Raw genomic sequence first — 52,552 nt, forward strand, 5'->3', positions numbered from 1 at the left:
ATGACCAGCTACCACAACAAAATAAGGTAGCTTAACTAGAGCAGAGTATCACTTATAAATAAGCTTTTAGTTGTTCAAACATGTGGGACCACCTCTCTATTAAGTACTGCAACTTTATCTGCTTTAACACTTTCTGTTTCAGCTTTTGCTGCTGATCCTGTAACTGTTAACGGTGGTACAGTACATTTTACTGGTGAAATCGTAAATGCAGCATGTGCTGTAAGTACAGAATCTTCAAATCAAACTGTTGATTTAGGTCAATACCGTACTGCACGTTTAGCTGTTGCTGGCGATAAAACAACTCCAGTACCGTTCCAAATCAAACTTGTTGACTGTGATCCAACAGTTCAAGCAACTGCAGCTGTTGCATTTTATGGTCAGTCTGTAACGTCTAATGCAAACTTACTTTCAGTTGCTGCTGGTGGTACAAACTCTACTGCTGCAACAAATGTAGGGATTGAGATTGCCGATGACACTTCAAAAATCTTAGGTGTTACGGGTGCAAGTTTTTCTACACCTAAAACATTGATCACAGGTGATAACACACTTCAATTCAGCGCACGCTATGTAGCTACAGGTGCATCTACACCTGGTCAAGCAAATGCTGATGCAACTTTTGTAGTGAAATATGAATAATTTATCTGCCTAAGATAATTATTAAATATTTGATTACATGAGCTTATTTACCATGAAAAAGTATATAACCCTGATTGCTGGAATATTAGTAAGTACTCATATTTACGCAGAAAGTTATGTATTTGGTGGAAGAGCTCATTTTCAGGGAGTTTTGATAAATCAAAGCTGTTCAATCTTAATTGAGAATAATGCTGCTGTATCTATTAAAACTCCCAATTCTCCAATTCAAATCAATTTTTCATTATGCCCTGTAAGCATCTACGACAATCTCGCCATTGGTCTATCTGAACAAAATAAGCCAACACATGAGATGTTTTATACAGACCCAAAAGCAAGAAATGATTTTGATATTAATCAAGAATTAAACATTCAAAGTCTTGAACAGACCGGTCTGGATCAGAAATTTATTCGACAAATTGATCGACCTGAACGTTATGACAGTTTCGCTAAAAATAGGATTGGTATTCTCCTCAACCAAACTTCAGAAAAGTCATCCGCTCAAGCATCGAATATTTTAATTTCTGTTTTTTATCCATAAATGAATTCTAAGGACTTATATGAAACTGAACTTATTTAAAAATGGTGTTCTTAGTATAACCTTAGCGTGCTTAGCATCCACCAGCTGGGGCAATAACAATATTATTGGGGGTATATCACTTGGAGCAACTCGTGTTATTTACCCAACCGATGCCAAGCAAGTTTCATTGGCTATTGTCAACAGCAACAATAAAGAACGCTTTTTAATTAACTCGTGGATTGAAAATAATCTAGATGAAAAATCAAAAGATTTTCTTATTACTCCTCCCTTATTTGTCGCAGAAGCAAATAGCGAAAATACATTAAGAATTGTCAATGTTGCCACTAACTTACCACAAGATAGAGAGTCGGTATTTTGGGTCAATGTTAAGGCAATTCCTTCGATTGATAAATCGACTTTGACTGACAAGAATATTTTACAACTTGCTGTTTTATCTCGAATCAAACTGTTTGTAAGACCGATAAATCTAAAAACTAAACCTGAAGCCACATTAGAAACGATTAAGTTTTCAAAATCAGCAGAAGGAATCATGGTTAACAATCCATCTCCATATCATGTTTCTTTTGTGAACGTTTTTGTTGATAACCAAAAAGTGCCAAATGTGATGGCGAGTCCTTTTGCCCAAACAAAAATTTCAGCGACTTCAGGTAATAAACTGAGTTATCAAACGGTCAATGATTACGGTGGTTTAACAGCTAAAGTTGATTTAGAACTGAAGTAATAATTATGAATAGTCTATTTTCAATGCCATACAATGTTGTATGTGTAAGGAGACATATCAAGCGATATCCAGTGGGTATCGCAATGACTATGCTGATTTCAATCGTAGTCCCAAGAACCAGTCATGCAGAACAGGTTTTTAACCCTGCATTTTTAACAGATAACTTATCCAATTCACAAATCTCTGATTTAAGCAGATTTGAGAAATCGACCCATCAATTGCCAGGCGTGTACCGGGTTGATGTGTATGTCAATGATCAATACGCGTTTACTCGCGACATCAATTTTATTGAAAAATCAGGCATTCAAGATACAACTGGGTTATTTCCGTGTTTAGACAGCAAAACATTGCAGGGATTTGGGGTCAATATTGCCCAATACGAGCAATTGTCTACCTCAAACCCACAATGTGTAGATTTTATTTCAATTATTGAAGGTGCAAATAGCCACTTTCAATTTGATAAACAAAAATTATTGATCAGTTTACCGCAAGCTTCTTTACGCAACCAAATTCGCGGCTATATTCCACCCGATCAATGGGATGAAGGGATCAACGGCTTTTATACCAACTATAATATTTCGGGCTATGACAACTCTAAAACAGATACCAACAGTTTCTTTTTACGTCTGGATAATGGACTCAATATTGGCTCATGGCAGTTCCGACATTCAGGTAGTTTTAACGCTAATTCGCACAATGGTAAAACCACAAATCAATGGAATAATTTAAACACCTATGTACAAAAAACAATTATTCCTTTAAAAAGCCAGCTGGTGCTTGGTGACGGTTCAACAAGTAGCGAAATATTTGATAGCTTTGGTTTCCGTGGCGCACATTTGTCAACTTCTGAGGCAATGTATCCTGACAGTCAGCAAGGCTATGCACCTACTGTTCGTGGGGTTGCAAAAACCAATGCAAAAGTAGTGATTAAACAAAATGGTTTTGTGATTCATCAGGTAAATGTCGCACCCGGACCATTCCTTATCCAAGATTTAAATCCAACCTCAATCAGTGGTGATCTTTTGGTTACCATTGAAGAAAATGACGGTTCAATTCAAAGCTTTCAAGTGCCCTATTCAAGCCTTCCTGTTTTACAACGTGAAGGACGCACAAAATATAGTCTAGTAGTGGGTGAGTACCGCAGTGGATTGGATTCTCAAGATAATCCTTCATTGTTACAGGCAACTGCAATTCACGGTTTAAAAAATGGTATTTCCGTTTATGCTGGGACGCAATTGTCAGATAAATATAAGAGTGCTCTGGTGGGTCTAGGAGCCAACCTTGGAGATTATGGGGCTTTGTCTTTTGACCTTACCCATGCGGACAGTGAGTTGGCAGATCAATCCTCAAGCAGTGGACAGTCTTTGCGTTTTTTATATTCAAAATCATTATTAAGCTCTGGGACAACCTTCCAATTATTAGGCTATCGTTATTCGACCAAGGGTTTCTATACCTTAAATGATGTTGCTTATAATCGTATGAGTGGTTATCACGTTTCCGAAACTCAAGATGGAAATCAAGCCAATACACCAATCATTACGGATTACTACAATTTATATAATTCTAAAAAAGGTCGCTTTGAAGTCAACATCTCACATTCACTTGGAAATTATGGTTCTTTATTTGTCTCAGGCAATCAGCAAACCTATTGGGATACCAACAAAAAAAATGAATGGGTTCAAGCGGGTTATGCAAACTCATGGAAAGCACTGAATTACTCATTCTCAGTCAGCCGTAACAAATATTCTGAGATTAATCAGAGTGACACCATGTATGCCATGAATCTGTCCTTCCCATTGGATAAGTTATGGCCGAAAGCCAATTTCCGTAATCATCCAATCCAAAATGCATACAGCACTTTTTCGACCACACATAATTCAAATGGTAATGAGTCCTATATGGCAGGTTTAAGTGGCACCTTACTGAAAGATCGAAATTTAAGTTATAGCATCAATCAGGGACAAGTCAGTAAGCAAGGTGATATTGGTTCAGTCAGCCTAAATTACAATGGTAGTTACGGCACAGTAGGTGCAGGTTATAGCTACGAAAAGAACTCAAATCAGTTTACCTATAATGCATCTGGTGGCATTTTAGCGCACCGTGATGGTATTACCTTTGGTCAGCCTTTAGGGAGCACCTCAATCTTGGTTAAAGCACCCGGTGCCAAAGGTGTAAATATCGAAAACTATACAGGCGTTAAAACCGATTGGCGTGGATATGCCATTGTTCCTTATGCAACTGAATATCGTGCCAATCGTGTTGCGCTGAATTCAAATACGTTCAGTAATAATCTCGAAATCAGCAATAACGTTGAAAATGTCGTCCCAATTAAAGGGGCGATTGCCAGAGCAACGTTTAACACCAGTTTAGGTGTAAGAGCACTTATCACGTTATCCCATAACGGCAAGTTTATCCCGTATGCAAGCAGTGTGATTGAAAAAGGAAGTTCAGCCACCAGCATCGTTGCAGACGATGGCCGGGTTTATCTAACTGGACTTCCGCTCAAAGGCACCTTGGAAGTGAATTGGGGCGAATCTGCTGAAGGAAAATGTTTGGCAAACTACGATATTTCAGACATGGACCTTAGCAAACCCGTTATTCAATTTGATCTTGAATGTCAATAAGGAGAGATCATATGAAATTTAAGCTTTTAATTTCCAGTATGTTGCTACTTGCTTCAGCTCCATCTTTTGCAGTTGTCTGTTGGAACAGTAAAGGAAATGGTGTTGTGGATGAAGTTTTTTATGATCTATCCAATAGTTTCAGCAGCTCTAATAACGCTGTAGGTAAAATTGTAGAGCTTAAAAAGAATTTTTCTTCGCAAGTTTATGGAACCTGCCCTGCTCATAATTCCAATATTAGTCGAAATAGAACCATGCGTAGTTATGTTTCCGACCTCTCTGTCGTAGAAACGATTGATCGATATAAATACTTACCGATCAACGACTATTTAGTCGGTGCTATGAAAATTACCGATAGCTTTGCGGGAGATTTTTACCCCCCTGCAAATTATGTACAGATGGGTACAGATCCCAATGTAAGTAAAGGCCAACCCTTTGGTATTTGGGATTCAAACTTTACCTTTCGCCTCAAAGTGATTAAACCCTTTATTGACTTTGTGCCTATCCCTAAAAAAACCATGTTTACCGTATATGTCACAACGGGTTCAGCAGATCCATTAAGTATCCCTGTTTATAAGATTAGTTACAGTGGCTCTATTTCGGTTCCACAAAGCTGCAAAATTGGCACAGGTGATTTTTTAGAAATTAAGTTTGGGGAAATTCCAGCCTATGCCTTTAGTCAGGCTGGTCCTGGCAATAAACCCAACAATGTCAATAAACAGAGTCATACCTTAGCAATTCAATGTACCAATATTGATGCCCAAGCAATGCTGACACTTCGGCTTGAAGCTGAAAAAGCCACTGGAGATATGATGATCTCAGATAATCCAGATATTGGCTTTAAGATGTCAGATCAAAACGACAATGTGTTATTGCCCAACAATATCAACAGTGTGATTCCGTTTAATCTCAATCAACAGCCAGCAAATGTGACCATCAAAGCTTGGCCTGTCAGTATCACTGGAAATAAACCAGAAATTGGTCCGTTTAAGTCTAGAGGATATCTCAGAGTGGATTTTGATTAGGAGAAACCAATGAAAAATAAAGCAAGATATATGGCTGTTGCCACAATGATATGTTGTTTAAATATTCATCAACTCTCTCATGCTCAAAATACCAATGTAGAGCTGGGTCGTGTGAATATTGAACTTTCAGGGATCGTAACTACAGCAACATGTGGCGTGTTAAGTTCTGAACAAGATAAATATATTCAGCTTGGAAGCGTTGCGAGCAAAGACTTACCTAGTATAGGTAGTCAATCAAAGCCAACCCCGATTCATTTTGAGATGAGTAACTGTCCGCCAAATGGTTCTGTGACGATCACTTTTGATGGGCCCCGAAATACTGAAAATTCTGAACTTTTAGCGCTCGATGCCTTAGCCAATAAAGCTGAAAATATTGCCATAGAAATTCGAGATCAAGATAAAAAAAGATTAGCTTTAGGCAAGAAAAGCGAAGCCTTTAGTACAGACATCAATGGCAATGTTTCAGCGATATTTTATGCAAATTATATTGTGACCAAAGCACAAGCCTTAGCAGGCATTGCAAATGCAAATGCTCAATTTTCTATTCAATACGATTAAGAAAATAAAACGATTCATTATTGACGGTTAACACAATTGATTATTCAGACTCTTTAAGGCAAAGCGTTAAGAATTCATCATTCTCATTTGAATGACACCAAAATAGCTGAGAACGTTTATCTATTTTAACCATTCAAATCTCCTCGCAGCTTTAAAGAAAATGAATACATCGCATATAACGACAATTGTTTGATTACTTTAAATAAAAAATAAATACATAGAAATATCTAATGATATGGGGAGAATCCATGAAAACTTTTTTTAAAATAAAAAGTGTGAATAAGGGTATGGCATTTCTATTAGATGATTTTTGTAAAAAAAAAGGGGTAGATTTTTCAAACCCTACTGACTACCATTTAAATGATCATATTCCATTTGGAGAATGGCTCAGGCGGATAAAAGAAATCAACACACAATATCCTCAAGCTGGCGTGGGATTAGACATTGGTGCTTTAGTCCAGCCAAAACATATGGGTATCGTAGCGTATATGGCGCAGTCAAGTAATACTTTAGCAGACTACATCAAAATACTGAGTCGATACGAAAAGCTATGGTTCAATTATATCCCTAAAAAAGTTCTGCTTGATGAAAACTACTTTTCAATCTCATGGGATAAACCCGCTTATTTACAAGTAGGTTTATATACTCAAGAAACGATAGTTGTTGAAGAAATACAGGTTTCCGTGCTCTTTCATCATTTAAAACAACTCATTGATTCAGGTGAAAATATTTTTCATCGTTTAGAACTTGCGATCCCTAAGCCAAATGATATAAAAAAATACCAACAATTGTTTAACTGCCCAATTCAATTTGATGCAAGTCAAACTCGGATTGTGATACTCAGCTCACTACTGGAAACTAAATTAAAATACTATGATCCTATTCTTTTAGAAATTTTATTTGACCATGCCGATATATTACTTAGTAAAATGCCTCAGGAAGATTCATTCTTAGAGTTAGTTAATCTGAGTATGTTGCAAGCACTTGAGAATAATAATGTTCAAATTCACTCTATCGCAAAGTCATTAAATCTATCGGCAAGAGCACTACAAAAATATTTAAAAAATAGAGGTTTATCATTTAAAGAAATCTTATGTAATATTCGGCAAAATTTGGCAAAAAAATATCTGCAAAACCAAAATTTATCCATAACAAAAGTTGCTTATTTACTTGCTTATAAAGACCAAACTTCCTTTAATCGTGCTTTTAAAGCATGGTATGGTGTTTCTCCTTCGATGTGGAGAAAGCAAAATATCAATAAAAAACTGGATATTAATGAAAAGTTTGAAACTCGTTTCAATGAGCAGAATGTTTATGCAAGAGAATAAAATAAGCCCATGCTTTGTAAAACACCGAGAGAATCCAGCATAAGTTGTTATTGTTACTGCAAGGCATGAAGAAAAAAACTACAGCGTTCATACATAATACAAACCTTGTACCGCTGTTTTACCCTCAAAGTACAAAGTTTGATTATTTTTCTATAAGCGTAAATGATCCTTTAATCCAAATGCATTACTATGCGCTTTGTAGTTTTATTCTTACGAGTCACAAGAATTCCACAAATTACTACAACTGAGGTTACTCCTAAAGATAAGGTGGTCTCATAACTATATTGAGGCGATAAAAACATATATGCCAATACACTCATAATCACGACAATCACAAACCATGTCAGCCAAGGAAATAACCACATTTTAAAGGTAATTTGCTTCCCTATTTTTTCTAGTTTACGTCTTGAGCGTAACTGAGACACTGCAATCACTAAATAAACCACCAGCGCAATTGAACCCGTTGTTGACAGTAAAAATCCAAAAACTTGCCCAGGGAACATATAATTCACGGCGCAACAAATCAGACCAACAAAAGTTGAAGCAAACACTGCAACTGTCGGCACACCTGCATCATTAATTTTAGTCACAACTTTTGGCGCTTCTTGACGTGTACCCAATGCAAACAGCATACGTGAAGAGGTATATACAGCTGCATTCATACAACTTGCAACTGCAATAAAGACCACCATGTCCATAATCAATTTAGTTTGAGGAACATTGAGACTGACCAAGACATATTGAAATGTCCCCAATTTTTGTAAATCTGGGGAACGCCAATCAACTAAAGCAACCGCAAGGAAAATTGAAACAACAAAGAATAAGATAATTCGGTAAAGCACCAAATTGGTAGCACGTTTAATTTTATCTTGTGGATTTTTAGACTCTGCTGCTGCAATGGAAAGGATTTCAACACCGAAAAAAGAAAATGCTGAAATTAAAATAGCTGATAGAACACCACCCATTCCATGCGGCATAAAACCGCCATTTGAAAATAAATGGCCAATACCACTAACATCGTGCGCTAAAGGCCAAAGCCCAAATACTGCCGATGCACCAATAAAAATAAAAAGCAGTATTGCAACAACTTTAATTAACGCAAACCAAAACTCAAACTCACCAAAACTTTTGGTACTAAAGAAATTGGCTAAACTGAGTAAAATAATAAAAGCAAAGGCATAAATAGCACTGGAAACTTGAGGAAACCATGCATGTAAAATTTCAGCACCTGCAATTGCTTCGATAGGGATCACCAAAACCCAAAACCACCAATACAACCATCCCACGGTAAAGCCTGCCCATGGGCCAATTGCTTTACGGGCATAAGTAGAAAATGAACCTGTATCTGGTTGCGCAACAGCCATTTCACCAAGCATACGCATCACCAGAAAAACGATAATACTGGTAATAATATAAGCCAGTACAGCAGCAGGACCTGCTTTGGCAATTGCAGCTGAAGAGCCCACAAATAAACCAGCACCAATAACGCCACCGATACTAATCATCGTGATATGTCGATTGGAAAGTCCTTCACCTAATTTTGTTGTTTTAACACCATTCATATTTTATTCCTTAAAAATACTTTTAAAATCGTGATCTACATTGTTAAATCCTTATTAAAAATAGAGAAAATTAATGACCTTCCTTCTATACACAAAAAATTAATTTAAGGTGGGCATTGAAAACAGCTTAGCTTCACAAACGTGTGAAGAAGGCCAACACGGGGTAATGGGTTTACGACGCGTATAAAAATGCACTCCATTTGGCCCAAAAGCATACCCATCACAGGTATATATACAGATGCCATCTCCATACTCATGATCATTAATCAGTTGCATCGCCTGTTGCATGGTTTCTATGCGAATCACTTGTAGAACAGGGTCAAAAATTTCTTGCTGATAACTGGTCATGTCTGATGAAACCTGATCAATTAGCGTTGAGTCAACAAAAAATCCAGTCTTATAACCTATAGGTTTGGTATCACGACCATCGACAACGATTTTAGCACCTTGATGTTCAGCACTTTGGATAAAAGCTTGAACTTTATCGTTATGTGCTTGCGAAATGAGCGGTCCAAAGTCATTTTGTTGATCTTCATGATAACCAAACTTCAGTTGTGCAATTTGAAGCACCTGATTCACCAACACGGTATTAGCAAGTGCAAATTGTTTACGGATCTCTACTGTGGCTGGTTGATATAGAGGGTGTTTTCTTGCCGACTTAACAACCAGACTGTCGTGAATAAAATATCCAACCCGCTTGAAGGATTGTATTGCATTAACATCAATCAACTTATCACCATTAAAATTTTCTAAATTGTTCATTACATTTCCTTATCTATTCTCATTCCCTTCTATACCACGTGATTTAGTGTCATCTTTGCTTAAGCGCTCATCTTACTTATTTCACCTGATAAATTGCTTCACCTACTGCATTCATCAAACTCGTTAATTGCACTTCTGTGCTGTTAAACATCGGGCCAAACTGAATGGTATCCCCGCCAAAACGGACATAGAAACCGGCTTTCCACAGTTTCATTCCAATTTCAAAAGCTCGAATCGTGGCATCGCCATCACGCGGTGCCAATTGCAATGCACCAATCAATCCACAGTTCCGAATATCGACAATATGAGGTGAACCTTTTAACTCATGGACAAGCTTTTCAAACCTTGGCGCTAAGTCAGCAGATTGAGAAATTAAATTTTCTTGTTCAAGAACATTCAGCGTTGCTAGAGCAGCGGCACAAGCAACAGGATGGGCTGAATAAGTATAGCCATGGGTGAATTCAATCGCATGTTCGGGTAGATCTTGCTGCATAAATGCATTGTAAATTTCATGGCTTGCGACCACACCACCTAATGGAATTGCACCATTGGTAATCTGTTTAGCAAAGGTCAAAAGATCTGGGGTAACTTCAAAATATTCTGCCGCAGTCCATTTGCCGATGCGCCCAAAGCCTGTAATCACCTCATCAAAAATCAGTAAAATATCGTGTTGGTCACAAATTTCTCTCAAGCGTTGTAAATAACCAACAGGTGGCACGATACACCCTGCTGAACCTGAAACAGGCTCTACTATTAATGCTGCAATATTAGAAGCATCATGTAATTCAATCAGCTTGAGCATTTCATCAGCCAGCTCAACCCCACCCGTCTCTGCACAGCCTTGGGTAAAACTTAAGTGCGCTTGCAAAGTGTGAGGCAAATGATCAACATCCATCAATTGACCAAACATTTTACGATTGCCGCCTATTCCACCTAGACTGGTCCCCGCCACGTTTACACCGTGATAGCCACGTGCCCGACCAATCAATTTGGTTTTGCTTGGTTTTCCTTGAATACGCCAATAGGCACGTGCGATCTTGATGGCAGTGTCCGCAGATTCTGAACCTGAGTCGGTAAAAAATACATGCTGCAATTTTTCTGGCATCAGCTGAACAATTTTTTCAGCCAATTGAAAAGATAAAGGATGTCCAAATTGGAATGCAGGTGAGTAATCCAATTTTGCCAATTGCTTACTCACAGCTTTCTGGATTTCAGGCAGTGTATGCCCTGCACCGCACGTCCATAGCCCTGACAATGAGTCATAAATCTCACGCCCAGTACTGTCAATTAAATACGATCCTTTTGCACCCACGATCATGCGCGGATCTTTATGAAAATTACGGTTTGCAGAAAATGGCATCCAATGGGCTTGATAATTTAAATTCATCTGCTCATTTGACTGACTGGCTTCCAATGCGTCATCGCGGTCATTTGATGTATCGATATCGAACATAAGTACTCTTCTTGTTTTGTGATTATCTCTTGAGTGTACAAAGCGAAATAGTTTTGATAAATTCAAAATATCTTGAGTTTAGATATAAAAAAGCAAAACTAAATGAAACCTAAAAAATTAAACCAAGTTACTGATTTTGATATAAAGTTACTCAAAATATTTAAAACAGTGTGTGATTGTCACAGCTTCACTGCTGCCGAAAGTATCCTTGGGATCAGTCGTTCTGCCATTAGTCTGCATATGAGTGATCTGGAAAATCGCTTAGGGATTCGACTCTGTCAACGTGGTCGAGCAGGCTTCTCCATCACCGATGAAGGTCGAGAAGTTTTACAATATATTGAAGTACTGACCGCTTCGATTGAGGACTTTCGTGCCAAAATCAATCAAATGCATAATCAGCTCAAAGGTGAATTTAATATTGGTATTATTAATAACTTAGTCACGATGCCTAGTGCATATATCACCAATACATTGGCACAGCTTGCGGAAGAAAATACAGAGGTGGTTATTAATATTAGTATGAGCACAGTGTCAGATATTGAGTGCCGTGTTTTGGACAATCGCTTACATGCTGGTGCGATTCCGTTGGTGAGTCCATTGTCAGGTCTAGATTATTTTCATTTATATAACGAAGAGTCTTCACTCTATTGTGGACAAAACCACCCACTCTTTCAGCATTTAGGTGAAATAAGTTTAGATGACTTAAAACGATGCAATACAGTTCTTCCCAATTACGCGATTACCCCCGATGCAATGAAGTTACATCAACGCTTGAACTGTTCAGCGACAGCCAGTGATCGAGAAGGTATTGCTTTTCTGATTCTTTCAGGAAAATTTATGGGGTTTTTACCCGATCATTATGCGAAAAAATGGGTCCAAGATGGTTTGATGCAACCCATTTTAAAGGAGAGAATGCATTATAGTACACCGATATGTCTGATTACACATAAAGGGAAAAACTATAATATTATCTTAAAAACATTTATGGATATATTAAGAAAAACCGTTCAACCGATAAAATAATATACAAACATTTAAATTTGGTTATTTTTAATACGAATTAAAATATAATCCAACCTAAATAATCAGATTATATTTTAACTTATCACACAACATATTTTTTAATTTATGTTATTTATTTCACATATTAATTGGCTTAATAATAATCTACCACCAATATTTTATGCTGATCACTCTCCAAATCTTGAATTTTTAAATGCGCCATACTATTGGCATTTTTATCAACTAAGCTATTGAAATTAAAGCTATCTATTATGCTGGTTTTTCTCAGTACATCAATCGTATTATCAATCACTTTGCAATTAGAATTATTAGAATCCTTTTCACATGTAAATTCTACAATTTGCCCTTGAAAATGAATCTCCTCTGCGTAAGTGGCTAAACTTAAACTCGATATCGTTGTAAATGTTATTAATAAAAAGGATAGTTTTTTATTTAACTCCATCTCATTCCCCTCTAAAGAAATGGTGTAGTTAATTAATTACATAACCTTATTATTAATACAAGATTTTCCAATCAATAAATAAAAAAATAATTTTAAAAAATATGATTTACATCAATTAATCATATTCAATTGTGACGGTTGCCATAGCTCGTACTTTTCCGGGCATCACTTTGGTTGCAGTCTGATAGTAACGCGCAGTCATTGGCACATTATATTGAATATTATCATTTGACTTTAACGTGCCTAATTCTAGCTTGTCATTTTTAGCAATCACTTTATTCGAATTTTTATATTGTGAAAGCAATTGTACGCCAACACCTGATGCACTGCTTCCTGCGGTATTTGTATTCGCAAGTACATTTTGAGTGCTACTACTCACCGCATCATAATCAAAGCTTAGGCTGATTTTATTGCTTTCTTCATAACCACTGGGGTTTTTACCACCATTACACAAAATGTTGAGATCAAAGGCTTGCTCACCTTGCGTTGAACCGACACCTTTAAAATCAACCTTATTTACGGTTGGCAGTGTCACGGTTTTATTAATATTTCCCAATATTTCACATGAAGAAGACGCAATAGTAATCGCATTCCCATATACCGTACTGGTTAACCAAGGCGGGCTTGGGCGTTCACCAGAACGATAACTACTATATGTGCCTGGAACCAGTGCGCCAGATCCTGTTGATGTCGCCGTTTTAACAATTTCAACAATAAAAAAACCTTCAGCCAAAACACGTCTACCACTCGCACTTCGTGTATAAGGATAATAATCGGCAAAACCAGGAGCTGTTGGTGCTTCCCGGTATAAGCGAATTCCAATCCCATCAATATTGGTGTTATAAACCGAATTACCGATCGGGCTAAGTGAATAGTTTTGAGTTAAAACAGCACCAAGTGTCCCATAACTACCACAACTATACGTCGAACCATTGGGTCTAATTGGAAAAGAGGCTTTGCGTAAAACCTTTCCTACAGGGTCACTTGGTCTCACCACAACACGTCCTACTGCCATGCTCACATCAACAGTAGAGAAACCACGATCTGGTATACATGCAGCATACGTCCCTGAACTCACAGTCCCAGCAATGAGCAAGAGAATACGATTTAAAACTTTACCGTTCATTGACATACACCTTCCGCCATAATCATATTTTGCTTTTTGTCTGCTGCTTGCGCAGAAACGTCATATTGAATGCGGCATTGCTCATTGGCATTTTCGCCCCATTTTACTGTAACCGAGTCTGCTGTGGTATTGGTTCTTAAGTAAACCATACTACCTTGTGCAACCATCCCAATATTTTCACCTTTTGTATCAAATACTTCTGCTGCAAAAGGTAAGGTATCACCATTTTCTTTTTTACTGCGGATATAAATTGCTTTACCAATTTTAGTTGCAAAACTCACTTGTGAAATCGAACCTGCATAGGGTGCGATACGCTGACTTGTACCATCCAACTCCACATCTGTCGACATTCCTTGAGGATCAAGAGTAATATCATTTAAACGATACGGTGTTACATATGGAATCACAGCATAACCAGATTTATTGATACTTAAACCTGTTGCATTATTTACTTTTGCACCAGCTGCTTCAGGCGCATACACCAAGACCATGGTTTGTCCCTGATCTGGTCCAAACAAAACACCTTCAGGATGAGCAACAATATTACCACGTGCCGTTAACATTGCTTGTTGGTAACGGTCTGCAACACTGTATGATCCACCAACGGTCGCATAGTTTGTACGATATTGGGCATTCAAATTGGCACTAGGATTATCACCATAGCGAGTAGATACAGATGTACCATAGTTAAAACGATCGCCCACTATGCCACTTACCCCAACAGTCGCATTATCTTGCGTCATAATCGAGTTAAAGTTCGCTGAGTTTTTCTTAAATGAAAGTGGCAATGAAAGGGTCAGCATATACTCAGTATCACTATTACTTATACTTGTCGCATTGTTTTCAACAATACGTTTAATTGCTGATAAACCATAAGTTAACCCACGATAGCTATTGCTATATCCGACTTGATACTGACGCGTTGTTTCTTGGCGATTCCAATAATCCACCCAAGAACCTGTTGCATAAATATTCCCCCAATCACGCGGTAAGCCCTGATTCAGAGTGATCTGAAATTCACTACGTTGTTTACCTACATGCGCTGAGCTAATGCCTTTATTATCTAGGTCTTGTACCAATATCGCATCACGTAGCTTATAAAAATTTTCTGTAGAATAACGATATGCAGCCAAAGTCAAATTGGTATCTGTTGGCGTAATTAATTTACTATAACTGATACGGAAGCTTTGCCCACTTTCACTCTTACGACGTTCAAAATCTGCTTGTGAATGTGTCACATCGACTGCGATTGCACCAATTGGCGTTGCAAAAGCACTACCCAAAGTTACTGCTGAATAGTCTTCTGAAAACTGTACACCACCATAAGCAGTGATTGAGTTATTGATACCGCGTTGATATTTCCCTTGTACAATAAATGGATCTAAATCAATATCTTTATCGCGGAATTGACCCATTGATACAGAATAACGACTCATTCCTGGGCGAAGCATTTGAACAACAGATGCATAAGGAATTGAATAGCGTTGAATCTCGCCATTGGCTTCTAAAATAGAAACTTCAAGTTCACCACCAAACCCTGTTGGGTAGAGATCATTAATTTCAAAACTACCGGGTGCAACAGTCGTTTGATAAATTAATTGACCTTGCTGACGTACTTCAACCTTAGCATTGGTTTTTGCATTACCTCGAATACGTGGTGCATAACCAATCATACTGTTCGGTAACATACGGTCATCACTGGAAAAATCCAAACCGCGATAACCAAATGAATCAAAAATTTCACCATCGGTAAAGCTTTCACCTAAAGTCAATACGCCACGGTATTGAGGAAATGCACGCTGAACATAGGTGTTAATTGAGTCATAGCTTGATTTAGATTTATTTTCTGTCGTGGTGCGGTCTTGCCACTGCCATTGACCATTATGGCGCAATTGCCAACCTGCCAAATTTGCACCAGCTGTAACCGAAGTAAACGCGTTTGTGGTTTCTTCCCCACCTTGCATTTTATTAAATGTTTTATATGCACTAGCATTATAAGATAGAAATGCAGCATTGATCCCACGATCCCATACGCTTGGATCGACATAGCCTTGGGCATTCTTTTGCATTGCAACTTGTGGAATTGAAATATCTACACGTAAACGTGAAGTATCAAATTCATAAAAAGAATCTTCAACCCATTCCTCGATTTTCTGACAACCAGTCAAAGCAAAGCTATCGCCTTTTTTTAATACCTCTGCTTTTACGCCATATTCTAATAATTGATTTGAGTTAAAGCAGGTAAAAGCATTTTGATTATTTTCAGTTGCTTTAAACACCATACGGTGTTTACCAAACCAGTTACCATTGACATAAATATCAACATTATAGTCACCTGGTAAGACAGGGTTACCATATTTAAAGCGGTTTACATCTATCTTTTTGGCATCGCCAATTAAAAAAGCCGAATCAAATTCTGCTTCTGCAGCAGCCGGAGACTTTTCAGCCTCTTTTAAGTCAGTTTCAGATGCATTAACTAAAGCAGGAATGCTGAGTGTAATAACCCCACAAGCCACATAGTAACTAATATGTCGCTTGATCCACTTGTAGCTTTGTTCATTTTTTTGCATAAAGAAGTCTGCCTATCAACAAATGAATAGGGTTTTTTACTCGCTTAATATCAGATAAATGGAATGATTAAATCATCACTGCGAAGGTGCTTTAAATTTCTCGTGTTCAAGAAACTTAAAGACTTGTGCAATCTATTAAAATTTAATATTTCGCTCTATACGACCACCATAATCATTGATTGTGGTAAAGGTCATCTTAGAGACATTAGAATTTTTTAAATTCACAGTTCCATCAGAAAATGGTTTCAACATTAAGCCTTGTGAAATCAAGTCAACGCGTTTGCCTGATTGATCCTGCATAATAGAGGTCAAGGTAATATGAAATGGTGTTGGGTTTTTTACAGTTAACTGAGTACCGTTATTGCTCCACTGTAATTTTTCAGGTGCCAAAGCGACATCTTCTTTAATTCCAGTTGGGCGATAAAAAAACTTAATACGTGATCGAATGGCAAGTTGTAAAAAGTTGTCTGGTATAACATTCTGATCTTTCGCAGAAGGTTTTGGCGGAATATCAAGAATATTTAACCAAAAAAGTGTTTCTTGAGTTTTACTTAACTCATTTGTATTAGGCAAACTGGTAATCCGTAAAGACTGCCCTTTTTTAGCTTCTACACGCGATATAGGCGGTGTAATCATAAAAGGCGCTTTTGATTGATCTGGAGTCGATTTCGCATCTCCCTCATCAATCCATGCTTGAACCAATGCAGGATTATTTCCGTTATTACTTACTTGTAAAGTAATTTCACGTGCATCAGATGGATAAATCACACGTGTACCATGAATGATGATTTCAGCATTTGCTGCACCAAACGGAATTAAAAATGCGAGTAAACCTTTTTTAAGAAAGGAATGATTCAAGAACATAACGATTATCTCTATCTAAAACAAAGTAAAAGAGCTAGTTTGCCAGGCAATCTAGCTCCGTACCATTCAATAAAAAATTATTGATAGATAATAGTGTATTGAACAGAAGTAGTTACTTTACCAGCAGCAGATGCATCAGTTGCATAATATTCAGCATAGTAATTTAGGTCTGCTGCACCTTTGTCAGCAACATCTACCCACTGAGAGTTAGCTTGTGCACCAGAAGCACCAGCAGCAAGTACAGGGATGAATTGGTTATTTGAACCTAACAATTGAACTTGTACGTTTTTTGCACCAGTTGCATCTGTGTTGTTTAAACGACCTGTACCAAAGTCAACTGTTGAACCTGGTTCAAAATAAGTTGCAACTTTACCTTCAGAGCAGTTCGCCAAGTTGATCGTGAATGGCGTACGACCTGCGATATCACCAGTTTTAGCAAGAGTTTGCTTAGATACTGTTGGAAGAGTAACAGTGAAATCTTTACCTTGTGGAGTCACGATGTCACAAGTTTTGTCAGTCACTAAACCGTTAATTGTGATTGTGCCATCTGCTGCAAAAGCACTAGAAATTCCTAAAATTGAAACTGATGCTGCTAAAAAAATGTTTTTCATACCAAATATCCTATACAAACAAAAAATGATTAGTGTTGGTCGATGGCTATTATGCACACTGGGACAAAAATGTAAACAAAGTCACACTTTTCATAATAAATAGATACAAGCGTATATAAATTTGTATTTTTTGAGATAAATTATTTAACCATATATTTCAATATGTTAAATAATCATTAAATTGATATTTCAGTTTTATTTAAAGAATTTTTTTTTGTAAATTTTTCATGAACAAGTTAAATTCACGTTATTTCAGCCTCAATTTAGAGCTGTTATCAATCTAGTAAAGCATCTTTTTAAGTTAATTTTGTTCGTAGAGTTTGATCAAAATTAAGCATGCTTATTTAAAAAATTTAGAATGACTGCAACCATGCAACGACTCTACCCTCCCCCCTGACTTATCCTAAGAATCAAGCACAGACATGTTTTAAGCACTATTTTTATTATTCGTGTTTCATTGCCATTGGATATTTTCAGTGAGCAATACTTGCTAAGAGAGAAAATTAATATTTGTATTTAGGAACAGGTTTATGGAGGAAATGTTCTTAGGATATCCATGTACTCTTCAATTTTTTAATGTTAAAAATCATGTAAATATTTTTTCTAATAAAAGTGTGAATTAGTTAACATATTAAAATATGTTGTGTTGGCTTCTTTTAAGCTGCCTGTATGGCAGTAAACTAGCACGACTGTGGTGGTAGAATCCGTCTACATTTCTAAGCTGCCTACTCGGCAGTGAACAGTGGACTTTCTAAAAATATTTTGCTTCTTGCTGAGTATTCGTTTTAATACTCATTCACTTTTCTTTAAAATTCAGAAGCCCACTCAATTGAGTGGGTCTTTTTGATTAGCCATGGATGAAGCTTGCAGTATTTTTTCTGCACCAGCTGCTGCAGAACGGGTTTTATGCTGCTTATCTTTACCCACTTTATCCTCTATGAGATAAATTAAGCGACTTGGTAAAGTGACATTAATTTTTTCAGCCTTACCTAAATAACGATTCACATCAACATCTAGGACTGCCCAGATAAAGCCTTTAAACTCTTCATCGTTAAGAAATTTACTTACTTCTGATGCAAAAGGAATATTTTTGCCATCTTCTGCGAGAATCTCCAAATGATCTGCAATGGCTTCTTTCGCATTGCTTAATGCTTCTTCAAAAGTATCTCCCGCAGAAAAACATCCATGAATATCAGGAACAATCACGCCATAGGCTTCATCATTCGAGCCTTTTTCTACTGCAATTGGATATAACATACTCACCTCTTTTGGAGAAAATGAAGCTTGGATGCAGTGGGTCACTCAAGACCGGCTTGCTTTAAGATGCTTTTAACAGTTCCAGTTGGTAAATCTTTTTTAAGGTGAGGTACTGTGACTAGACCTTCTTTGACAAAAATAAGTGAACAATACGCTAACAATAAAGGTTGATTTAACGAATCACTTAGATTACTTGTCCTCCATAGATAATCTTTTACATTTTGATGAAGAAAATTTAGATCACTTTGCATTTTGAATAAAATTTATTAAATATCTGCCTAATTATAATGATTTTGTTTTGAAAAGTACCGAAATTGCCAAAATTTGGGAATAGTAATAAGCGCCTAAAATACCTATAGTTCCTTTTGAAATTTGATGAATTTTATAAGCGACTTTACAATATGATTTTGACAACTGAACGGTTAATTTTAAGACCTTGGCAAGAAAGTGATGCAGAAAGTTTATATGAATATGCAAAAGATGAACGCGTTGGGCCAATTGCGGGCTGGCCGGTACATGAAAGTCAGGCACAAAGTTTAGAGTATATTCAGACAGTTTTTGCACATGATGAAGTCTATGCGCTTGCAAAAAAGCATGACAATCGAGCCATTGGTATGGTTGGTCTACTGATTGGGCAAGACAGTAATTTCGATATTGCAGATAATGAAGCAGAAGTGGCTTACTGGATTGGTGTTCCCTTTTGGGGAAATGGTTTTATACCTGAGGCTGTTAAGGCAGTCATGCAACATGCCTATGAAGATTTGCAATTACAAGCTTTATGGTGTGGTTACTTTGCAGATAATGAACAGTCACATAAAGCACAAGCAAAATGTGGCTTTAAGCATCATCATACTGAAACAGATAAATATAATCAGTTTCTAGCAGATTACCGTACAGAGCATATCAGCTATTTATCGCGTGAAGATTGGATCAAATTGCCTACGCATTACAAAGCAGGCGAATAGATGGATTAGAGTCAATTGAAGTTCGCCAACATCAGAGATATTAATAAATAAATTAACATCATTATCCAAGCTTAACTTTATTGTTCTCTCTGATGTTGCTGTTTAATCAAATTATTTTTGAATAAATTTAAAGTAAGGGGCTAGGTTAGCCCCTTACTTTAGTAATTCAAATTCACGACAATTAATGCCAAAGCTGCAGGAATCGCTTGTATATAAATAATTTTCTTACTTGCAGTCATACCGCCATAAATCCCAGCAACCAACACACAGCCTAAAAAGAAGTTCGCCAGTGATAATGCATAAATTGCAGGTGCACATAAAGACCAAAATAAACCAGCAGCTAAAAACCCATTATATAAACCTTGATTTTGTGCCATGACTTTGGTGAGCTGTGCTTTTTCAGGCGTATTCCCAAATGCTTTTAAACCGTATTGTTTGTCCCATAAGAACATCTCTAAAACTAAAATATACACATGTAACAGTGCAATTAAAGCAATTAAAATTTGTCCAATCATCGTTTTTTCCTTATTTTTAAAATTGGTCATAGATCAGTCTTACAACTGATCTACCTCAAATATATTTATGGTTTTAATAATACTTTGCCTTGGCGTGCACCTTGAGTGGCTTTGGCTGCCGCATTTTGAATCTGATCAAAACTAAAGATACCTTCAACAGGCAACACCAATTTTTTCTGAGCAGCTAAAGTCAACAATTCTACAATTAACTCTTTTTTGCGTTCAGCAGACAATTGCTTATTGACCACACTCGCCCAGAAGCCTTTTACTGTGGCTTGTTTGAAAATAAGATCACCTGATGAAATTTGCATCAGTTCACCCGTCATACTGCCAAATGAAACCAATACACTATTTTCACTGAGTAAAGCCAACATTTCACCACTGGCTTTACCGCCAATTGAATCTACCCCAGCAATTAAAGGTTGATCTGCGTGTATCGCTTTTACTTGATCTTTCCAATCCGCTTGATCAGTCGCCACTACATTTTGAATACCTAAACCATTCATTTCTGTAACTGCATCACTACGGCGAACTAAATGAATGACTTTTTGACCGCGAGCGTGCGCAATCATCGCAACAGTTTTACCCACAGCGCCATTGGCTGTGTTTTGGATAAGCCACTGATCTTGTTTTAAATCAATAAAATCTAACAACATCAGTGCACTAATCGGCATACCAATCAATTGTGCAGCGGTTTCATCATCTATTGCATCAATTAAAGGAACCACACTATGGGCAGGTGCAATAAAGTATTCTGCCCAACTGCCATGGACCGCAGCCACTGCAACACGTTGCCCAACAGATACAGCATCGACACCCTCACCAACAGCATCAATCACACCAACGGCTTCACTCCCCCCAATCGCAGGAAGTGTTGGCTTATAGCCATAACTGCCTCTCACCGTCCAAACATCATGGTTATGCATCGGAGATAAAATCATTTTAATACGAACTTCGCCTGCTTTAGGCTCTGGCTTTGGCATTTCTGCTGATGCTAATACGTCGACAGGTTCGCCAAAAATATGATGAATAATACTTTTCATTTGTTGTTCCTATATAGGTTTTAGTAATTGCTGTGTGGTTTCTAAAGCCAGATAAAGTGGCTGTTTGTTCTGTGCAAGTTTCGCCAATAAAGCTGCGCCTAACCAGAGTTGATACATGGTTTGTGCCATTTTCTCAGGCTCAATATGTTGTGGAATTGAGCCATCCTGTTGTCCGTCACTAAGTAAATTTGCAATGCGTTCTGTCAGCTTGGTTACACCAAAATTTAAAATCTGACGCATATCTTCCGATAAATCTGAAACCTCAGCTGCAAGTTTTACAATTAGGCAATTCTCAGCCCAACCACCATCGTTATGGCATGGATCATCAATCCATGCTTGCCAAAGTGCAACTAAACGCGCATAAGCACTCCGCTCTTCTTGTAGAATTAATTGATCGATTTTCACTTTATAATCAGCAAGGTATTGCTGTAAAAGCGCACAACCAAATGCTTCTTTGGAAGAAAAGTAATAATAGAACGAGCCTTTGGGTACACCGCAAGTCGTTAAAATTTCCTGTAAGCCGACGCCGACAAAACCTTTATGTAATACCAACTTAAAACTAGTATTTAAGATATGTTGTCGAGTCGCTTCACTTTTATCTGATCGTTTCATATACACACTATAAATTAATAATAGACCAGTCGTCTATAAATTTATAAAAAATTTAATTAAGAAAATTTGTTGAGGTTTTGAGTGTATTTTAAGGTGTCAATTGGATTGTTATTTTAGTGAATGGCTGAAAATATCAGCCATCCTTCGATTGATTTAAAACTTTGCGCGTAAGGTGAGCGTTGCATTTCGAGGATTACCAAAACGAATAGTTCCATCACTATAAATTTGTGAATAATATTCTTTGTCAAAAATATTATTGATATTCAATGCAATATTCACTTTATCACTTAATGGATAACTCGCCACCAAGTTAGCAATCGTATATCCAGGCTGACGATAAGGATGTTCGCTATAACGACCCACTTTCCAAGTACTTTGATAATTTGCACCGCCGCCTAGGATTAAATTATTTGCAAACTTATAGGTCGCAAATAAACGTGCAATATGTTCAGGCGTATCCTCATTAAAAACCAAACCTTGATTTGTAGGGTCGTTTGCATATTCCGTAGTATTGTATGTATAGCCGAAACTTAAATTAAGATTGGGGATAATTTCACCACGAATCTCAGTTTCAATCCCTTTACTGATCACCTCACCCGATGCAACATTACAATAAGCCTCACCACCATTAAACGGACACTGACCTTTCGAGCTTTCATCTCGTATTGACCGATTTATTTGATTGGTTTTAAATCCAGCAACTGATGCAATTAAACGATCATCCCAAAGACCTGCTTTCAAACCAATTTCATAAACATTACCTTGTATTGGATCAAGTAATGTCTCATAACGATCTTTAGCATTTTGAACAACAAAGGTATCGGTATAACTCGCATATGCAGTCAATGCATCATTGATATCGTAGGTAAGTCCAAAGTAGGGTGTTAAAATATTAGATTTCTTATATTCATTTACACTTTCATAATTGCTTTGGCGCACACCTGCAATAACTTTGAGAGGATCAATAATATTTAAGCGAGTGGTGAGATAGAATCCTGTCTGACGTACCTGATCAACACTGGTATTTTGATAACGTGGCGCGATATAAGGTAATTGATAAGGACTGTAATTTTTGATATTGACGTATAAATAGTCACGCGTTGGTGTTTCCCCCCCACCAACCAAACTATAATCTTCTAGAACTTGGTCCCAACTTGTCCATGCCCCTGTAATATTACTTTTACTGTGATTTGCGCCAAATACTAGGTCATGCTCACGGCCAAATAATCGATATGTACCTTTTGCAAAAAAATCATAAATATCTAATTTTTGCTCATAGTTATATCCGTACTTATAAACAGTTGCCAAAGCATTATCTGCACTTGTCGTAGTTGAAGATAATCCCAGTGATGTAAATGCCATATCCATGACATATCTTGCCTTCAAATAGCTGGCTTTTACTTCCCACCCATTATCAAATTTATGGCTAATATCTAAGAAGCCTTGTGTATTGGTTTTATCCCAAAAATCTCTGTAATCACAACCACAGTTAGAATTATCGATGCCTATTTTAGTACCATTAAAATAGTTAGGAATTGTATTGACGGGAACTGCATGTTCACCTTGACGTGAATATCCAATATTCAATAGCGTATTTTCAGTTAAATCACTGCTCACGATTCCATATAAAACATTAGAATCACGAGTAACAGATTTCATAAATGAATCACCATCTTGACCTGCCGCCACTAGACGACCACGCACGCTCCCAGATTGATTCAATGGACCAGAAACATCCATTTCTCCACGTACTGTGTTCCATGAGCCATAACTTACAGCACCACTTGCTTGAAAAGTTTCTGTTGGTTTTTTACGAATAAGATTAATTGCACCAGACGGTTCTCCTGAACCTTGCATTAACCCTGCTGCCCCTCGTAATACTTCAATACTTTCAATGGTTGCCATATCTGGTTTAGATGAGGTGACATTACTTGCATTTACAGCAACCCCATCATATTGCAATATATTTGAATTCCAACCATCTCCAACATTAAACCCTCGAATTGAAAAGTTGGTTCTCTCCGTATTATCCCCTGTTAGCAAAATCCCTGTTGTATTTAATAATGCATCACCCAAATTTGTCGCCCCCATATCTTCGATTTGTTTGCGTGTAATCACTGAAACAGATTGTGGGGTTTCTTTTATACTCAAATCGAGTTTAGTAGATGTACTGGCATTCTTTTTAGTGTAGTTATTTTCTGTATTATATTCTGCTGTGACAACGATCATGGGTAAAGCATTTGTTTGTTCTGTTGTTGCTTCCGTCGCAGCATAACTTGTCCCAATCCAACAACTATAAAGTGCAAGATAAATAGCACTTTTAGCAAAGATCCGATTTTGAGAAATCCATCTACCCATGAAATAAAACTCTTAATCTAAATAAAAATCATTATCGTTATATTTCACATAAAAACAACATATATCTCTATATTCCTCCATTATTTTCTACTTAAAATTCGTTTTGTTAGACAAAGATATAAAATGGACAGCCTCTCAATCTGAAAGGCTAAGAAGATTTCTAGATGATAGTCCTGAATAAACTTTGACATAATGTTGAGGTGGATCTCCCACCTCAGCGTAAATCATGTCTCAGCTTTTATTTAATAATTATCTTAAAAATCAAAAATATAAATAATTATTAATACTTTTCAAATAAACCAATAATCCCTGTCGCGATCATATCAATCGCAATAGTCCCAATTAACAAGGCAGATAAACGTCCAACAATATCAAAATAGCGATCAATATATTTCGCATGGCTATAACGTAAGTGGTCATGCCCATACTTCATGATCATTAAAATGCCACAGCTAATAAATAAGGTAAAAGCAATCAACACCGCGGATTCGAGTAAAGACATACTCGCTCCTGTCACCACAGCTGCACTAATTGTGCCTGGACCAATCATAAATGGCATAGCCATGGTACTGGCCAAATGTGCAGGCGTTCCTCTCATTTCTCCGATAGTATCTGCACCTTGAAATACAAAACGATAGCCAATCACCAAGAAAATTAGCCCACCAAAAATCTGAAATGATTCAAAACGAACATTTAAATAAGTACTAAAAATTGCTTCGCCACCCCATGCAAAAAGCATAAAAACCACATAAGCAATCAAAGCACCTTGTGCTAAACCTTTATTAAATACTTTAGTTTCAGTGTGTCTGATCATCCCGATCATATAAATACTCATCAAAAAAGGATTGAGTAAGGAGAAAAACAAAACAAAAGGATGAATATAATTTGAAAACATAATGGCTTTCCATAAAACAAAAGCAGGAAATAAGTGACTTGCTAAAAATTGTACTTCTCAATGAACAGATATTTTGTCTAACTAATCATTAAAATTGTAAATTACATTAGTTTTTAATAACTTATTTTTACAAAAAATATAACATTTAACTTAAAAAACTCAGGACCTTATAAAATGGACTCATTGTTATCTATAAAAAATATTTATAAAGTTTTAGCGTCCCATTTAAGCTGGATAAGGTTATAACTAATATTGCACTCATTAGCATTGGGATTGTAGCTAAAATTATACTTAACGGCTGTTCTTTGCTTTAATCATCCTCTTCATACCTTATATTTAGTCTTAACATCTTTTATCATTTAATTTAGCTTTAATCACTGCTAAAAAATTTTAGCGAAAGGAAACACAACTATTATTTTCAATCCTTTTGATTCATTTATATACATTAAACTCATTACACAATTACATCAGATCTCATACATTTTATTCATGATTACCCAACACATAAAAACCACAAAAAAACTAAAATTATAATCAATTGATATTTATTAAAATTCTATGACATTGAAATTTTAAATGTAACTTAGCGTTATCTTTTAATTATTTCTGCTCATGATGAATTTTATTTTTGACTTTGGTTTAGAGATTTTTTAAACACAGTCATTCATTAGGATTAAGCCATTTATGTATAAAAGAAAAATTAAACCACTTGAAATCGATGATGTCGAAATTATTGATTATGATAAGACTAAAAAAGCCATTAAAGCCGCAGCCTTAGGCAATGCAATCGAATGGTTTGATTTTGGTGTTTATGGTTATGTCGCTTATGTATTAGGTAAAGTCTTTTTTCCAAATTCATCGCCTAGTATACAAATGATTGCAGCACTCGCAACCTTTTCTATACCTTTTATATTTCGACCTTTAGGTGGATTGTTTTTTGGGCATTTAGGTGATAAATACGGTCGTCAAAAGATCCTAGCGATCACCATTATTATCATGTCCGTCAGTACTTTTGGTATTGGCTTAATCCCATCCTATGAAAGTATAGGAATTTGGGCCCCTATTCTGCTACTCATTGTAAAAATTGCTCAGGGTTTTTCAGTCGGAGGAGAATATGCTGGAGCTGCAATATTTGTAGCGGAATATTCACCAGATCGAAAACGTGGTTTCATGGGAAGCTGGCTGGATTTTGGTTCTATTTTAGGTTTTGTTGTTGGGGCGGGTGTCGTTTCAATGATTAGTTTTTCCATGGGGGAAGCGGCCTTTGTCGATTGGGGCTGGCGAATTCCTTTTTATTTAGCGTTACCACTAGGACTAATTGGCTTATATTTACGTCATTCTTTAGATGAAACTCCGACTTTTCAGGCGCATGCTGAAGAACAGTCACTATCTAAAAAACCGCAAAAAGTGGGTTTCAAACAAATTTTCCGTGAACATAAGCGCAGTCTATTGGTATGTGTTGGTCTAGTTCTGTGTACCAATGTCACCTATTACATGCTACTTACCTATTTACCAAGTTATTTCTCACATAACTTAGGCTACTCAGAGAATCACGGCGTTTTGATTATTATTGCAGTAATGGTCGGAATGCTCTTTGTCCAGCCATTCGTGGGAATGCTAAGTGATAAAATTGGTCGTCGACCATTTGTCTTTGCAGGGAGTTTTGCACTGATTGTTTTGTCATATCCAGCCTTTATATTGCTTGCCACAAATAATGTTTATTTAATTTTCTTGGGTCTGTTGATGTTGGCACTTTCACTCAATATGCTGATTGGAATAATGGCTTCAACCCTACCCGCATTGTTTCCAACTGAAATTCGCTATAGCGCACTTGCAATTGCCTTTAATATTTCAGTGGTGATTGCAGGTTTAACACCTACCATCACAGCAACGTTGGTTGAAACAACTCAAAATATTATGGTGCCAGCCTATTATCTGGTGATTTGTGGCTGCTTTGGTGTTATTACTGCGATTTATCTTAAAGAAACAGCAAATTTACCACTTAAAGGCGCCAAGCCAATGGCGGTTGATCCTGAAGAAGCTGAGGAACTTCTAGAGCAATATCATGGAAATATTGAGCAGAAAATCGAAAAAATTGATCAAAAAATCGAAGAACTACAAGAAAAACGTGATCACCTTGCCAAACAGCATCCTGATATTGATTGATGATTTTTAAATGGGCTTATTCAGCATGATCGTGTTGGATAAGCCTCCATATTTGTGACAAGCAAGAACATAAATATGTTGGAGTGCATGGTATAGACGCCACGAGAATATTAAAGTGCCCTAAGAAATTGATTGAGCATTTTATGAGATAAGTGTTGTTCTATTACAGGATAAGACAATATGGCAGAATTAACAAAATCATCTTTTTTTCTTACGTTTTTTAGTTTTGCTGTTTCTTTTGGAAAAAAGAATTTTCCCAGTTCCCAACCCACGGAAATAGTAATTGCTGAGATAAATGAATAAAAGAAAGAAATAAAAAATAGGCGAGATGCTCAACAAGCTAATAATAAACTCCCAGAACAATACGCCTATTCTATAGTTGTAACTCCATTCTATGAGTGCACCTTTACGACTACCACTTTGAAATGAAATTTCATCATGAACAAAGTGCCATATACTGCCAAGAAAACATAAAATAAAAATGCTCGAAACTAATGTTTTTTTGATTATTGGTATTTCTAACCAAGGATATTTATATGAAGAAGAAAATTCGAATTGTAAGAATAAACTGTAAATTTTTTTTTGGAAGTTTTCTTGAATGCCATACTTTTTTAAGAATAACCAGCAGACATAGCAACTTAAGAAAAACATAATGATTGTAATGTATATACTAGAAAGAATAGTAAAAAATGGTAGTGGTCCTTTTGAACCTACTGTAATCAACAAATTTTCTGTGATGTACTTATAAATGGAATATTGCCAATCATTTCTTGGATACGCGGGAAATAACAATAAAGGCGGGATAAATAGAAGAATGGAAAGTTGCAAAAGTAATTTATTTTGTCTTTTTTGCTTTGTTTGGTATTTTTGCATTTCTGTTGATAGATAAGGCTTTTTAGACATTTTCAACTTGAAAAATTACAATCATTTTATGTTCACTAATATCTAACTTTACCCTAAAGATTAAAAACTTCTAGCCAAAAAACCTATTTGGTATATGCCAGTGTATATTGCTAGTGACTTTGTCTTTAATAAAAATATATCAAATCCATGAGCCTTTTTCTTTAGTTAATTCAAATATATTTTTTTGATAATATCAATAATCTTTATTCTCTAGAGAGACTGCCTACCTTTGTATGATGTGTGCTGCTGAAAATGTGCATGAGGTGACCATCACCACCAACAGCGGATTGACCTATACCTATAATTTTTAGCTATTAAAAACGACGATTTTTCATAAATTAAGAGAATAAAAAATATTCCCTTAATTTAGCTCTAAAAAAAGTGATAATTTAAATATTAGAAATTTAAAAAATATCGTTCAACTCTTATAGTAGATATATTTTTAAAAAATAATTTTCGAGCTTAAGCCCAGCACTAGAGCATTATCCGCATAACTCGTTGCCCCAGGATTGATTACATATTGAATATTAGGTCTAAGCATCAACCATTTCATTGGGAAATATGAATAGTTCAACTCAATATTATATTCAGCATCCTTGTTAATGGCTTGCTGTGTTTGGCTGTAACGATCACTCACATGAACTCTATTCGCAGCAAAACCTACAATGTCATTGGGATAATGATTTAAAAGTCCAATGTACTTTAAACCCATCTGTTGCATATTTCCAACTTTGTTAGTGGTTTGATCATGAAAACTAAAGTTCACAAAAGCGTATAGCCCCTGATGACTTGAGCCATTTTTGGTTAACTGTTGTTCTACGACTCCCCACATCCCATATGTGTGAGATTTTGGTTCTCCTGTAACGATGTCTTTTTGATTTTTGAGATCATCAGCCGTATTGTAAAATGCACCTATACGATAGATACCAGCTAAGTTATTAATCGCCTGTTTCGGCTGCCAGACAAGCTCAACAGGAATATTGACGCCATCGGCATCTTTTGTATCCAAATTCCATCCTTCACTTTCTTCCAAGTTTGTTTGGTTATATTCAAATACACCAAATTGTATAAAAGCCTCAGGGTTGAAACTATATTTAGACATTACAGCCCATTGGCTTACAGGTGCATTAATCCATTTACTGCCTTGCCATTTCCCCATTTGCGCACCGCAAAAAGAATTATTTTGAAAGTCACAAGACATCACATTGAAATAAGTTCCCATGGCAAAACGCCCAACTCGAATACTGGTAGTTGCGTTACTAAAATTCTTTTCGATCGATAGTTCTGCAAGTCTTGTACCCGAATTTCCTCGACCATAATTTGCCTGTACATTGGCCAATTGTGGTACTTGCGGATCGGAGATCTGTTCTACTGATACACTCTGCCCTTGTCTTGCCATAATTAATGCTCGAACACTCAGCCCGTCTAGATTTATCAATTTTTCTAAATCTAAGGTTGAACCAAGTGAAAACTGGCTAACATATGTTGGATCTTGTCGTGAGACATATCCACCGTCTGCCAAGTAAGCAATATCGAGATTTAAACTACCATCAAATTTGATCCCTTTATCTGCTAAAGCTGTTCGTTCACCTTGCCCTATTAAATTTTTCCGATTCACATCGAATAAGTTTCCAGCAAAACAAGCCGTATTTGTTCCAATAAGTACACCAATAAGACATAAAAAATTAATTTTGTTCATTGCACAATCCCTGCAAATTTTGAAAATAAGTTTCCCTAAATAACTAATTGAATAAGCTATATTTTGAATGGTTAAATGGAGTAAAAGTGGTATGAGAAAATTGCAGCATGGCAAGACTCCTGTCGTACACCATGCTCAATTCACTAACAAAATTGGATTCTCTTAGGTTAAGTGATTTTTAATTTTCTCTTTAACTGCTTCAACAGAAATACCATATCGATCATGCAATGTCGGCAGCGCACCTGCATCTAAAAATGCATCGGGCAAACCAATCATGTCAAAACGTGGATGTTGCCCATTTCTTAATAACAAGGTTCCAACTGCTTCACCTAAACCACCAACTACAGAATGATTTTCAGCAGTAAGTACAGGTCGTCCTCCTTTAGCTACCTCATCTAAAATGGTCTGTTCATCAAGAGGCTTAATGGTTGGAACATGTAGAACTGAAACCTCAATTCCTTCTTTTTTAAGTTCTTCAGCTGCCTCAAGAGCGCGCATCGTCAGCAGTCCTGTAGAAATAATCAACAGGTCTTTGCCAGGTTTAATCACTTGAGCCTTACCTAATTTAAATTGGTAATTATATTTATCCAGTACCAATGGAACTTGACCACGTAACAAGCGCATATAAACAGGACCTTGATGAGCAGCAATCTGTGGAATAGCCTGTTCAATTTCCAAGGCATCACATGGATCAATGATCATTAAATTTGGCATTCCACGGAAAATTGCAATATCTTCTGTTGCTTGGTGACTTGGCCCATATCCTGTAGTTAAACCAGGAAGGGCTGCTACAATTTTTACGTTCAAATTATCTTCGGCAATCGCCATACAGATAAAATCGTAAGCTCGGCGTGAAGCAAATACAGCATAAGTCGTGGCAAAAGGAATGAATCCTTCTCGAGCTAATCCAGCAGCAGCACTCATCAGGAGTTGTTCTGCCATTCCCATTTGAAAGAATTTGTCTGGGTTTTGGTTAGCAAAAATATGCAAATCTGTATATTTGGATAAATCTGCTGATAATCCAACGATATCATCACGCTCTTTCACCAAGGCATTTAAAGCATGTCCAAATGGTGCAGGTTTGGTTGGTTGGCCTTCAGCAGCAATCGAAGCAATCATTGCAGACGTTTTTAATTTTTTCTTTGGAGAGTTCGCTAATTGGCTCATGGATCTAAACTCCTTATTTGCCGTAATGGGTTAATATATTTAAAGCTTCATCCCATTCGCGTTCATCCACGCGAATAAAATGTGTTTTTTCACGGCTTTCTAAAAATGAAACACCTTTACCCATTTTGGTATCGCAAATAATTACTCTTGGGCATGCTCCTTCGTAGCTTTTCGCTTGATCAAAAGCATCAAGTAAAGCTTCCATATTGTTGCCATCTACGCGTTGGGTATACCAGCCAAATGATTGCCAACGATCTATAATCGGTTCAAAAGCTAGAATTTCACATGAATGCCCATCGGCTTGCTGATTATTCACATCAATAATTGCAATTAGATTATCTAATTTCCAATGTGAAGCCGACATTACGGCTTCCCATGTCGAGCCCTCATTGAGCTCACCATCTGATAAGAGGTTATAAATAAATGACTCTGATTTCTTTTGTTTTAATCCAAGGCAAGCACCTACCGCAATACCCAAACCATGACCTAGCGAACCTCCTGTGATCTCCATACCAGGGGTATACGTTGCCATGCCTGACATAGGTAAACGACTGTCATCAGAACCATACGTTTCAAGTTCTTCAAGTGGAATCACGTTTGCTTCAATCAAAGCAGCATATAAAGCAATTGCATAATGACCTATTGAAAGATAAAAGCGATCTCGTCCTTCCCATTCAGGATTCTCAGGCTGATATTTCATTGCATGAAAATAAGAAACTGCAAGTAGATCGGCTGCACCTAAGGCCTGTCCAATATAACCTTGGCCCTGTACTTGTCCCATACGTAACGCATGTTGACGAATGTTATATGCACGTTGCTGTAGTTCAGCAATACGAACTTCTTTATTAATATTTGACATGATTAACTTCTCTTATTAACGATTAACAAGTTTTGCTGGAACGCCCAGTACTAGGCTGGCACCGACAAATAAAACTGCTGTGATTAAGAACATGCCAATCGCATTCGAACCTGTATTAGTCGTAATCCAGCCGATAAGAAACGGAGAACAAAATTCAGCGAGGTTGGCAAAACTATTGATTCCAGCAATACCCGCAGCAGCTGAAACACCTCCTAAAAAGTTGGTTGGTAACATCCAAAACAAAGAAGATGCGGTGAGTACACCTGATGCTGCAATACATAAACAAATCAGCGATAGGGTTAGATTTGAGGCAAACAATGTTGCGAAGGTCAGTGCAACTGCACCAGCACACATAGGAATAATTAAATGCCAGCGACGCTCTCTAAAGTGATCTCCGCTACGGCCTGCTAACAGCATTACAACTATGGCACATATATAAGGTAGGCTGGTCAACAAGCCAATATGCCAGTTGTCGCTAATACCTGAGTTACGAATTAATGTCGGCAACCAGAAAGTAATTGCATATTGTCCCATTACGACACAAAAGTAGATTCCCGCAAGTAACCACAAGCGTTTATCACTAATGAAGTCTTTAATACTGCTATGCCCTTCTTTCTGTTGATTATCTTGAGCGATTTCTTGCTGAACTAAATTCTTTTCAGCACTTGTTAACCAATGTGCATCTTGAACAGAGTCTTTTAAAATGATTAGCACCAATAAACCAACAAGTACCGTGGGTATCGCTTCAATAACGAACATCCATTGCCAGCCATACCATCCCTGCACATTGTTCATTTGATCCATGATTAAGCCAGATAGAGGACCGCCAATCATTCCCGAAATTGGAATCGCAATAAACCAAAGCACGGTCATACGGGCCCGACGATAAGATGGGAACCAATATGTAAGATAAAGTAATAAACCTGGTGCTAACCCTGCCTCAGCAACACCGAGTAAAAAGCGCAAGGTATAGAATTGCCATTCTGTTTCAACAAATGCAAAACAGCCTGATAAAATACCCCATGTAATCATAATTCGGGCAATCCAACGTCGAGCACCAACTTTATGAAGCACAATATTGCTAGGTACTTCACATAAGAAATATCCTATAAAGAAAATACCTGCTCCGAGTCCATAAACAGCTTCACTAAACTGTAAATCACTCATCATTTGAAGTTTGGCAAAACCAACATTTACACGGTCTAGGTAAGCACAAAAATAACAAAGCATTAAAAATGGCATCAGCCGAAATGCAATTTTTCGATATGCAGATTTACGAATAGCATCTGTATCAGATGAAAATACGGTATCCATCATGCGAGTCCCTTTACAATTGGCCACAATATCCTCTCATGGCCATGTCTCTATTTTAGATTTTCTAATACTGTGTTTTAGTGAATCAACATGCCGCCATTTACGTCTAAAGTTACCCCTGTTAAATAGGCTGATAGATCACTGGCTAAAAATAACGCTGCATTTGCAACATCTTGTGCTCTGCCTAAGCGACCAAGTGGAATACCTGCAAGAATGTCATGACGACGATCATCATTTATTAAACCACCCGTAATATCTGTTTGAATAAGACCTGGTGTAAGTGAGTTGACACGAATATTATCTGCACCAAACTCGCGAGCCATCGCTTTACCTAATCCTAAAACCCCAGCTTTGGCAGCACTGTAGTGTGGACCACCAAAAATACCACCACCTCGTTGTGCCGAAACGGATGATAAGCACACAATACTTCCTCCACCGTTTTCTTTCATTGAGGGAATTACTGCCTGAGACATAATGAGTGTTCCTCGCAGACTGACATCCAAAATACGGTCATAATCATTACGTTTGATATCTAATGTTTTTACAGGTTGGGTAATGCCTGCATTATTGACCAAAATATCAATTTTTCCATAGTGTTGAAGGGCTTTTTCCACAGCAGCGTGTGCTTGTTCTTCATTTGCAACATTTGCTGCTAGACCTAAATGACCTTCGCCCAATGCTTTAGCTGCATTCTGGCTTTGCACAAGATCTAGATCAACAATAATGACTTTAGCGCCTTGCTGTGCAAAGATTTCTGCTGTTGCACGACCAATACCACGCTCTGATGCTGCACCTGTGATTAACGCTACCTTTCCTTGTAGTAACATGTCTATTCCTCTTATCTTCAACATATTTATTCATCATTAGATTCTCTTTTTTCACGGTGAGCAGCAATAAGGTTAAACTCAACTAGGCATGAATTTTATTCATGCCTATGATATTTTTAGTTTGTATTCGAAAGAAAAATGGAATTTTAAATGAACAATAGTGAAAAAAATTACAATCAGGTACCTGCAATAAAAACCTTACAAGCGTTTGAGCAAACTGCTCGATTAGGAAATGTGGCAAAAGCGGCAGAAGTTTTGAATCTCACACCATCTGCTGTCAGTCATCAAATAGCAAAACTAGAAGAAATGATTGGTCAAAGCTTATTTATAAGAGGCGCACGAGGAGTGACCTTAACGCCTTCAGGTGAACGTTATTATCAAGATGTCACCACTATCTTGCATAATTTGATGTTAGCGACTGAACAAGCATCAGATAAAAGCCCAAAAGATAGTTTATATATCCATTCATCACCTAGCTTTGGACTTCTGTGGTTATTGCCAAGATTAGAATCATTTAAAGAACAATATCCTCTCATTCAAGTGAATTTATCTTGCTCTTATGAAAACCTTCATTTTACGCGTGATAAAATTGATATTGATATTCGTCATGGTATTCCAAATTGGACAGGTGTCGAAATTAGAACTTTTCGAAGTGAAAAATTAGAAGTTCTTGCCTCCCCAAAACTACTTGAACGTAGTCCAGTATCTGAGCCTAAAGATCTACTAAAAAAAGAATTAATTTTGTCAAAGTCTACTCTCGTGACATGGCCTCAATGGTTTGCACACCAAGGGCTGAGTATTCCTGAATTTCCTTATACTTTTAGTTTTGATCGCTCATACATGTCGCTTGAAGCTGCAACTCATGGGCTTGGATTCGTTCTTGAAAGCAATTTACTTACCCAAAATTATCTAGATTCAGGAAAACTTGTCAAAGTCTTTCATGATGACTTATCCGTACCCATATCTGCACACCACTTAGTTTATCCACGTACCCATGAGAACATTCTCAAAGTGAACCATTTTTTAAACTGGATTGGTGACGAAATCATTAAAGATAAATAATGATCACTCAGAGCATAGTGCATCCATTTAAATCAAACTAAGACCTATTCGCTTATAATAAAAGGTCTTTCTACGATACCTTGCCACTCTTAAAAAATGATTTCTAGCATGGTTATTCATGCGAGCTATTATAAACCTGCAAAGCACGTTGAATCTAATCCAGTAAATTCGCTCCTTCGCTTAAAGTTAAATGTACGTTATAGACAGATGTTCAATAATTTTGTGTAGAGTTTTTTTCTACACATTAGTTGTAAAGGTAAGTATAAAAGCAATCCATAGGATGCAACATGATAGTAAGACAACATGCTGTAAAAGTACGGATATTGCTAAATCCTGTGGTTATAAAAATAAATGTACTCAGCTCATCCAACTCATCTAAGCTGACATATCAACAACCCAAAGCCCTACAGTTGACTAATCCACCAATGGACATGTGGTTCTTCAATGCTTTGACTAATTTGTCTCTGACAAGTTTGACCATTAACAATCCATACAGGTCATTCAATATAGTAGTCAAATAAAATGTATTCTGTCCATGGGCTCAGTTTAAGATCATTATCAAGACATTTTAAAAGCCTCTAAATCTTAATCCTGAGCTGTTAATCAGAGCTTTTCCTGCTCCTGAGCATTCATATAAAAAATTCAATCAAACCAAGCAAATTATTTTAGCAAATCATATCAGCACTTTATTTTAGGGCTTATATAGCTTTATTTTTAAAATTTTATATAGAGTAAGTGAGACAAAATCAAAGCAAAAAAAAAAGACCCTTAAAAATTTAAGGGTCTTTTAAATATTTGGCGGAAGCGGTGTCCGTATAACACTTGTTTTATACAGTCCAAATAAATCCAATATAAATTTATTTTTCAATTAGTTGAAATAAAATCATTCCAACCACGTCTTGCCCAATCCGATCATTTCTAATATTCTATGTGGGTTATTATGTGGGACAAGAACAATCCTATGCCTAAGAAAGCTAAAGAGCTCTCTGCACTCAGTGTAGCAAAAATCAAGGATAATGGTAGACATGCTGTCGGTGGTGTAGGTGGTTTACACCTACGTATTGTGAATAACTCTCGTGCTTGGGTTCTACGTGTTGTTGTAGGTCAGCGCTTTGATGAAAACGGGAAAATGCATCTTCATCGCCGTGATATTGGATTGGGTTCTTACCCTGAGGTATCACTCGCCGAGGCAAGGGCTAAAGCTCATGAAATGAAAGCTCAAATTCGAAATGGGATTGATCCTATCCAACTAAAACAAGATCAACTTCAAGCTTTACGTATTCAAAAACTTCGTAATCGTACTTTTCGTGAATGTGCTCAGATTGTGATTAGCAATAAATCTCGTGAATTAAAAAATCAGAAGCATATTGCTCAATGGTCTTCTACATTAGAAACTTATATCTATCCTACTCTTGGTGATATTAGTATTGGCACAATTACTAAAGTTGATATTGCTAAAGTTTTAGAACCAATCTGGGCTGAGAAAAATGAAACAGCTAAAAGGCTTCGTGGTCGTATTGAGACTATTTTTGATTATGCAAAGGCTATGGAGTATTTTGAAGGTGACAACCCTGCTGAATGGAAAGGTAATCTTGAACCTATATTAGGTAATTTAAAGCAGGAATCACGTCCCCACCCTTCTTTGCCTTATGATCAAGTCTCTACATTTGTTCAACACCTTCGCCAAAAAGATGGTATTTCTCCAAAGGCACTAGAATTTGCAATTTTAACAGCATGTCGCTCTGGGGAAATTTTTGGAGCAACTTGGCAAGAAATTGATTTGAAAAATAAAGTCTGGACTATTCCTAAAGAGCGCATGAAAGCTGAAAAAGAGCATCGTGTTCCACTTTCAGAACCAGTAATTGAGTTATTGAAATCTATTCAGATTTATACACAATCACAAGGCTATATTTTCCCTGCACCTCGCGGTGGCGGCATGCTTTCAGATATGTCTTTGACTGCTTTGATTAAGCGCATGCATGAACAGAAGCTAAAGGAAAATTGCTTAGGCTATATTGACCCCAAACAAAACCGAGTGATTACAACGCATGGTTTTCGCTCAACATTTCGTGACTGGTCTGCTGATATGACCGATTACCCTCGTGAAGTTTGTGAACATGTCCTTGCACATAAATTACCTGATGAAGTTGAAGCCGCCTATTTACGTGGAGCTTATCTCGAAAAACGTAAAGGATTGATGACTGATTGGGCTAAATTTTGCATACCCTTCACTCCATGATGGACTGGGCATCTAGCTGTGTGCCCGACGGTTGGAACACGGTAAATTTCACTGGGCTCAGCTGCGTCAAGGTGAAACAGTAGCCCTCAGCCTGGAACAGTTACAAGCACTGATTCAGGGTTTGCCCTAGCAGCACATTGGATGACAGCAGGTGGTCACTATGCTCTAAACTAGACGAGTGCATTCTGCTATTCTCCGAATGTTCTATTTCATTCTTGTCATGACCTCAGGCATACTGCGGTCATGAATACGCTGCCTGATTTAAGCCAACTGAGCCATGAACAATTACTGGAATTTACACAGCAGTTGGCGATGCAGCATCAGCCTCTGGCACAATCAAATCAAGAATTAGAAAAATCAAACTGGCAATTGGATGCCAAAGTTAAACATCTTGAAGTCACCAATCAACATCTTTCCATTCTCACGCAAAAATCTGTGCATGAACTGGCGCTGTTTAAACGGCATAAATTCGCTCAGAGGAATGAACACCTCACTGCCAAACAAATCAGCCTGTTAGATGAAGCAGTTGAAGAAGATATCGCAGCAATTGATTTAGAATTGGAACGGCTGAATGCGGATAAAACAGCATCTTGAGCCACAACAAAGCAAAACCAAACTGTATTTGCCAATGGAAGGTTTCAAACCTTACCGCGATGCAATTCAAGCTTTGTTATTTGGTGAAAATAGCCCAGCAGTGCAAAGTGGTCGTGCTGTAACAATTCAAACTTTAGGTGGTTCTGGTGCACTAAAAGTCGGTGCTGACTTCTTAAAAAATTACTTTCCAAACTCTGAAGTTTGGGTAAGCCAACCGACTTGGGACAACCATATTGCCATCTTTAATGGTGCTGGCTTAAAGACCCATTTCTATCCATACTTTGATGCAGAAACACGTGGTGTAGACTTTGACGGTATGTTGTCGAGCTTACAACAGTTACCAGAACAAAACGTAGTATTACTTCACCCTTGCTGCCACAACCCGACAGGTGCAGATTTACCCCCTACTCAATGGGATCAAGTGATTGCCGTACTAAAAGCACGTCAACTTATTCCATTCTTGGACATTGCGTACCAAGGTTTTGGTGAAGGCATGGAACAAGATGCTTATGCAATTCGTGCACTTGACCAAGCTGGCTTAAACTTTATTGTCAGCAACTCATTCTCTAAGATTTTCTCACTCTACGGTGAACGTGTCGGTGGTTTAACCTTTGTATGTGATGATACAGCGACTGCTCAATGTACCTTCGGTCAATTGAAAGCAACTGTACGCCGTATCTACTCTAGCCCTCCTACAACAGGTGCATGGTTGGTTGACCAAGTCTTGAATGACCACGCGTTAAATCAACAGTGGCAAAATGAAGTTAAAGAAATGCGTGAACGTATTATTAAAATGCGTCGTATTTTGAAAGATGAACTCACCAAAGCCCTTCCTGAGCGTGACTTCAACTACTTAGTCGAACAGAAAGGGATGTTTAGCTACACTGGCTTAACGGCAGAGCAAGTCAATACTTTACGTGAAGAGTATGCGATTTATTTAGTACATAGTGGTCGTATTTGTGTAGCGGGCTTAAACATGAACAATGTTTGTGTAGTTGCCAAAGCTGTCGCTAAAGTTATAGCAAAAGCACCTGCTCAAGCCTAAGATTCACCATATTTAAAAGCGTACACGACCAAGACGGGTAACCCGTCTTGATCTTTTACATGAGCACATGGTTTGAGCTAAAACTGCGCCACGCTACAAAATCGGTGTCTATTCAAATAGTTAATTTATAATAACAAAATACAAAGCTCATAATTGAAAATCTTCATTGTCTATATAATGGATAAACTGTAGTATTTAGTTGGGTATATACTTCAACCGTCACCTCGGAAGGATTACGTACTCGCTTGGATCTCGCCATTTACAAAATATTTAGGATCATCTTTGTATTTTTCTTCTATCTAATTGTTTTGTATGTCTAGAGGAGTACGTAATTTTGAATTTTCTGGACAAGGCTTACTATTAACAAGACCAAGCTCTCCTTTAGATTGATAATTCTTCCTTCACCAATAAAAGGTATCTCTGTAGATACCAAAATACCGATAAGTGAATGCGAAATTACCGATTTGCTCAGTATCAGCAAATACTTTTAGTTTATGCGTGATCTCTCGTTGTGCTTTGGTACTCAAAATTGAAACTCCTTTGAAATGAAATAAAATTTACCAAAATGTCAGTAGAAGTCTCAATTTCCACAACATATCAAAATTAGGACTTTGCCTCATCCATAAACGCTTTAATTTCTTCGTCAGTCGGAGCCTGCAAATCATATTTTTGGATTAAAGTGTCATATTCACCAGATTGTTTTAGCTTTTTTAATCCATCATTAATTAAATTATAGGTAACTGTATCGCCCTTACGTACCGCAATACCACCAATGAATGGAAAAAATGGTTCTGTGGAAGTAATTTCTACTTTGCCATTGAGTTTTTTGACGGTATTACGTGCCACACTGCTATCATCATATTGTGCATCAGCAGCTTTTGCCAATACAGCTTGTACAGCCTGTGGTGATGTATCAAATTCACGAACAGTAATGGCTGCTTTACCTTTAGCAAGGCAGCTTTCTTGGGAAATTTGATTCAGTTGATCCGGATATAATGAGCCTTTTTGTGTTGCAATAGTTTTACCACATAAATCATCACGGACTTTAGGTTTGTAACTAGAGTTACTGAGTACAGTCACCGATTCAGTAGATTTAAAATAAGGGACCATATCTACTTTTTTCAGACGTTCAGCTGTGATGTACATCCCTGAAATCACAGCATCAAATTTTTTGCCCTCTAGACCAGGAATTAAATTTGAAAACCGTGTATCTATAATGTTCGCACTGGCAGAAGATTGTTGCAATATTCCATTTATTAAATCAATATCAAATCCACTCGGTTGATTATTTTCGATATATTCAAAAGGTGGAAAAGTCATGTCTGAACCGATCTTTATTACTTTTACTTGATCAATTGTTGAAGCATCACTATTTTGAGTTGAAGAAGTGTCTTTATTACATGCAGTTAAACCACCAGCAAGTAATAATGCTAAAACTGGATAAAGAGAATATTTCATAATACGCATATTAAGGATTCCGGTTAAATCGTGTGATATTTACTTGATATCTGTTATGAATAGTTATACTCAAGTTTTGAATAGAAAGTAATTTTGAAATTCCTATGTATGGTTATTAAAAATCCGATCCAGCATGAAGCCAAAAATCTATAGAATAAATTCGATAAGTTCTTGAGAGTATACACCCATGGATGAAAAACAAATCCGTATTGATTTAGCAGCATGTTTTCGGTTATTTGCCAAAATGGGGATGCATGAAGCAGTAGCCAATCATTTTAGTGCAGCAGTTTCAGAAGATGGTAGAAAGTTTTTACTTAATCCCAAATGGAAACATTTTTCCAGAATTAAAGCCAGTGATCTGATTTTAGTAGATGCAGACGATGTCAGTAGTTTTAATCGTGGTGAAATTGATCCAACAGCATGGGCAATCCATGGTCAAATCCATCGTCTGAGACCCGATGTACGTGTAGTGTTACATTTACATCCCATATTTTCAACAGCGATTTCCTGCTTAAATTACCCAGAAATTATTCCTATTGATCAAAATACGGCACGTTATTTTAATCGGGTTACTTATGATTCCCAATATGGGGGCATGGCTGATTCTAAAGCTGAAGGACAACGTCTTGCCAATATTTTACAAGATAAGAAACGCTTAATGATGGGGAATCATGGCATATTAATTGGATCACATTCTATCGGCGTGGCTTTTGATGATATGTATACCATTGAACGTGCATGTCAGATCCTCACTACAGCCTATTCAACAGGCCAAACATTAAAAATTCTAGATGACGATGTTGCCGAAAAAACAGCGCAAGATTGGGAAAAAATCGAAAATTTTAGTGAGGCACATTTTACCGAAATGAAATGTTTATTGGCTGAGGAAGATCCTAGCTTTATGGATTAAGATTTTGTATCTGTCGTCCTAAAAAAGCCTGATACTTATTTCAAGCAAACGCCAGATAAATTTTATCTGGCGTTTTATATTATCAATGCAATCACTAGCAATTATAATTTTCTATCAATACCACCACCACTTATGTCATATTCTAAATAGCTTTGGACACAGAAAATATGAATGATAATTTTAGAATGAGAACCACATAAAAAAGCAGAGTAAATAAAATTACCCTGCATCTTTAGCAAAAAATCTATTTAATTTTAAATGCTTAATTCTTTTGAATAAAGTTTTGTAGACGATTATTTTCAGATTTCAATAGATTATCCGGACTATCATTGGCAACAACATAACCATTTTCCATAAAGATCACCCGATCAGAAACTTTAAAAGCAAAGTTCATCTCATGGGTAACGATGATCATGGTCAACCCTTCCTTGGCCAATTCTTCAATCACTTTAAGTACTTCACTCACCAATTCCGGATCCAGTGCTGAAGTGGGTTCATCAAACAAAATCACTGATGGATGCATTGCCAATGCACGAGCAATGGCAACACGTTGCTGTTGTCCACCCGACAGTTGGTGAGGATATTTTTTGGCATGTTGCTTCATCCCCACTTTTTTCAGCATGGCCAACGCTGTGACCTTATTGGCCATCGGCGTATCCAATTGATGGTATTGCGGTGCCAACAATACATTTTCCAGAATGGTTTTATGGGGAAACAGGTTAAAACTCTGAAAGACCATCCCGACATGAATAATTTGTGATTTATATTGTACGGATTCATCAGTGATACTTTGATCTTTTAAAAATGGATGACCCAGTAGATTAACGGTACCGTGATTGAGTTTTTCCAGACCATTTAAGGTGCGGATAAATGTCGTTTTTCCTGATCCAGATGGCCCAATAATGGAAATGACTTCTCCCCATTTCACATTCAAATTAATCCCTTTCAACACCTCATGATCGCCATAGGATTTATGAATATCAATGGCTTCAAGTGCATATTGACCATGTTGTTCCGAAATAATTTCCTTACGTTTTGAAATGGAGGCATTGGAAATATCTGCCAGAAGAGGATCGTTATCCTGAAGTAACCCGGGCGTTTTACGACTTACATCCATACGTTTTTCCAGCCAGTTCATCAACCACCCAAAGACAGTAACTATCAGCACATAGTAAAATGCCACTGCCAGCATGGTTTCCATGACCAAAAAGTTTTGTGTATACAGACGTTGACCGACCAATAAAATCTCAGTCAGGGAGATCACTGAAACCAGTGATGTGAGTTTTACAATAGTGACATATTCATTGCCTAAAGTTGGTAACGCAATCCGTAAAGCTTGTGGAATAACAATCAGACGTTGAATGCCTGTATATTTAAGACCGAGCGCTTTACCCGCCTCTATTTGGCCCTTGGCAATGGAATTTAAACCGCCCCGGTGAATTTCGGCAATATAGGCCGCCTCACTTAATGCCATGGCCAGCAAACCGGAAATAAAAGGTGAAGCCAATAAAACACTACTCGATGGATAAATTTGTGGCAGATTATAGATAAATACCAATAAGACCAATAACGGTAAACTTCTAAAAAACCAAATATAAAGACTGCTACCTTTAGATAGAATCTTAAAATTTGATTGCTTTGCCAATGCCAGCACAAAACCAAATACAATCCCTAAAACCCATACCAGAACACTGAGTTCAATGACTGTAAGTGTGGCCTTCCAAAAATCATGATTGGTTAATAAACTGAATGCGTAAGCCCAATTGAACTCCATTCAAACCTCCAGAATCTGTAAAATTTTTACTTATTATTTTTATAGCGGATTTGCTTTTAATAAGTAATTTCTAAATCGTGATGTAGCCATGTGGAAAATATGAATCTAAAGAATATGAACAAAAAAATGGTTCAGGTTAGGATAATAATGGCCTAAAACACTTTTATTGCAGGCTTTGCAGCAGTTTATGCAAAAATACATCGCATTGTATTAACTGATTAATTTCTACAAACTCATCTGGTTTATGTGCCACTGTAATTGAACCGGGACCACAGACAAGGACTGGACAATGTAATTGATTGGCAAATAAGCCACCTTCTGTGCCAAAGGAAATTTTACCTGTCTGGGTATTTTCTGGCAGCAAGCTTTGCATAAATTTAACGGCTTGAACGGTTGGCGAGGTTAATAAGCCGGGATATTGATTGACTTCTTCAATATGAACAAATTTTTTAAACCTATCCAGAGCAGGATGTTGTTGAATTTTTTCCTGAATTTGATCACTGCTGTCCTGTGCAATATTCCTGATTTCATAATCAACAATACATTCATTGGGAACAATATTTAAGGCTTTACCGCCTTCAATTTTGCCAATATGAAGTGTGGAATATGGTACATCATAATCACTATCCTGTTCACCTGCTCGGGCAATGTGTTGCTGGGTATCAACAATTGAATGGATCAATGCATTGGCCACATGAATAGCATTGGTAAATTGTGGTGCAAGCGCAGAATGACCTTCCTGTCCTGTGCATATGGCTTTAAATACTGCTTTACCTTTATGTCCCGTTGCAATTTGCATTAAGGTAGGCTCGCCAATGACACAATAAATGGGTGGAATCATATATTCTGACAAATGCTGTAAAATCTCTCGTACACCAATACAGCCAATTTCTTCATCATAGGACAGGCATAGATGTAACGGTTTACACAGGATTTGCGTGCTGGCATGTAACATCACATTTAGAGCACAGGCGATAAACCCTTTCATATCAGCGCAACCACGTCCATAAATTTTACCGTCTTTTTCCAGAGCAACAAATGGATCACTATGCCAGTCCTGACCCTCAACAGGCACCACATCGGTATGACCCGAGAGTAAAATGCCTGATACATCTTTAGGACCAATACTGGCAAATAAGCAGGCTTTGCTCTTTTCCGGATTGAATTGCAGTCTTACTTCAATACCATGATCTTCCAGCAATTGTTTTACAAAATAAATAAGTTCCAGATTACTTTTGTATGAAGTGGTGTCAAAAGCAATCAGTTGTTTAAGTAGCATTGTACTTTGAAGATCAGACATTATTCGTCTTCCTTAGTACGAATATGTGGGTCATAAAAATGTGGTGCCCCCATACCCGGAATATATTGATCAGAAATAAAGGCTCGACAACGACTAATAAATGCCTGAGCAACCGTATTGAGAACGACATTTTTTGCAGTGACCAAACCGATATGCATTGGACGCTGTTCGCCTGAAATTCTCACACGAACCAATCGTTTGCCATCTAAGGAATAATTAATTTTTGGTCGAACATTTAAAATGCTATAGCCAATATTATTGGCAACCATGGCGCGAACCACTTCCGAATTTTTGGAGGTTTTAATGATTTGTGGATTCAAATTTCTATTTTTGAATAATGAAATAAAATAATCATTACTGTAAGGCATATCCAGTAAAATCATTGGATAAGCTGCCAACTCTTCCATCGTCACTGCGGGTGCATGTGCCAAAGGATGCTCTTCACTAAATAATGCATAGGGCGGTAACGATGCCAATGATTCAAAATTGAGTAAATTTTCATCAATATTAAGATCATATGTTAAAACCACATCCAGCACATTCCGCAATAAACCATTAATTAAAATTTCCTGATCCCCCTCACACACATCCAGATCAACACTTTTATATAAATTACTAAATCCATGAATAATTTCTGCATATAACATCGGTGCAAATGCAGTAAAACAGCCCAGTTTTAATGGACCACGAATCGAACCTGAGAAGTTAGCTGCCAATGAATATAGGCTGCCAGCCTGTGATAAAATTTGCTGGCATTCTTTCATCACTTGTTCGCCAATATTGGTCAGAATCAATCCTTTGGCATGTTGGCGAATAAATAATTGAACCTGAAGTTCTGATTCAATATGTGCAATTGCAGCAGAAATTGAGGGTGAAGATACATGAATTTTTTCTGAGGCAATAATAATGCTGCCACTTTCTGCGGTGGCAACAAAATATTCCATCTGGCGTAGCGAAATACGATTTAACACGTTTGATTATTCCATTGAGTTACTGCAAATTATGGATCACCTGGAACGCCGTAACTTGGTGAGGAGGATGGATTCAGGGCACGCAACACATAATCCTCAACTTGTGGTTGATAAATTTTCCATATGTTATAGAGCTCTCCGATTGGATCAGATTCAGACCAATCGACACGTAAATCTACAATAGGCCACTGTACTTTGTCCACGACTAGTATACCAGCTGAATGAACACTGCCCGCCTCTCCACCTGCGGTAAGACCTGCCTGCATGGCGAGTAATAACCGTTCGGCTAAACATCCCTGACTTTGCTCAAATGCTTCACACATGGTTTGTGGAACATCTGGATTTGCCAGTAAATTACCTGCGCAGGCAACATCCTGACCTGTATGGGCCTGATAAATACCCAGTGTTTTTTCGCCACTATAAGCAGCAACCTGACCTTGCATATTGAGTACAAGTAATTGACGATATTCAATAAAATCTGTATTGGATACCAGTTCCTGAATCGCATCATTCGGGGAGACATCATACTTGATTAAATCAAGCAGAATATTCGCCAAATGCGGATCCGTAATATTTTGACTGGCTGCCACGCCTACACCAGCTTTGGCACGAATACAGCGTGAGGCAACAGCGGGTGAGGAAGAACTCACGGCAGCGCCCAATTGTCCCGTGGTTTTACAACGAGCCACAATGGAAAATGTCATACACCTCTCCTGAGGATTAGTCTGGAATCACAGCAGTCGCATCAATTTCAACCAGCCATTCCGGACGTGCCAGTGCAGAAACCACAATCCCTGTAGAAACAGGGAAAACCCCTTTAAGCCACTTTCCAACGACACGGTAAACGTCTTCACGGTAACGCGGATCAATAATATAAATGGTAATTTTGCAAATATCCTGTAATTCACCACCCGCTTCTTTAAGAAGCATATCAATATTATACATCGCTTGTTCTGCCTGACCTTTGGCATCACCAATACAGACATTTTCGGAAGTATCAAGATTTTGCCCGATTTGCCCACGTAGAAAAACGGTAGAGCCACGCGCCACAACCGCCTGACACAAGTCATTATCAAGATTTTGTTCTGGGTAAGTTTCTTTGGTATTAAAGGTACGAATACGAGTATGTTTCATGTTGCGATCCTGTGTTTTATTACACTTTCTAGTATGCGTATCCCACTTCTCAACTCAATTTCTATTTTCCTTGCTTCTAATTCAGATAATCCGTACTAAAAACTCAATTTAATAAAAGGTGTTTACATTCCGAGCGATTCGTTTTTTTTGATTCACTCCTTTTGGATATGCGATTTTCATTTTTTTAAACAACTTTCTAAGATCAAAACAACATATTTATGGCCTGCTCTGTTAAAGAGAATATATTTTGCAATGCAAGCCCGAAGCTTATAGATCAATCAAGAATTTAGGATTAATCATGAATTTACCAGAACAAATAGATACAGTGGTGATCGGTGGTGGTCAGGCAGGCGTAGCCATGAGTGAACATCTTGGCACATTAGGCATTGAACATGTGGTCCTAGAGAAAGCCAGAATTGCGGAAGCATGGCGTAGCAGACGCTGGGATTCACTGGTCGCAAATGGACCATGCTGGCATGATCGTTTTCCGAGCATGGAGTTTTCCGCAACACCGGAAAGTTTTGTACATCATGATCAGGTTGCAGATTATTTTGAAGCTTATGCAAAAAAAATTAATGCGCCGATTTATACCAATGTAGAAGTTCTGAAAGTCAGCAATAAAGAACAATCTTTGACTTATCAAATCGAAACGTCACAAGGAAAAATTGAGGCACAGCGTGTCGTCATTGCCACCGGGCCTTTTCAAAAAGCAATGATTCCGGCAATTGCACCCAAAGATGAAAAATTGTACCAAATTCATTCAGACCAATATAAAAATCCTGAGCAGCTACCACAAGGCAATGTATTGGTAATTGGTGCAGGATCTTCGGGGGTGCAGATTGCTGATGAATTAAATCGTGCTGGTAAACAAGTATTTTTATCTGTTGGCAAACATGAACGTCCACCCCGTCGTTATCGCTCTAGGGATAATGTTTGGTGGCTAGGGGTACTTGGTGGATGGGAAGCGGAAAAACCGGATAATGGTCCTCTCAAAGGCTTTGCTGTCAGCGGTGCCCAGGGAGGACACACTGTAGATTTTAAAAAGCTTGCACAACAAGGCATTACCTTACTTGGCATGACAAAAATATTTAATGATGGAAAAGTCAGTTTTCAGGCGGACTTAGCAGACAATATTCATCAGGGAGAAGAAAATTATTTAAAGCTTTTGGATGAGGCAGATGCATTTATTGCCAATAGCGGATTGGATTTGCCTGAAGATCCCGAAGCACGAATTTTACTTGATGATCCTGAATGTGTAAAAAATCTAATTCTAGAACTTAATCTGGCACAGCAAAATATCACCAGTATTATTTGGGCATCAGGCTTTGGTTATGATTATGACTGGCTTGAACTAGATATCTTTGATGACAATAAAAAACCAAAACATAAGCAAGGTATTACCAATCAAGCGGGTATTTACTTTCTAGGTTTACCTTATCTGACTGGTCGGGGTTCCAGTTTTATCTGGGGAGTCTGGCATGATGCGAAACGCATTGCAGACCACATCAATATCAAACGCAAATATATGGACTATACACTTTAATCATTAAAAATTAAGAATAAAGTCATTTCTAGAGGAATTTTAATATGCAATATCGTTTAGTAAAAACATTATCCATCACAATATTTGCTTTGGGTGGATTCAATGCAGCACAAGCCGATGCATTAAGCATTGGAGATGAAACAACAGCTAAAGGTGCATTAACTATATCAGGTTTTTTACGCGCAAAATATCAGGATAAAAGCTGGTCAGACAACGACCATAAACTAGTCTTTGATACCGCAAAAATTAATCTTGATTATCAATCGCCTAAATTATTTGGGCATGTTGAATATCGTTGCTATCAATTTGATAAATTGTGTGATTTCTCCTCATTAGTCGATGGTTATCTTGGATATAAAATTAACCAAAATGATAATATTACTCTAGGTTTGCAAACTGTGCCATTTGGCCCTGGACGCTTTTGGGAAAGCAACTGGTATGGTGGCATCGTAACGCAATTTGGTCTTGAAGATGTACACAACTTTGGGGTGAAATATCATTTCCAACCATTTAAAGCGACCGATGTTGATCTATCTTATTTTGCCAAAGATGGAGGTAAATATGGATCAAGTTCCGATGCCAGTCGTTACACAGCCAATTATGTTGAATCTTTAGATGAAAAAAATATGTGGATTGCACGTATTTCCAGAGACTTAAAACTATCTGAAGATGATAAATTAACCGCAAAATTGGGAGGCGCTTATTGGTATTCTGATATCGATAATGATGTTACGCAGTCAACTGGTAACCGCAAAGCATGGACCTTATTTTCTACCATTTCTTATGAAAATCTGGCATTCACTTTAACTGGTGGTAAAAACAAAGTGGATAATAAAGATCCTATTAATGCAAATATATCAACCGTAGGTTCATTTAAAGACAATTACGATATTGCTAATAATGGGACTTTTTATACTGCCGATATCAGTTATGCTTTTAAAAATGTAGGAAAGATTGGTACGATTACACCTTATGCCATGTACAGTACCTACAAAAAAGATGCAGAAGGATTTAAAGATTCAAGTCGTAGTATTTTGGGTGTTTCTGTAGACCATGAACAATTCACATTTGTGGCAGAATATATCATCGGCAAAAATGACTTTAACATTGGTGGCACAACAGAATCTTATGCTATTGGTGATGATAGTGGCACAAATAAATTGCTTAACTTACAAGCAATTTATAATTTTTAATGGCACGCACACTAATATATAACTCATTGAAATAACGCTATTTTAAAGAAATTACAATATTCTACTGAGTCATACAAATCCTTAAATCAACAATTCATTTGGTAGAATGTACAAATGAATTGTTTTGATCTTACTGTTATTTATGCCGAAAATTAGAATCCTGGTATACCGTGCTGAGATTTCACCTTCACCATGAAAAATGAGAAAAATTATGGCGATTTTAAGAGTTACCTGTGTCGAAAAAAATATATTAATGGATAAAAAATTCCATTTTGACTTTCCATGTATATACAAGGAATATCATCAACTATCTCAACAGGAATTTTATCAAAAAGTATATGATCAGGATGTACTGGTTGTAAATGATCTAGTTGTGGATGAAATAGTCCTAGACCATAATCCCACACTCAAACTGGTCGCCTTATGTTCTACAGGATTTGATCATATCAACATTCCATTATTACGCCAACATGGTGTAAAAGTGGCAAATATCCGAGGTTATGCTGGAGATGCTGTAGCTGAACATGCATTCATGTTGATGATTAATTTGTTTAAAAATATGAATTCACAACTTAACTCAGTTCTAACGGGAAAATGGAGTCATAGCCCAACCTCCTACTGCTTATCTGCTTCCATAAGAGAGCTTAACAACAAAAATTTAGTGATCTTGGGAAAAGGGGAAATCGGTTTATCTTTAGCTAAAAAAGCAAAAGCTTTTGGCATGCATGTATATTTTAGCGAACGAAAAAATGCCCTTACTTGTCGCCAAGGATATATTCCGTTCAATCAAGCCATCAAAATTGCTGATGTATTGTCGTTACATTGTGAATTAAATAATCATACTAAAGGCATGATTGATCTAGAGGTTATCCAACAAATGAAATCATCCAGCATATTAATCAATGCAGGGCGTGGAGGGTTAATTGATGAATATAGTTTGGTGCACGCGCTTAAAAATAATTATATTGCAGGTTTTGGCGCTGATGTATTATCAGCAGAACCACCTCCAACAGATCATATCCTGCTTAATTTTCAGCATCCCAATGTCATGATTACACCGCATATTGGTTGGGCAACAGATGAAGCTCAAGGCAGATTATTTGATATTTTACAAAAAAATATTAATTCAAATATTCATGGTATTGCTAAAAATTTAATCAACTAAATGACTTGAGAAGGATCATTATCAAAAGAATAACTATTATTTGAATTTAAATTATAAAAATATAGAAAGCCCCAAGTAATTCACTTGAGGCTTTTAAAAATTTGGAGTAAAAAAGATTTAAAAATTAATGTTTACCTAAGTTATCTAAATTTAGGAGACAACTTGGGTATGAGGTAAGCCTATTTCTGTAAATTTATTTAAGACTGCCACATATGCTTGAATCTTGTTGACTTGACTGAATGAGCCTGTAAATAAAACTGTGTAAATGTCCAAATCTTAGTACCCTGTAATAGGGATAGATGGAGACATCCACAATGGATCACAGTCAATTGATTGAACTGGCAAAAGAATTTACCAAAAACCTAAAAACAGATTCTGACCTGAATGAATTCAGTAAAGCTCTAAAGAAACTTACCGTTGAAACAGCCCTAAATGCAGAGCTCACTGAGCATTTAGGGCATGAGCGTCACCAGCCTAGTGCCAAAGGCAATGCACGTAATGGCTACAGTAAGAAGCAACTACTAACGGGTGATGGTGAGTTTGAGCTGAATACCCCACGTGATCGTGATGGTACATTTGAACCACAATTAGTGAAGAAACACCAAACCAGAATCACCAGCATGGATAGCCAAATCCTATCGCTGTATGCCAAAGGCATGACCACCCGTGAAATCGTCAGTACATTCAAAGAACTATACGATGCAGATGTATCTCCTAGTTTGATTTCCAAGGTAACAAATGCGGTTAAAGAGCAAGTGATTGAGTGGCAGAATCGCCCACTCGATAACATTTACCCCATCGTGTACCTTGATTGCATTGTGGTGAAGGTCAGACAGGACAACAGCGTTATTAACAAAGCTGTCTTTCTAGCATTGGGTGTTAACCTTGAGGGTCACAAAGAACTGCTGGGTATGTGGATCGCCGAGAATGAAGGTGCCAAATTCTGGCTGTCCGTTCTAACAGAACTAAAGAATCGTGGTGTACAAGACATTCTGATTGCCTGTGTAGATGGTTTGAAAGGCTTTCCTGATGCGATTACTACCGTCTACCCACAAACACGCATTCAACTATGTATTATCCACATGGTACGCAACAGTTTGAAATATGTGAGTTGGAAGGACTATAAAGCCGTCACCAGTGACTTGAAGCGTATTTATCAAGCTGTTACTGAAGAGTCTGCCTTGCAGGCATTAGAAGTCTTTGCGAGCACATGGGATGATAAATACCCGCAGATTAGCAAATCTTGGTACGGGCACTGGCAGAACCTAAATACCTTGTTCGCTTATCCAGCAGATATTCGTAAAGCGATTTACACTACCAATGCAATTGAATCACTAAATAGTGTGATTCGGCAGGCAATCAAGAAGCGTAAGCTCTTTCCAACCGATGACTCGGTCAGAAAGGTAATCTATTTGGCAATTGAAGCTGCATCAAAAAAGTGGAATATGCCAATTCGGGATTGGCGTGCTGCTATGAGTCGGTTTATGATCGAATTTGAAGGTCGTTTAGACGCTTTCATTTAAGCGACATTTACACAGAAGTTTTTACAGGCTCCTCTGATCTTTCTAATACTAAGTTCATCTCCATTAATTTAATGCGAGGCATCTTGGTTTCCAACAGACTACGTCAATGATAGCCCAATCACTTTGAACCGTACCGGGTTTGTCGGAGACTTTTTTATTTAAGTTAGGCCACCTGACCTAACGGGTTAATCTTATCATAGTACATTGCTTCAAACTCAAAA

43 protein-coding genes and 5 pseudogenes are annotated in these 52,552 nt (G+C 37.4%); 20 read left to right on the top strand and 28 right to left on the bottom strand.

The annotated features are described in order from the left end of the window. Positions 1-54: 54 nt before the first annotated feature. The 7 genes from fimA to ACG916_RS17475 all read left to right on the top strand — a co-directional run bounded on the left by fimA (position 55) and on the right by ACG916_RS17475 (position 7,427). Positions 55-636 (top strand): type 1 fimbrial major subunit FimA, encoded by a 582-nt coding sequence (fimA, locus tag ACG916_RS17445; protein ID WP_419368202.1) that lies wholly within the window; start codon positions 55-57, stop codon positions 634-636. Positions 637-688: 52 nt separating this feature from the next. Then, the gene (locus ACG916_RS17450) at positions 689-1,174 is read left to right on the top strand and encodes a fimbrial protein (protein ID WP_336952638.1); all 486 of its coding nucleotides are present in this window, start codon (positions 689-691) and stop codon (positions 1,172-1,174) included. Positions 1,175-1,193: 19 nt separating this feature from the next. Beyond that, positions 1,194-1,895 (top strand): fimbria/pilus periplasmic chaperone, encoded by a 702-nt coding sequence (locus tag ACG916_RS17455; RefSeq protein ID WP_336952639.1) that lies wholly within the window; start codon positions 1,194-1,196, stop codon positions 1,893-1,895. Positions 1,896-1,900: 5 nt separating this feature from the next. After that, entirely contained in the window at positions 1,901-4,519 is a 2,619-nt protein-coding gene (gene fimD / locus ACG916_RS17460; RefSeq protein WP_419328432.1) for an outer membrane usher protein FimD, read from the top strand. A gap of 11 nt (positions 4,520-4,530) precedes the next feature. After that, complete coding sequence (locus ACG916_RS17465; RefSeq protein WP_336952641.1) at positions 4,531-5,541, top strand: fimbrial protein; 1,011 nt, start codon at positions 4,531-4,533, stop codon at positions 5,539-5,541. Positions 5,542-5,550: 9 nt separating this feature from the next. Continuing rightward, entirely contained in the window at positions 5,551-6,099 is a 549-nt protein-coding gene (locus ACG916_RS17470) for a fimbrial protein (protein ID WP_419328431.1), read from the top strand. Between the two features lie 248 nt (positions 6,100-6,347). Continuing rightward, the gene (locus ACG916_RS17475) at positions 6,348-7,427 is read left to right on the top strand and encodes a helix-turn-helix domain-containing protein (RefSeq protein ID WP_419328429.1); all 1,080 of its coding nucleotides are present in this window, start codon (positions 6,348-6,350) and stop codon (positions 7,425-7,427) included. A 170-nt stretch (positions 7,428-7,597) separates the two neighbouring features. On the opposite strand, the gene ACG916_RS17480 is transcribed toward ACG916_RS17475, so the two are convergent. The 3 genes and pseudogenes from ACG916_RS17480 to aptA form a co-directional block, all read right to left on the bottom strand. After that, positions 7,598-8,989, bottom strand: a complete 1,392-nt coding sequence (locus ACG916_RS17480; protein ID WP_419328428.1) for an amino acid permease — start codon at positions 8,987-8,989, stop codon at positions 7,598-7,600. Between the two features lie 99 nt (positions 8,990-9,088). Then, positions 9,089-9,586: pseudogene (locus ACG916_RS17485) on the bottom strand (aldehyde dehydrogenase family protein); the annotation flags it as partial. Positions 9,587-9,827: 241 nt separating this feature from the next. After that, entirely contained in the window at positions 9,828-11,204 is a 1,377-nt protein-coding gene (aptA, locus tag ACG916_RS17490; RefSeq protein ID WP_419328427.1) for an omega-aminotransferase AptA, read from the bottom strand. Between the two features lie 102 nt (positions 11,205-11,306). On the opposite strand from aptA, the gene ACG916_RS17495 reads away from it, so the two are divergent. Then, a complete protein-coding gene (locus ACG916_RS17495) occupies positions 11,307-12,227 on the top strand; it encodes a LysR family transcriptional regulator (protein WP_419328425.1) in 921 nt (306 codons plus the stop codon). 133 nt (positions 12,228-12,360) lie between these two features. Here the strand turns inward: ACG916_RS17495 and ACG916_RS17500 are convergent, their stop codons facing one another. From ACG916_RS17500 to ACG916_RS17530, 7 genes and pseudogenes are all read right to left on the bottom strand, one after another. Further along, positions 12,361-12,669: a hypothetical protein gene (locus ACG916_RS17500; RefSeq protein WP_336952647.1), complete on the bottom strand. Its 309-nt coding sequence runs from the start codon at positions 12,667-12,669 to the stop codon at positions 12,361-12,363. A gap of 115 nt (positions 12,670-12,784) precedes the next feature. Beyond that, on the bottom strand, positions 12,785-13,795 hold the full coding sequence (locus ACG916_RS17505) for a fimbrial protein (protein ID WP_336952648.1): 1,011 nt from the start codon (positions 13,793-13,795) through the stop codon (positions 12,785-12,787). After that, positions 13,792-16,365, bottom strand: coding sequence for a fimbria/pilus outer membrane usher protein (locus ACG916_RS17510; protein ID WP_336952649.1), 2,574 nt, complete (start codon positions 16,363-16,365; stop codon positions 13,792-13,794). The genes ACG916_RS17505 and ACG916_RS17510 overlap by 4 nt, the downstream gene beginning before the upstream one ends. A 135-nt stretch (positions 16,366-16,500) precedes the next feature. Then, on the bottom strand, positions 16,501-17,229 hold the full coding sequence (locus tag ACG916_RS17515) for a fimbrial biogenesis chaperone (protein WP_336952650.1): 729 nt from the start codon (positions 17,227-17,229) through the stop codon (positions 16,501-16,503). A 77-nt stretch (positions 17,230-17,306) separates the two neighbouring features. Then, positions 17,307-17,840 (bottom strand): fimbrial protein, encoded by a 534-nt coding sequence (locus tag ACG916_RS17520; RefSeq protein WP_336952651.1) that lies wholly within the window; start codon positions 17,838-17,840, stop codon positions 17,307-17,309. A gap of 825 nt (positions 17,841-18,665) precedes the next feature. Further along, positions 18,666-19,097: a type II toxin-antitoxin system HicB family antitoxin gene (locus tag ACG916_RS17525; RefSeq protein ID WP_419328424.1), complete on the bottom strand. Its 432-nt coding sequence runs from the start codon at positions 19,095-19,097 to the stop codon at positions 18,666-18,668. 41 nt (positions 19,098-19,138) lie between these two features. Continuing rightward, positions 19,139-19,228, bottom strand: a pseudogene (locus tag ACG916_RS17530) (type II toxin-antitoxin system HicA family toxin); the annotation flags it as partial. Between the two features lie 270 nt (positions 19,229-19,498). On the opposite strand from ACG916_RS17530, the gene ACG916_RS17535 reads away from it, so the two are divergent. Then, positions 19,499-20,062: a GNAT family N-acetyltransferase gene (locus tag ACG916_RS17535; RefSeq protein ID WP_419328423.1), complete on the top strand. Its 564-nt coding sequence runs from the start codon at positions 19,499-19,501 to the stop codon at positions 20,060-20,062. Between the two features lie 158 nt (positions 20,063-20,220). Here ACG916_RS17535 and ACG916_RS17540 read toward each other — a convergent pair whose 3' ends face one another. The 5 genes from ACG916_RS17540 to ACG916_RS17560 all read right to left on the bottom strand — a co-directional run bounded on the left by ACG916_RS17540 (position 20,221) and on the right by ACG916_RS17560 (position 25,485). After that, positions 20,221-20,577, bottom strand: coding sequence for a DUF1304 domain-containing protein (locus ACG916_RS17540; protein ID WP_336952653.1), 357 nt, complete (start codon positions 20,575-20,577; stop codon positions 20,221-20,223). 65 nt (positions 20,578-20,642) lie between these two features. Further along, entirely contained in the window at positions 20,643-21,620 is a 978-nt protein-coding gene (locus tag ACG916_RS17545) for a zinc-binding dehydrogenase (protein WP_419328422.1), read from the bottom strand. A 9-nt stretch (positions 21,621-21,629) separates the two neighbouring features. After that, the gene (locus tag ACG916_RS17550; RefSeq protein WP_262085351.1) at positions 21,630-22,232 is read right to left on the bottom strand and encodes a TetR/AcrR family transcriptional regulator; all 603 of its coding nucleotides are present in this window, start codon (positions 22,230-22,232) and stop codon (positions 21,630-21,632) included. A 153-nt stretch (positions 22,233-22,385) separates the two neighbouring features. After that, a complete protein-coding gene (locus ACG916_RS17555; protein ID WP_419328421.1) occupies positions 22,386-24,590 on the bottom strand; it encodes a TonB-dependent siderophore receptor in 2,205 nt (734 codons plus the stop codon). A 280-nt stretch (positions 24,591-24,870) separates the two neighbouring features. Next, a complete protein-coding gene (locus ACG916_RS17560) occupies positions 24,871-25,485 on the bottom strand; it encodes a MarC family protein (RefSeq protein ID WP_419328420.1) in 615 nt (204 codons plus the stop codon). 684 nt (positions 25,486-26,169) lie between these two features. On the opposite strand from ACG916_RS17560, the gene proP reads away from it, so the two are divergent. Then, the gene (proP, locus tag ACG916_RS17565; RefSeq protein ID WP_419328419.1) at positions 26,170-27,651 is read left to right on the top strand and encodes a glycine betaine/L-proline transporter ProP; all 1,482 of its coding nucleotides are present in this window, start codon (positions 26,170-26,172) and stop codon (positions 27,649-27,651) included. A 198-nt stretch (positions 27,652-27,849) separates the two neighbouring features. On the opposite strand, the gene ACG916_RS17570 is transcribed toward proP, so the two are convergent. The 6 genes from ACG916_RS17570 to ACG916_RS17595 form a co-directional block, all read right to left on the bottom strand. Then, the gene (locus ACG916_RS17570) at positions 27,850-28,554 is read right to left on the bottom strand and encodes a hypothetical protein (protein WP_419328418.1); all 705 of its coding nucleotides are present in this window, start codon (positions 28,552-28,554) and stop codon (positions 27,850-27,852) included. A gap of 442 nt (positions 28,555-28,996) precedes the next feature. Continuing rightward, positions 28,997-30,253: a carbohydrate porin gene (locus ACG916_RS17575; protein WP_419328416.1), complete on the bottom strand. Its 1,257-nt coding sequence runs from the start codon at positions 30,251-30,253 to the stop codon at positions 28,997-28,999. Between the two features lie 162 nt (positions 30,254-30,415). Continuing rightward, positions 30,416-31,420 (bottom strand): transketolase family protein, encoded by a 1,005-nt coding sequence (locus tag ACG916_RS17580; protein ID WP_419328415.1) that lies wholly within the window; start codon positions 31,418-31,420, stop codon positions 30,416-30,418. Positions 31,421-31,433: 13 nt separating this feature from the next. Continuing rightward, complete coding sequence (locus ACG916_RS17585; protein WP_336952663.1) at positions 31,434-32,279, bottom strand: transketolase; 846 nt, start codon at positions 32,277-32,279, stop codon at positions 31,434-31,436. A 15-nt stretch (positions 32,280-32,294) separates the two neighbouring features. Next, the gene (locus tag ACG916_RS17590; protein ID WP_419330588.1) at positions 32,295-33,593 is read right to left on the bottom strand and encodes an MFS transporter; all 1,299 of its coding nucleotides are present in this window, start codon (positions 33,591-33,593) and stop codon (positions 32,295-32,297) included. A gap of 77 nt (positions 33,594-33,670) precedes the next feature. After that, complete coding sequence (locus tag ACG916_RS17595; RefSeq protein WP_419328414.1) at positions 33,671-34,420, bottom strand: SDR family NAD(P)-dependent oxidoreductase; 750 nt, start codon at positions 34,418-34,420, stop codon at positions 33,671-33,673. A 150-nt stretch (positions 34,421-34,570) separates the two neighbouring features. On the opposite strand from ACG916_RS17595, the gene ACG916_RS17600 reads away from it, so the two are divergent. From ACG916_RS17600 to ACG916_RS17620, 5 genes and pseudogenes are all read left to right on the top strand, one after another. Continuing rightward, complete coding sequence (locus ACG916_RS17600) at positions 34,571-35,482, top strand: LysR substrate-binding domain-containing protein (protein ID WP_336952666.1); 912 nt, start codon at positions 34,571-34,573, stop codon at positions 35,480-35,482. Positions 35,483-36,443: 961 nt separating this feature from the next. Next, positions 36,444-37,721, top strand: coding sequence for a tyrosine-type recombinase/integrase (locus ACG916_RS17605; RefSeq protein WP_419328413.1), 1,278 nt, complete (start codon positions 36,444-36,446; stop codon positions 37,719-37,721). A 16-nt stretch (positions 37,722-37,737) separates the two neighbouring features. Then, positions 37,738-37,851: an IS66 family insertion sequence element accessory protein TnpB gene (gene tnpB, locus ACG916_RS17610; RefSeq protein ID WP_419328474.1), complete on the top strand. Its 114-nt coding sequence runs from the start codon at positions 37,738-37,740 to the stop codon at positions 37,849-37,851. A gap of 113 nt (positions 37,852-37,964) precedes the next feature. Continuing rightward, positions 37,965-38,306 (top strand): annotated as a pseudogene (locus ACG916_RS17615) (IS66 family transposase); the annotation flags it as partial. A gap of 7 nt (positions 38,307-38,313) precedes the next feature. Further along, a pseudogene (locus tag ACG916_RS17620) lies at positions 38,314-39,360 on the top strand (amino acid aminotransferase); the annotation flags it as partial. Between the two features lie 603 nt (positions 39,361-39,963). Here the strand turns inward: ACG916_RS17620 and ACG916_RS17625 are convergent. After that, positions 39,964-40,827, bottom strand: a complete 864-nt coding sequence (locus ACG916_RS17625; protein WP_419328412.1) for an ABC transporter substrate-binding protein — start codon at positions 40,825-40,827, stop codon at positions 39,964-39,966. A gap of 178 nt (positions 40,828-41,005) precedes the next feature. Here ACG916_RS17625 and ACG916_RS17630 point away from each other — a divergent pair, with 178 nt between their 5' ends. Next, entirely contained in the window at positions 41,006-41,728 is a 723-nt protein-coding gene (locus ACG916_RS17630; protein ID WP_419328411.1) for a class II aldolase and adducin N-terminal domain-containing protein, read from the top strand. A 262-nt stretch (positions 41,729-41,990) separates the two neighbouring features. Here the strand turns inward: ACG916_RS17630 and ACG916_RS21790 are convergent, their stop codons facing one another. From ACG916_RS21790 to ACG916_RS17655, 6 genes and pseudogenes are all read right to left on the bottom strand, one after another. Next, a complete protein-coding gene (locus tag ACG916_RS21790; RefSeq protein ID WP_473187087.1) occupies positions 41,991-42,713 on the bottom strand; it encodes an amino acid ABC transporter ATP-binding protein in 723 nt (240 codons plus the stop codon). 138 nt (positions 42,714-42,851) lie between these two features. Further along, positions 42,852-43,502: pseudogene (locus ACG916_RS21795) on the bottom strand (amino acid ABC transporter permease); the annotation flags it as partial. A 163-nt stretch (positions 43,503-43,665) separates the two neighbouring features. After that, the gene (gene argE, locus ACG916_RS17640; RefSeq protein WP_049594614.1) at positions 43,666-44,802 is read right to left on the bottom strand and encodes an acetylornithine deacetylase; all 1,137 of its coding nucleotides are present in this window, start codon (positions 44,800-44,802) and stop codon (positions 43,666-43,668) included. Next, complete coding sequence (locus tag ACG916_RS17645; RefSeq protein ID WP_419328409.1) at positions 44,802-45,773, bottom strand: LysR family transcriptional regulator; 972 nt, start codon at positions 45,771-45,773, stop codon at positions 44,802-44,804. The genes argE and ACG916_RS17645 overlap by 1 nt, the downstream gene beginning before the upstream one ends. Before the next feature lie 29 nt (positions 45,774-45,802). Next, positions 45,803-46,477 carry a DUF1028 domain-containing protein gene (locus ACG916_RS17650; protein WP_262549744.1) on the bottom strand — a complete coding sequence of 225 codons (675 nt, stop codon included), beginning with the start codon at positions 46,475-46,477 and terminating at the stop codon, positions 45,803-45,805. Positions 46,478-46,493: 16 nt separating this feature from the next. Next, positions 46,494-46,907: a RidA family protein gene (locus ACG916_RS17655; protein ID WP_262549747.1), complete on the bottom strand. Its 414-nt coding sequence runs from the start codon at positions 46,905-46,907 to the stop codon at positions 46,494-46,496. 298 nt (positions 46,908-47,205) lie between these two features. Here ACG916_RS17655 and ACG916_RS17660 point away from each other — a divergent pair, with 298 nt between their 5' ends. From ACG916_RS17660 to ACG916_RS17675, 4 genes are all read left to right on the top strand, one after another. Beyond that, a complete protein-coding gene (locus ACG916_RS17660) occupies positions 47,206-48,450 on the top strand; it encodes a flavin-containing monooxygenase (protein ID WP_419328408.1) in 1,245 nt (414 codons plus the stop codon). Between the two features lie 44 nt (positions 48,451-48,494). Then, positions 48,495-49,643 (top strand): hypothetical protein, encoded by a 1,149-nt coding sequence (locus ACG916_RS17665; RefSeq protein ID WP_308955588.1) that lies wholly within the window; start codon positions 48,495-48,497, stop codon positions 49,641-49,643. Positions 49,644-49,854: 211 nt separating this feature from the next. Further along, the gene (locus ACG916_RS17670) at positions 49,855-50,808 is read left to right on the top strand and encodes an NAD(P)-dependent oxidoreductase (protein ID WP_058062361.1); all 954 of its coding nucleotides are present in this window, start codon (positions 49,855-49,857) and stop codon (positions 50,806-50,808) included. Between the two features lie 314 nt (positions 50,809-51,122). Continuing rightward, entirely contained in the window at positions 51,123-52,331 is a 1,209-nt protein-coding gene (locus ACG916_RS17675) for an IS256-like element ISAbe10 family transposase (RefSeq protein WP_262549751.1), read from the top strand. Positions 52,332-52,552 lie beyond the last annotated feature (221 nt).

Origin of the sequence: Acinetobacter legionensis, assembly GCF_048552295.1 — a bacterium.
Classification (GTDB): domain Bacteria; phylum Pseudomonadota; class Gammaproteobacteria; order Pseudomonadales; family Moraxellaceae; genus Acinetobacter.

What these genes read in the sequence shown, in the direction of transcription:
- ACG916_RS17450 (WP_336952638.1), top strand. Translation starts at nt 689, where the DNA reads ATGAAAAAGTATATAACCCTGATTGCTGGAATATTAGTAAGTACTCAT.
- ACG916_RS17455 (WP_336952639.1), top strand. Translation starts at nt 1,194, where the DNA reads ATGAAACTGAACTTATTTAAAAATGGTGTTCTTAGTATAACCTTAGCG.
- fimD (WP_419328432.1), top strand. Translation starts at nt 1,901, where the DNA reads ATGAATAGTCTATTTTCAATGCCATACAATGTTGTATGTGTAAGGAGA.
- ACG916_RS17465 (WP_336952641.1), top strand. Translation starts at nt 4,531, where the DNA reads ATGAAATTTAAGCTTTTAATTTCCAGTATGTTGCTACTTGCTTCAGCT.
- ACG916_RS17470 (WP_419328431.1), top strand. Translation starts at nt 5,551, where the DNA reads ATGAAAAATAAAGCAAGATATATGGCTGTTGCCACAATGATATGTTGT.
- ACG916_RS17475 (WP_419328429.1), top strand. Translation starts at nt 6,348, where the DNA reads ATGAAAACTTTTTTTAAAATAAAAAGTGTGAATAAGGGTATGGCATTT.
- ACG916_RS17480 (WP_419328428.1), bottom strand. Translation starts at nt 8,989, where the DNA reads ATGAATGGTGTTAAAACAACAAAATTAGGTGAAGGACTTTCCAATCGA.
- aptA (WP_419328427.1), bottom strand. Translation starts at nt 11,204, where the DNA reads ATGTTCGATATCGATACATCAAATGACCGCGATGACGCATTGGAAGCC.
- ACG916_RS17495 (WP_419328425.1), top strand. Translation starts at nt 11,307, where the DNA reads ATGAAACCTAAAAAATTAAACCAAGTTACTGATTTTGATATAAAGTTA.
- ACG916_RS17500 (WP_336952647.1), bottom strand. Translation starts at nt 12,669, where the DNA reads ATGGAGTTAAATAAAAAACTATCCTTTTTATTAATAACATTTACAACG.
- ACG916_RS17505 (WP_336952648.1), bottom strand. Translation starts at nt 13,795, where the DNA reads ATGAACGGTAAAGTTTTAAATCGTATTCTCTTGCTCATTGCTGGGACT.
- ACG916_RS17510 (WP_336952649.1), bottom strand. Translation starts at nt 16,365, where the DNA reads ATGCAAAAAAATGAACAAAGCTACAAGTGGATCAAGCGACATATTAGT.
- ACG916_RS17515 (WP_336952650.1), bottom strand. Translation starts at nt 17,229, where the DNA reads ATGTTCTTGAATCATTCCTTTCTTAAAAAAGGTTTACTCGCATTTTTA.
- ACG916_RS17520 (WP_336952651.1), bottom strand. Translation starts at nt 17,840, where the DNA reads ATGAAAAACATTTTTTTAGCAGCATCAGTTTCAATTTTAGGAATTTCT.
- ACG916_RS17525 (WP_419328424.1), bottom strand. Translation starts at nt 19,097, where the DNA reads ATGTTATATCCAATTGCAGTAGAAAAAGGCTCGAATGATGAAGCCTAT.
- ACG916_RS17535 (WP_419328423.1), top strand. Translation starts at nt 19,499, where the DNA reads ATGATTTTGACAACTGAACGGTTAATTTTAAGACCTTGGCAAGAAAGT.
- ACG916_RS17540 (WP_336952653.1), bottom strand. Translation starts at nt 20,577, where the DNA reads ATGATTGGACAAATTTTAATTGCTTTAATTGCACTGTTACATGTGTAT.
- ACG916_RS17545 (WP_419328422.1), bottom strand. Translation starts at nt 21,620, where the DNA reads ATGAAAAGTATTATTCATCATATTTTTGGCGAACCTGTCGACGTATTA.
- ACG916_RS17550 (WP_262085351.1), bottom strand. Translation starts at nt 22,232, where the DNA reads ATGAAACGATCAGATAAAAGTGAAGCGACTCGACAACATATCTTAAAT.
- ACG916_RS17555 (WP_419328421.1), bottom strand. Translation starts at nt 24,590, where the DNA reads ATGGGTAGATGGATTTCTCAAAATCGGATCTTTGCTAAAAGTGCTATT.
- ACG916_RS17560 (WP_419328420.1), bottom strand. Translation starts at nt 25,485, where the DNA reads ATGTTTTCAAATTATATTCATCCTTTTGTTTTGTTTTTCTCCTTACTC.
- proP (WP_419328419.1), top strand. Translation starts at nt 26,170, where the DNA reads ATGTATAAAAGAAAAATTAAACCACTTGAAATCGATGATGTCGAAATT.
- ACG916_RS17570 (WP_419328418.1), bottom strand. Translation starts at nt 28,554, where the DNA reads ATGTCTAAAAAGCCTTATCTATCAACAGAAATGCAAAAATACCAAACA.
- ACG916_RS17575 (WP_419328416.1), bottom strand. Translation starts at nt 30,253, where the DNA reads ATGAACAAAATTAATTTTTTATGTCTTATTGGTGTACTTATTGGAACA.
- ACG916_RS17580 (WP_419328415.1), bottom strand. Translation starts at nt 31,420, where the DNA reads ATGAGCCAATTAGCGAACTCTCCAAAGAAAAAATTAAAAACGTCTGCA.
- ACG916_RS17585 (WP_336952663.1), bottom strand. Translation starts at nt 32,279, where the DNA reads ATGTCAAATATTAATAAAGAAGTTCGTATTGCTGAACTACAGCAACGT.
- ACG916_RS17590 (WP_419330588.1), bottom strand. Translation starts at nt 33,593, where the DNA reads ATGGATACCGTATTTTCATCTGATACAGATGCTATTCGTAAATCTGCA.
- ACG916_RS17595 (WP_419328414.1), bottom strand. Translation starts at nt 34,420, where the DNA reads ATGTTACTACAAGGAAAGGTAGCGTTAATCACAGGTGCAGCATCAGAG.
- ACG916_RS17600 (WP_336952666.1), top strand. Translation starts at nt 34,571, where the DNA reads ATGAACAATAGTGAAAAAAATTACAATCAGGTACCTGCAATAAAAACC.
- ACG916_RS17605 (WP_419328413.1), top strand. Translation starts at nt 36,444, where the DNA reads ATGCCTAAGAAAGCTAAAGAGCTCTCTGCACTCAGTGTAGCAAAAATC.
- ACG916_RS17625 (WP_419328412.1), bottom strand. Translation starts at nt 40,827, where the DNA reads ATGCGTATTATGAAATATTCTCTTTATCCAGTTTTAGCATTATTACTT.
- ACG916_RS17630 (WP_419328411.1), top strand. Translation starts at nt 41,006, where the DNA reads ATGGATGAAAAACAAATCCGTATTGATTTAGCAGCATGTTTTCGGTTA.
- argE (WP_049594614.1), bottom strand. Translation starts at nt 44,802, where the DNA reads ATGTCTGATCTTCAAAGTACAATGCTACTTAAACAACTGATTGCTTTT.
- ACG916_RS17650 (WP_262549744.1), bottom strand. Translation starts at nt 46,477, where the DNA reads ATGACATTTTCCATTGTGGCTCGTTGTAAAACCACGGGACAATTGGGC.
- ACG916_RS17655 (WP_262549747.1), bottom strand. Translation starts at nt 46,907, where the DNA reads ATGAAACATACTCGTATTCGTACCTTTAATACCAAAGAAACTTACCCA.
- ACG916_RS17660 (WP_419328408.1), top strand. Translation starts at nt 47,206, where the DNA reads ATGAATTTACCAGAACAAATAGATACAGTGGTGATCGGTGGTGGTCAG.
- ACG916_RS17665 (WP_308955588.1), top strand. Translation starts at nt 48,495, where the DNA reads ATGCAATATCGTTTAGTAAAAACATTATCCATCACAATATTTGCTTTG.
- ACG916_RS17670 (WP_058062361.1), top strand. Translation starts at nt 49,855, where the DNA reads ATGGCGATTTTAAGAGTTACCTGTGTCGAAAAAAATATATTAATGGAT.
- ACG916_RS17675 (WP_262549751.1), top strand. Translation starts at nt 51,123, where the DNA reads ATGGATCACAGTCAATTGATTGAACTGGCAAAAGAATTTACCAAAAAC.